Below are 56,998 nucleotides of genomic sequence, written 5' to 3' on the forward strand. Positions count from 1 at the left end.
CGCCGCCGGTGAAGGGGGTTCTAAGCCCACCAACCAAGACCCGCAACCCCTTTTTTGCAAATCTGTCATTTTTTCAGCTTCCCCGCGTAAATCCTTATATTTTCCTGGGGTTAGGGTCTGAAGAAATCTGTATCAGGATGCTGAGCCGGGGGGACTTGGGCGTCTAAATGCGCGTCCGCCCCCCTCAACGGGCGGAATCGGCCGCGCCGAAACGGCGTCGAATACGGTCCGGGGCGCGAATCCGGCCCGGCAATTTCAGGCGCAGCAGCAACAGGACGATGATTCCACCCAGATAAAGAAGCGGCTCGATCTGAAACCCCTTCGCCAGCAGGACAAAATGCAGGGCCGCCAACACCGCGGCCGGGTAGCTTAGCTTATGAAGACGCCGCCATGTGCTGCCCAGCTTCCGGATCGATGCCTTGTTCGACGTGACCGCCAGGGGGATCAGCAGCACAAAGGCGGCCATACCAACCGTGATATAGGGCCGCTTGAGAATGTCAGCGATGATCTGAGAGGGGATTTGCACATCAAGCAGCAACCAGACGAGCAGATGGCAGAGGACATAAGAGAATGTCAGCAGCCCCAAGGCCTGACGAAACTTCAACAGGTTCAGGCCAACAAATCGACGAAGCGGCGTCACCGCCAGGGTCGCGATAAAGAACTGCAGCGCCAGTTCGCCATAGCGGTGTTCCAGTTCTTTGATGGGCTCGACGCCAAGTGATCCGGAAAGCGCAAGCCAGAACAGCCAGACAGCAGGGGCCAGCCCAGCAAGCCAGAGGGTCCAGACCGGGATCCGCCGCAGAGAGGGATTAAGGGCACTGAGGGCCATCAGAAGTTCTTGGCCAGATCCATGTCGGCATAAAGCGATGCGACTTCTGTCTCGTATCCGTTAAACATTTCGGTTGGTTGGCGACGCGCAAACAGACCGCCCCCGATGCGGCGTTCCGAGGCCTGGCTCCAGCGGGGATGATCAACCTCCGGGTTCACATTGCTGTAAAACCCATACTCGCGGGCGTTGGCCATATTCCAGCTGGTCGGTGGCTCCTGATCGGTCAGGGTGATCTTGACCACCGATTTGATCGACTTGAAGCCATATTTCCACGGCACCACCAAACGCAGCGGTGCGCCATTCTGGTTCGGCAGAGGTTTGCCAAAGATTCCGGTGGCCATGATAGTGAGCGGGTGCATCGCTTCATCGAGGCGCAGCCCTTCGCGGTAGGGCCATTCCAGAACGGGATAACGCGTGCCGGGCATTTCCTCCGGGCGCAACAAAGTTTCAAAGGCAACATGGGTTGCGCCCGCCTGAACCCCCGCCAGCGCGAGCAGATCGGCCAGCTCGAACCCCTGCCAGGGGATCACCATCGACCAGGCCTCGACGCAGCGAAACCGGTAGATCCGGTCCTCCAGAGTCATTTCCGACAGGATTTGCTCAAATCCATAGGTGCCGGGCCGGTCAACAAGGCCGTCGATCTCTACTTCCCAGGGGCGGGTGGTCATCTGACCGGCATAGGTCGCAGGATCGGTCTTGCCGGTGCCGAATTCATAGAAGTTGCAGTAGGACGTGACTTCTTCCCAGGTATTGGTCTCCAGCTCCGCGTCCTGCGCGGCGGCCAAGCCGCCACCGATCGCGCCGAGCCCAACGCCACCCAGCCCGGCCAGAAGCGCACGCCGGTTCCAGAATGCGGCCTCGGGCGTGATGTCCTTGGGGGTCAGATCGTTTTGCCAGCGGTGGGCCATTGCGGTGCTCCTCGAAATACGCGTTGCATCTGAGGTAACCCGTCCGGGCCCTCGTGCAAAAACATATCCTCTCACATCTCCGCGACAGCACTGTAACTTGGCATGATTTCATTCATCGGCCGGGAGGAGCCATCCTCCAGCACGATCCGCATGTGGCGTCGCCGCATCTTGCGCGGCTCATCGACACCGACCGAATGGGCGATGGTCTCGACCTCGTGGATCACTTCGCGGGCGTAGCGGGCAACTTTCAGGTATTTGTCCTCCACGACCAGCCCCTGCTGAAGTCGCGGATCGTGGGTGGTGATCCCGGTCGGACAGGTGTTGCGATTACACTTCAAGGCCTGAATGCACCCCAGCGAGAACATAAAACCGCGCGCGGAGGTCACGAAATCGGCCCCCGCCGCCAGCGCCCACGCGACATCGCCGGGGTTCACCAGCTTGCCACTGGAGATCAGGCGGATGCGATCCTTGAACCCATATTCGTCCCGCAGATTGCAAACCAGCGGCAGCGCCTCGCGGACGGACATGCCAACAAGGTCAATCAGGGGCATCGGCGCGGCCCCTGTCCCGCCTTCGCCGCCATCCAGCGTGATGAAGTCAGGCACATCATCAGGACGTGCCGCAAAATACATGAACATTTCCCGCAGGGCCGCCTCTGACCCGGCAACCGTCTTGATCCCCACCGGTTTGCCCGAAATCCGGCGCACGCGCGCCACCATATCGAGCAGGTCGTCATAGTTGGCGATATCCGGGTGCCGGTTGGGCGAAATGCTTGCGACGCCTTCGGGAATACCGCGTATCGCAGCGATTTCGGCATTCACCTTGGCCGCAGGAAGGATGCCGCCCTTGCCGGGCTTGGCCCCCTGCGCCAGCTTCAGCTCGAACATCTTGATCTGCGGAATTTCAGCGAGTTCAATCAGCCGCGCCTCGTTCAGGTTGCCTTCTGTATCACGCACGCCGTATTTGGCGGTCCCGATCTGAAACACAATGTCACACCCGCCATCGAGGTGAAACGGACTCAGACCGCCCTCCCCGGTATTGAGCCAGACGCCCGCCTCCCGCGCGCCCCGACTGAGAGCCACGACCGCAGGACGCGACAGGGCACCATAGCTCATGCCGGAAATGTTGAAGAAGGATGGCGCGTTATAGGGAACGCGGGCGGTTGGCCCGATCAGCATCGGCTCTGTACTGGCGTATTGGTCATTCAACGGCGGGAAGGCCGCATTGACAAAGATCGGCGTGCCCGGAACCGCCATGTTCCGGGTCGAGCCAAACGCGACCGTATTGGTGACACCGGCGCAGGCCCGCGCGATCCACTCTCGCTGGGCACGGTTGAAGGGCAGTTCCTCACGATCCATGGCAAAGAAATACTGGCGAAAGAACTCACCCAGACTGCTGAAGAGATGTCGAAACCGCCCCAACACAGGGTAATTGCGCCGGATCGCATCCTGCGATTGGGTGCGGTCGACCAGAAACATGCCCCCGGCAATCAGGATCAGCAGGCCCAGCGCACAAATAAAAAGAACCGCAAGGACCGAGACCGCGTTCATCGCAAACCCCATGGATATCGTCTCTCTTTCCGGCCCGCAGACCACTGTGGCATTATCCGCCTTATCCCGATGCGCCATGACTTGTGCATGACAAACCGCGCAGGGGTCTGGCGCCCATATCGAAACAGGGCCACCCTTCCGGGCGACCCTGTCGTTCACTTAACCGGCCTCAGTGTACAACCGCATCATCCGGGCGCGGCCTGTCGGTTGTGCCCAGTCGATCCCCGATCACCAGCCCGTCTGTCCCGGCAGCGACCGGAATAGTGTCACCATCCCGGATGTCTCCGCTGAGCAACGCCTCTGCCAGCGGGTTTTGCAGGGCACGCTGTATCACCCGCTTCAACGGACGGGCACCAAACACCGGGTCATAGCCCTCCTCGGCCAGCCAGGCCTTTGCACCCTCATCCAGTTGCAATGTGATTTTACGCGAGGCCAGACGTTTTTCCAGCCGCCGCAACTGGATCTCGACAATGCCCCCCATGTCCTGCCGACCAAGCCGGTCAAAGATCACGGTTTCATCAAGGCGGTTCAGGAATTCCGGTCGGAAATGCGCACGAACCGCGTCCATCACGTCCCGTTTGGCATCGGCGGCGCTGCCTCCCTCGGGCAGTTGGCTCAAGGCCTGCGCCCCAAGGTTGGAGGTCAGGATGATCAAGGTCTGCTTGAAATCGACCGTCCGCCCCTGCCCGTCCGTCAACACGCCATCATCCAGCACCTGCAACAGGACGTTGAACACATCCGGATGGGCCTTTTCGACCTCGTCAAACAGAACCACCTGATAGGGCCGCCGACGAACAGCTTCGGTCAGGGAACCGCCCTCGTCATACCCCACATAGCCTGGAGGCGCCCCGATCAGCCGTGCAACGCTGTGCTTTTCCATGAACTCCGACATATCGATGCGCACCATCGCACCGTCGTCGTCAAAGAGATACTCCGCCAGCGCCTTGGTCAGTTCGGTCTTGCCGACGCCGGTTGGCCCGAGGAACAGAAATGAACCAAGCGGGCGATTTTCGTCGTTCAGACCGGCCCGGGCGCGTCGCACCGCGTTCGCCACTGCCGTCACTGCTGTATTCTGGCCGATGACGCGGGTGTGCAGCCCGTCCTCCATCCGCAGCAACTTCTCCCGCTCGCCCTCAAGCATCTTGGACATCGGGATACCCGTCCACCGCTCGACCACTGCGGCAATCTGCTCCGGGCGTACGGCTTCTTCGACCATCAGCCCCTGCTGTTCTTTTTGCTCGGCTTCGGTCAGCTGCTTTTCAAGGTTTGGAATGACGCCATAGGACAGCTCCCCCGCCCGGGCGAGGTTGCCTTCCCGCTTGGCGATATCCAGCTCCGCGCGGGCCCGGTCGAGCTGCTCTTTCAGGTCGCGGGCAGAGGCCAGCTTGTCCCGTTCCGCTTGCCATTGAGCAGTCATTTCGGCAGACCGTTCCTGCAGATCGGCCAGTTCCTTTTGCAACTGCTCCAGGCGGTCCTTCGAGGCTGTGTCATCTTCGAGTTTGAGTGCCTCGTCCTCGATCTGCATTTGCAGGATCTGCCGGTCCAGCGCGTCCAGCTCTTCGGGTTTGGAGTCCACTTCCATCCGAAGCCGGGCTGCGGCTTCGTCAACCAGATCAATTGCCTTGTCTGGCAGAAAGCGGTCGGTGATGTATCGGTTCGACAAGGTCGCCGCCGCCACAAGCGAGGCATCAGCGATGCGCACACCGTGGTGCAGTTCGTATTTTTCCTTGATCCCGCGCAGGATCGAAATCGTATCTTCAACCGTTGGTTCATTCACCATCACCGGCTGGAACCGGCGGGCAAGGGCTGCGTCCTTTTCGACGTATTTCCGGTACTCATCCAGCGTGGTCGCACCAATGCAGTGCAGCTCCCCCCGCGCCAGGGCGGGCTTGATCAGATTGGCCGCATCCATGGCCCCGTCCGATTTCCCGGCGCCGACCAAGGTGTGCATCTCGTCGATGAACAGGACCACTTCGCCGGCGGCGTCTGTCACCTCGTTGAGAATGTTCTTCAACCGCTCCTCGAACTCGCCGCGAAATTTGGTCCCGGCAATCAGTGCGCCCATATCGAGCGCCAGCAGCCGCTTGTCGCGCAAACTTTCCGGCACGTCACCGTTGATGATACGCAGCGCCAAACCTTCGGCGATTGCGGTTTTACCGACGCCGGGCTCACCAATCATCACCGGATTGTTCTTGGTCCGGCGGGACAGGACCTGCATCGCGCGCCGAATTTCGTCGTCCCGGCCGATGATCGGATCAATCTTGCCCTGGCGGGCGCGCTCGGTCAGGTCGAGTGTGTATTTCTTCAACGCTTCGTAGCTGTCCTCGGCCGTGGCAGAATCCGCCGTCCGGCCTTGCCGGATGTCGTTGATCGCCTCGTTCAGCTTCTGGGCTGAAACCTTCCCAGCCTCCAACGCGTCGCGCGCCTTGGATTTAACAAGCGCCAGCGCCGTCAGCATCCGCTCAACCGGGACAAAGCTGTCGCCAGCCTTTTCCGCCACCTTGGCAGCCTCGTCCAACACCTTTGCGGTCTGGCCGTCCAGATAAATCTGACCGGAATCGCCGGACACCCTGGGCAATTTCCCAATCGCCAGTTCGGTTGCTTCGCGCACCAGCGCAACATCGCCCCCGGAGCGGGCAATCAGATTTGCCGCCATCCCCTGGTCGTCGTCCAACAAGGCTTTCAGGATATGTTCTGGCGACAGGCGTTGATGGCTTTCCCGCAGAGCAATGGTCTGGGCTGCCTGCACAAAACCGCGCGCCCGTTCAGTGAACTTGTTCAAGTCCATCGTCTTCTCCTCTTCATAAGCGCCCCGTATTTAACCCCGCCTGCTTGGCAGCACAGGGTTGGTCCGGGCCTCGATCCAAGATGTGGGCATCCGTTGCCCATCTTCAAGTCTGTTCTTAGCATATCAGAGATTGATGAACCTTGACCCGGATCAACCGCACAGACCTGTGGGAGTAAAAAGCGCATCATTGGTCTTTTCCCAATCGGCCAATGCCAGTAGGAGGACCTAACCCAGCGCCAAAACCGGAGTGTGCCGATGACCGTCCAACTTGCAGATGACCGCCTGATCGTAGCCATGGATGTGCCGAACGCCATCGCCGGGCTGAAGCTGGCGGAACAGCTTGGCGATGCGGTCAGCTTTTACAAGATCGGTCTCGGGATGCTGACCGGCGGTGGCCTGGCCCTGGCCAACGAGCTGAAAGAGGAACATGGCAAGCGCATTTTTCTCGACATGAAGCTGTTTGACATCGGAGTGACGGTAGAGAAGGCGGTTCGCGGTCTGGCCCAGTTCAACCTGGATTTCCTCACGGTTCATGGCGACCCTTATGTGGTGCGCGCGGCCAAGGAAGGTGCCGCCAGAACGGACATGAAAATTCTCGCGGTGACCATTCTGACGTCACTGGACCGCGACGATCTGGACTCCGCCCTGATCAAACCCGGCGAAATCCGGGATCTGGTCCAGGAGCGGGCCGGCAACGCCTTCGCCGCGGGGGCGGATGGCGTGATCGCCAGCCCACTCGAAGCCGCCCTTATTCGTGCCCTGCCAGAAGCGGAAGGCAAGCTGATCGTCACACCCGGCGTACGCCCCGTCGGGTCAGATCTTGGCGACCAGAAACGTGTAACCACCCCGGCTCTGGCGCTCGCGGCAGGAGCGGATCACCTTGTTGTGGGCCGCCCGGTCTGGGCAGCTGCTGCCCCCCGTGACGCTGTGGACAGCATCCTCGGCGAGATGAACAGCCCCCAGGCAAGAACACCGAACCAAAACTAGCCCCCGCCTGCCCAATAAAAGGGCGCAGGCATTCCCGCGTTCGTGCGGCCGATTTCGCCCTGTCAGCACCGTTCATCGGTGCCTCAACCCGCGAAATTAAAAGGGGAATTCTTGCATAGAGGTGTTCGAATTGTGAAATTCGAATTCTTCATACGTGACTTGGAAAGCACAGGTGTTGTTGAGAAATACGACGTTTTGCTACGTTAAACTTTGCCAAAAGGTCAGAATTGTTCGATTCTGAGGGCGAGACACTCCCCTGACGTTGACCTCTTCCTGAGCGGCGTCACCTTCCCCCCGCCTCTTGTGCGGGGGTCTTTCTTTGAAGAGAGGCCTTTTAGTCTCCGTCTATGTTAGGCTCTGGCGCCAGCAGCACCGGATGTCTCCAGGTAATCCCGAAGACGCTGTTTGAAACTTGGGATGGCAAGCGGATGCGCCAGATAGGCAGTTGGTGCCATCAGGTCCCAGCCTTGACCCTCGTCGCCAAACTGGATCTCGGCTGCCGTTTCCGCCGGTCGGTGCGCGACAAAGAACCAGCTCGCGCCGTCCTCCACCAGATACCTGCGCCCATAGTTCAGCTCTGACAGCTCCAGTCGCAGCCCGACCTCTTCCTGCGTTTCCCGCAGTGCGCATTCCTGCGGAGTCTCCGTCCCTTCGCGCCCGCCACCGGGAAAATCCCAATGACCCGGATAGGGGATGTCAGGGCGCTCGTCCCGCAGCAACACCAGCAGGTCCTGACCGAGAAACAGCGCCAGTTTCGCTCCGATAAAGCCCATGGTATGAATAGTCTCCGCAGCGACAAGTTGAGATGCCGACAGCGACATTAGCCGGTATGGGTGTCACATGCACGCGTGTTCCCGCATTTCGGTCCACCCGACTACTCCAGCACACCAACGAGACTTCCATGCCTGCCCTTTGCCGTGATTGCCTGCATCGCTTTGAGCCGCCCGCTGCGCCTTCCCCGCGCCAGCGCTGTCCGGCCTGCCGCAGCATGCGACTGAAGACTCATCCAGAACTCTTCTCCCTGACCATCGCGCATATGGATTGCGACGCCTTCTATGCCAGCGTCGAAAAGCGGGACAATCCCGAACTTGCGGACAAACCTGTCATCATCGGTGGCGGCCACCGGGGCGTCGTGTCCACCGCGTGTTATATTGCGCGCATTCGTGGCGTCCGCTCTGCCATGCCGATGTTTCAGGCGCTGAAGCTCTGCCCGGATGCGGTTGTGATCAAACCGCGCATGGATGCCTATGTGGAAACCAGCCGCGCGATCCGCAAGATGATGGATGAGCTGACGCCCGAGGTTGAACCGCTGTCACTGGACGAAGCCTTCATGGACCTTTCTGGCACAGAACGGCTGCACGGGGCCCCGCCTGCGGTGATGCTCGCCCGGCTGGTCAAACGCATGAAGGACGAACAGGGCGTCACCGGATCCATTGGCCTCAGCCACAACAAGTTTCTCGCCAAGGTGGCATCGGATCTGGACAAGCCGCGCGGTTTTTCGGTGATCGGCGCTGCCGACACCGCCGATTTCCTGCGCGACAAACCCGTGCGGCTGATCTGGGGGATTGGCCCGGCCGCCCAGACGGCCCTGGATGCGGCTGGGATCCGCACATTCACCGACCTGCTGCGCTGGGACCGACGGGACCTGCACAACCGGTTCGGAAGCATGGGCGATCGTCTCTGGCATTTGGCGCGGGGCGAAGACCGGCGGAAGGTCTCGGGTCGCGCGCCGGTCAAATCAATCTCGAAGGAGACAACCTTTTTCGAGGATACCATGCATATGGACGTTCTGGATGGGCATCTCTGGCGGCTGGCGGAACAGGTTTCCGACCGGGCAAAGGCAAAACAACTGGCGGGGCGCATCGTCACACTGAAGCTGAAACGCGCCAATCACAGCGCCCTGACGCGGCGCCACTCCCTGTCCGGCCCGACCCAAATCGCGGATCAGATCTATCGCACCGCCCGAAGCCTGCTGGATCAGGCCGTGACCCAGGGTCCGTTTCGCTTGCTGGGCTGCGGCATCAGCGACCTGGTCCCCGAGGCACAGGCCGATCTGACGGGTGATCTGCTGGACCCCAATGCTGCGAAACGTGCCAGCGCCGAGCGCGCCGCAGATGACATTCGCAAACGCTTTGGCAAAGCGGCGATCCTGAAAGGCCGCGCATTGCGGTGAGTGCCGGAATTTACTCTGCCGCCATCGGCTGACATTCCGAGCCCTGATCCGCAATATCGCGCAATGCCCGTGTCAGCCGCCCGCGCACCGCCTCGAATTGTTCGTTCGGCGTGATATTGGCTTCATCCATATAGAGCGACCGGTCGATTTCGACCTGAATGGCATGCTGTCCGCGCGACGGGCGGCCATAAGTCTGCGTGATATAGGCCCCCGCGAAGGGCGAATTGCGCGCCACCCGGAAGCCTGCAGCGGCAAAGGCGGCCTCGACCCGATCCATGACCTTGCGGTCCGCCGCTGCGCCAAACCGGTCGCCCAGCACGATCTCGGGGCGCTGCGCGCGATGCATCGCGACGCCTTCGACAGCCTCATGCGGCATGGAGTGGCAATCAATCAGGATCGTTTCGCCGAATCGGCTGCGGGAGGCATCCAGCAAGCGTTGCAGCGCCGCATGATAGGGCTGCCAGTAGTTTTCGATTCGCGCCCGCGCCTCCGCCAGCGAAAGTTTTCCACGGTAAATCGTCCGTCCATTGGAAACCACGCGGGGAATCACTCCCAGGCCAGAGGCGACTCGCGGGTTCTGGCCACGTCGCTTCACCCCGTCGATCAACGCCGGATCCAATTCCTCGCAAGATCGGTTGAAATCCACAAATGCGCGGGGCACCCGGGCCGTTAACATCGGCATGCCAAGATCCGGCGCCGCTGAAAACAAGGCGTCGACAAAGGCATCTTCGCTGCTTCGCAAGCGTTTTGGGTCAAGAATCGACTGTTCCACAAAAGCTTTTGGGTAATCTGCGCCGCTATGTGGCGACGCAATCACCACCGACGATTGCCACTCCTGTGGCATCTCGATTGAATATGCCTGCGCTGACATATGTGTTCCACCCTCCCGCGTGATGCCCTCAGCATAGAGTTTATATTTCTGTGGCAAAAGCTCTTGCGCCCACAATCGACTCCTTTTATAGACCCCTTCACCGACGCGAAGCGATGTGCCAATCGGCACGACAAAGTCGTTTTGATGTTGGCATCATGGGCGGTTAGCTCAGCGGTAGAGCACTTCGTTGACATCGAAGGGGTCACAAGTTCGATCCTTGTACCGCCCACCATGATTTCGCAGGTCTGAACCAGGTTGGTTCTGACGCCCCGCTAACCCAGGCGCTGGTTCGCGCCGCAGAAAAGGAGAGAGGCCATGAAGGTCAAGAATTCGCTCCGCTCGCTGAAGAACCGGCACCGTGATTGCCGGATCGTGCGTCGCAAAGGTCGCGTTTACGTGATCAACAAGACCCAGCCGCGCTTCAAAGCTCGCCAGGGCTGAAGACTGCAGCAAACTGCCTCGCAAGAGGGTTTGAAAAACCGCATCTCAGGATGCGGTTTTTTTGTGTTTGTGCCACCGATCAGCGTGCCTCTGCCGAAATCACACAATTCCGACAGATATAGTAGGTTACCCCCTTACATTCTTCCCACAATGTAGTAATTGACTAAACGACTTGGGTTTAGCGCAAAGCGGCGTCCCAGGGCCTGCGACAACCATAGGGATGGAACGTTCATGAAAGCCACTATTCTTGCCACAGCAATCACCACCAGCCTCGCAACGACGGCCGTTGCCGATGGGGTGGTCAATCTCTATTCCTCTCGTCACTACGACACCGATGAGCGCCTCTACAGCGATTTTGAAGAGGCAACCGGGATCACCATCAACCGGATCGAAGGCAATGCGGACGAGCTGATCGCACGCATGGAAGCCGAAGGAGCGAACTCCCCTGCTGATGTGCTGATCACTGTCGACACCTCGCGGCTGGCACGCGCCAAGAACGCCGGTATTCTGCAATCCATCGACAGCGATGTGCTGGAAGACAAGATCCCGTCCAACCTGCAGGACACCGACAACCAATGGTTCGGTTTTTCCCAGCGCGCACGGATCATTTTCTATGCCAAGGACAGCGTCGACACGCCGCCCGCGACCTATCTTGACCTCGCCGACCCGGCTTATAAAGGCAAGGTCTGCATCCGGTCCTCGACCAACACCTACAACCAGACGCTGCTCGCCTCGATCGTGACAAACCACGGCGAAGACGCGGCGGCAGACTGGGCCGAAGGCGTCGTGGCGAACATGGCACGCGCGCCTCAGGGTGGTGATACCGATCAATTGCGCGGTCTGGTGTCTGGCGAATGCGAAATCGCTGTCTCCAACAGCTACTATTTTGCCCGCGCCCTGCGCACAGACGTCAAGGGCGTCTCGGCAGACATCGACAAGATCGGCTGGGTCTTCCCCGCGCAGGACGCTGAAGGCGCACATATGAACCTGTCCGGAGCCGGTGTGGCCGCACATGCCCCCAACCGCGACAACGCCATTGCGTTCCTGGAATATCTGGCCTCCGAACAGGCTCAGAAATACTTCTCCAGCGGCAATGATGAGTTCCCGGCCGTTGCAGATGTCGAACTGGCCGACAACGTCGCCAAACTGGGTCAATTCAAGGCAGATGGGGTCGATCTGGCAACCGTGGCAGAGAATATCCCCACAGCGCAAAAGATCTTTAACGCTGCCGGTTGGGAATAACCAAACCGCCCTTACCGGGGTATCAGGATTTCGACAGGCGCAGTTTCGACTGCGCCTGTTTTCGTAAGGAATTGGCCGTTGTTCCGACTCGGTTCCGGGTGGTGGGACCTGGCGCTATGTCCAGATGGGAAAATATCAATTGCCACACAATTGGAATTTTTCCGGTGAATCAAGCCTCAAGCATCCAGAGGGCATCCGCGCCGCCACGCGCACCGGATGTTTGTCTGGACCGGCCCGCCGACACCCCCTATAGAGTCGCGCCAAGCACACCATAGAGTTTGCACATCATCCAACCGGGAGCGCGGCCACCATGCCGAATGCAATGCACGCGATGCGCGGGGGCTTGTCCTGATGCGCGTCCCAGTCACAATTGTCAGCGGCTATCTGGGTGCCGGGAAAACGACCCTCATCAATCGACTATTGCGCGAGGACCATGGCCTGCACCTGACGGTGCTGGTCAATGATTTTGGCGCGATCAATATTGATGCCGCGCTGATCGCGGGCTCGAATGTCGAAAGCGTGGCCCTGGCCAATGGCTGCGTCTGCTGCTCGCTGAGTGATGACCTGGCACAGAGCATCAATCAGGCCCTGACAGGCGATATCAGGCCGGATCACATCGTGATCGAGGCAAGCGGCGTCGCCGACCCGGTCGCCATCGCCAATGTCCTGTTGGAGGATCGTCGCCTCAGCTACTCCGGGGTGGTCACCGTCGTCGACAGCTGCAATGTGGATCGGCTTCTTTGCGACCCTGTCCTGCAGTCACAGGTTACGCAGCAGATCCGGGCCGCCGATATCGTCCTGATCAGCAAGCTGGAGGCCGCACCAAGCGAGGCATTGCTTGCCCAACTGCGGCAGTGCGGCGCCCGCGCGCCGACCTCCCTGAATGATATTTCGCTCTCCCAGATGCTGTTCGACATCGTGCCCTTGCCACGCGACGCCACCCCGGTTCCCCATCCGGGCTATGTCAGCTGGCAACACCGCAGCACCCGCGTTCTTGACCGGCGCGCATTGGGCGACAAACTGGCCGCGCGCCCCGAAGGGCTCTACCGGATGAAGGGCTTTGTGCTGACCTCGGGCGGTGCCTATGAACTGCATATCGTCGGGCGCCATGTCGAAGCGCGTCGCTGCGAGGCAGAGGAAACCCTGCTCGTGGGTCTGGGTCCGGAAAAGCGGATCAGCCGGGATCAGATCGAGGCCTGGTGGAGCGGGGCCTGAGGTCGCCTCAGCGCCGTAGCCCCACCTGACGACAGATCAGGATGACCGGCAGCAGTCCCACAGCCATGATCACCAGCGACGGAACTGCCGCACCTTCCAACCGCTCGTCCGCGGCCAGTCGGTGGGCCTGCACCGCCAAAGTGTCAAAGTTGAAGGGGCGCATGATCAGCGTCGCCGGCAGTTCCTTCATCACATCGACAAAGACAATCAACAGCGCCGTCAGCAGGCTGGGTGTCAGGATTGGCAGATGCACCCGGCGCAGCATGCCCAGTGGGCTCTGCCCGAGTGACCGCGCTGCCGCATCCATATTGGCATGGACCGTAGCCTGCCCGCCCTCATAGGCCCCAAGCGCTGCGGCCATGAACCGGACAAGATAGGCCATCACCAGCAACCAGATCGAACCAGTCACCAACAGGCCAGTGCGAAGACCAAACCGGGCCTGCATCCACGCATCCAGCGCATTGTCAAAGGCCGCAAAAGGCACCATCAACCCCACCGCGATCACCCCGCCCGGCACCGCATAGCCCAGCCGCGAGAAATAGGCCGCGGCGCTGGAGGTCCGACCGGGGCGCAGCCGCTGGTAAAAGCCAAGGCAGATCGCCGCCACAAGCGTCAGCCCGGCCGCGACACTGGCAAGGGTGACGGAGTTGCTCAGGAACGCGATATAGCGACGGCTCAGCAGGTCCTGTTCCGACTGCAGCCCCATCAGGGACAGGCTGACCAGCGGGATTACGAACCCCAGCACCACCGGCAGGCAGCACAACACCATCGCCGCCACCGCCCGGCCACCGGACAACTCTGTCGGGGGCATGGTTGTTTGCTGTTTCCCGGCATGGTGATAGCGGGCCTTGCCCCGGCTCGCCCGTTCGGCCACGGCCAGCAACAGCGCAAACCCAAGCAGGCAAAGCGCCAATTGTGCCGCACCGGACCGGTCCCCGATCGAAAACCAGCTGGTGTAGATTCCGGTGGCAAAGGTCTGCACCCCGAAATAGGCAACCGTACCATAGTCCGCGATGGTCTCCATCACTGCGAGCAACACGCCGGATGCCACGGCCGGACGCGCCATCGGCAGGCTCACCCGCCAGAAGGCGCGCCAAGAGTTGTCGCCAAGCGCCCGCGCAGCCAGAAACGCGCTGGCGCTCTGTTGAAGAAACGCGGCACGGGCCAACAGATAGACATACGGGTAAAGAACCAGCACCAGCATCGCCGCCGCCCCGCCCAGAGACCGGATTTCAGGGAACCAATAGTCTCGCGGTCCCCAACCCGTCACATCACGCAGCGTCGATTGCACGATCCCTGGATGGTCCAGCAGGAACGTATAGGCATAGGCCAGCACATAGGCGGGAAAGGCCAGCGGCAGCACCAGTGCGATCTCGAAGATCCGGACTCCGGGAAAGCGGGTCATGGTGACAATCCACGCGGCCCCGACACCAATCGCAAAGGTGCCGACAGACACCAGCGCCACCAGATAGAGCGTCGTCAGCGCATATCTCGGCAGCACTGTCCGGGCGAGATGCGTGATCGTTTCGGCCCCGCCGGACAGGGCCGCAATCGCCACCGCCACCATCGGCAGCAGGCAGGCCAGCGCGACGAACCATGCCACCGACGCAAAACCACGTGCGCCTCTGGCACGCGCGGCTTTGATGCGGTGGGGGGCACGCGGCCGGGTCGGAGTTGCGTCTGTCATCTATCCTGCCTTCAACAGTGCCGGTCCTGTTTCAAGCATTTTTGTCGGAAACTCCAGCGCGAAACCGCTGCGGCCCAGAGCGGGCAGCAGCGGCACAGCAACGCCCCCAAGGACAAGACCCCGGGGTCAGTCGTATTTGCGTTGATCCTCGATCACCAGCCCGTCCTTGGGCAGACTGCCGGGCGGGACGATATTCACCGCGCCCTTGAGTTTCAGCAAATCAGCGACAGATCGGGCAAAGCTGACCTCGTCCCCGCCGTCGGCCTCGATCTGCACGGTCATCACGTCCATTTCCCCCTCGCGGGCAGCAATAACGCGCGCTTTGACGATCTCATCGTGTTTCGCCACAAGGGCCGCGACCTGTTCCGGGCGCACGAACATGCCCTTGATCTTGGTGGTTTGATCCGCCCGGCCCATCCAGCCCTTGATCCGGAGGTTCGTCCGTCCACAGGGGCTTTCTCCCGGCATCACGGCCGATAGATCGCCGGTGGCAAACCGGATCAGCGGGTAGTCACGGTTGAGACTGGTGACAACAACCTCCCCCACCTCTCCCGGGGCAACTGGAGTGCCGGTCCCCGGTGTGACGATCTCGACGATGACATGTTCATCGACAATCATCCCCTCCATTGCAGGGGTCTCGTAGGCGATGTTCCCAAGATCGGCTGTGGCGTAGCATTGCAGGCAGGAAATGCCGCGATCCGCGTAATCCTTTCGCAAGGAAGGAAATAATGCACCGCCCCCGACAACAGCCTTGCGAAACCCGAGGGTGACGCCCATCGCCTCTGCCTTGTCGAGGATCACTTTCAAATAGTCGGGTGTCCCCGCATAGGCTGTCGCGCCAACATCGCGCGCGGCTGTGACCTGAAGTTCGGTCTGACCGGTTCCGGCCGGCAAAACCGCCGCCCCGACGGTGCGCGCACCACTTTCAAAGATCATTCCGGCAGGCGTCAGATGGTAGCCGAAACAGTTTTGCACGACATCACCCGGTCCGACCCCTGCCGCGTGCAAGAACCGCCCCATGCGCCACCAGTCATGATCCACTCCGCCCGGTTCGTAAATCGGACCAGGCGACTGAAAGATATGAGCAAAACCATGCGCCGGCTTGAGAGTGAAGCCGCCGAAGGGGGGGTGAGCAGCCTGCGCCGCACTCAGGTCTGCCTTGCGCAGTACCGGCAAGGTGGCCAGATCGGCGACGGTCCGGATCGCAGCGGCGTCGGCATCTGCCAGCAACGCAGCAAAACCGGGCGCGGATTTCGCGCGCGCGATCTGTTCCGGCAGACGCTCGGCCAGATCTGCGGCACGGGCGTCGACGCTGCGCGTTTCCAATGCATCAAAATATGTCATGACTTTACCCTCTTGCCTCAGCTCAGCCATCTCTTGCGACGACGATAGGAGCGCACGTCGCGGAAGCTCTTGCGCCCTTCTTCCGACATGCCGAGGTAGAACTCCTTCACATCCGGGTTTTCCCGCAGCTCCGCGGCCGGTCCGTCCATCACAACGCGTCCGGATTCCAGGATGTACCCAAAGTGGGCATAGCGCAGCGCCACATTTGTGTTCTGCTCCGCCAGCAGGAAGGTTACCCCTTCGTTTTCGTTGATCGACTTCACAATCTGAAAGATCTGCTCGACCAGCTGCGGGGCCAGCCCCATCGAAGGCTCGTCCAGCAGGATCGTCTCAGGGCGGCTCATCAGGGCCCGCCCCATCGCGACCATCTGCTGTTCGCCGCCCGAGGTATAGCCGGCCTGACTCTTGCGGCGTTCCTTGAGACGCGGGAAATAGGTATAGACCATTTCCAGGTCTTCTTGGATTTTTGCTTTGCTGTCGCCGCGGGTGTAGGCCCCGGTCAACAGGTTTTCCTCAACCGTCAGATGTTCAAAACAATGACGGCCCTCCATCACCTGGATCACGCCCTTGCGCACCAGATCCGCCGGGTCCTGCGCGTGAACCTCTGCGCCGCGATACCGCACGGACCCTTTGGTCACTTCGCCACGCTCCGAATGCAGCAAGCTTGAAATCGCCTTGAGTGTCGTGGTCTTGCCTGCGCCATTGCCGCCCAACAATGCGGTGATGCCGCCCTTTGGAACCTTGAGGCTGACGCCTTTCAGGACGAGGATCACGTGGTTGTAGATCACCTCGATATTATTGACTTCGAGCAGGGTCTCCACCTGCGAGTCTGTGGTTTTGGCCGCGTCCAGCATCTCGATCGCCTATTCCTTCGCGCTTGTCCGGGTCGGACAGGGTGGGTGCGGCGCGGAATGCCGCACCCCTTGGGCTGAGTGGCCGCGCCGATGCCTCTGAGGCCGCGGCGCGGTGCGAACGCTTATTTGCAGCGCTCTTCGATATTGTTTTCCGCGGCATAGGCACTGGAATCTTCCGCCACCAGTGGACCAAGCACATCGGAATCCGTCGGGTTGAACCCGGAGATCATCGACCAGGTCTGCGTTTCCGCATCCCATTGGGTCATCCCGACAAGACCGGGCCCGCCATGGTTTTCACAGGAGACCGAGAAAGACGGGCCAAAGTTTGGCATGCCGAGTTCGGTCATCAGATCCTGGGTGATCTCAAGCGCTTCCATGCCATCGCGCATCATCGCCGGGGTGATATCAGCCACGCCGTGGATCTCTTGTGCTTTCTTGGCAGCCTCGACCGCCAACATCGCCGCATAGAACCCACGGTTGTAGAGCACGTTGCCGATCTGGTCGCCGGCACCCGCCGCGAGACCTTTTTCCACGACATGCGTTTGCACATCCGCGAACACCGGGAAGTCACGACCCACGTTGTGGAAAGTGATCGCCTTGTAGCCGTCGGCCTGATCACCCGCCGGCATCACGTCATGCTCGGCCCCGGACCACCAGACACCAATGAAGTTTTCCATCGGGTACCGGATGTTCGCCGCTTCCTGAATGGCAACCTGGTTCATCACGCCCCAGCCCCACATCACGACATAGTCGGGACGGTCGCGACGGATTTGCAGCCACTGCGATTTCTGCTCCTGACCGGGGTGATCGACCGGCAGCAGCTTCAGCTCGTAACCGTGCTTTGCCGACAGTTCTTCCAGGGTACGGATCGGTTCCTTGCCATAGGCAGAGTTGTGATAAACCAGAGAGATCGTCTTGTCTTTCAGATCGCCCGCGTTTTCTTCCAGCAAGTAGTTGATCACGCCGGATGCGCCATCCCAGTAGTTCGCGGGATAGTTGAAGACATGCGAGAACACTTCGCCGTTTGCAGCCGAGGTCCGGCCATAGCCCATGGTGTGAAGCGGAATGCCGTCTGCGGTCACTTTTGGGATCAGCTGGTAGGTAATGCCCGTGGACAGCGGTTGGTAAACCAGCGCGCCTTCGCCCTTAGTGGCCTCATAGCATTCCACACCCTTTTCGGTGTTGTAGCCGGTCTCGCACTCAACAACGCGCGCCTTCACGCCGCCGATGCCGCCGTCACGCTCGTTCACGAGGGTGAAATAGTCATTATAGCCGTCAGAGAACGGAATACCGCCCGCCGCATAGGGGCCGGTGCGATAGCTCAGGTCCGGAAAGACCAGATCCGCCATTGCGGGACCGGCCACCATCAGGGCGCTCAGCGCCAGGGTCGTCATTTTCAGTGTCATCGGGTTTCATCCTCCCTTGAATTCATTGTTCCGATGTTTCGATTATCGGGGCCGGTCTCCTCCTGCCGCCCCCGGCGATGTCATGTGGCCGCGCCGCGCTAGTGCGGGAAGGGCCACAGCCGCAGCTTTTCCTTGGTCACGCGCCAAAGCTGCGCCAATCCATGTGGTTCGAGGATCAGAAAGGTGACGATCAGCGCGCCGACAATCACCAATTGGAAATGCGCCACGATGTCCGTGGGCCAGCCGAGCAGATCAACGCCAACCACCTTCAGCACCACTGGCAGCAAGACCAGAAAGGCCGCTCCGGCAAAGGAGCCAAAGATCGACCCCAGCCCGCCAATGATGACCATGAACAGCACCAGGAACGATTTGTTGATCCCGAAGGCCTCGCCGACCTCAACCGCGCCGAGGTAGACCGAAAAGAACAGCGCCCCCGAGATGCCAACAAAGAAACCGGAGACGGCAAAGGCCGTCATCTTGGCCCGCAGCGGGCTGACCCCGATGATCTCTGCCGCAATATCCATGTCACGAATGGCCATCCAGGTCCGTCCCTGTGTCCCGCGGGTCAGATTGCGCGCCACGATGGCGCAGAAGGTCAGGAAGATCAGGCAGAACATATAGGTCGCCCAGGCCGGCGCATTCGGCCCGGTGATGACGATGCCAAACACGTCCCGCTCTGGCGCGTTGATCTGACCGGAGGCGGAATAATTGTAAAACCACGGCACCCGGTTGAAGAGCCAGACCAGAAAGAACTGCGCCGCCAGGGTGGCAACCGCCAGATAGAACCCCTTGATCCGCAAGCTCGGCAATCCGAACAGAACACAGACCAGCGCCGTCACCCCGCCCGCCAGCAGCACATGAATGAACATCGACACCTCGGGAAAAGATGTCATCAACTTGTAGCAGGCATAAGCTCCGACAGCCATGAAACCACCGGTCCCGAGAGAGACTTGCCCACAATACCCCACCAGTATGTTCAGCCCGATTGAGGCAATGGCGTAGATCAGGAACGGCAGCAGGATCGCGTTGACCCAATAGTCGTTAACGAAGAATGGAATGACACCATAGGCCACCGCCAGGACCGCAAAGTAGCGGTAGCGATCGAACCGGATCGGAAAGGTCTGGCTGTCCTCGGCATAGGAGAGTTTGAAGTCTCCGGCTTCACGATAGAACATGATGTCCCCCCAAATTGTCGTGGCGCTCAGTGGAGCACAACAGGATGAAAATTCGCCAAAAAAGCAGCGCTAGCACCCCGGCTGGGACTGCGAAACTCAGGCCGGATAGCGCCAGAAACCGCTCGGCGCAGACAGGCGGGACGCTCGCAAAACCGCCGACGGTCGACGTTTTGTCACGCCACCAGACGCGCTGCGCCAAAGGTCGGAAAAGCTCGCTGGACCGCTTCATCGCGCGCCTCGCGCGTTAACCATTTCGTCAGATTTCCGCGTTTTGCCACATTTTGCCCAAATCTGTTGGCCACATTTTGCGTGGGAAACGTGAGTGGGTAAGATGACTGCAATTCTGGATGAAATCCGGCGGCTGGATGCTGCCCGGAAACGAGGCGATATTTCCGCCAAGGAATATGCATCCGAAAGAGGCCGAATTCTGGCCTCTGTCGAGGATGCCGATATAGCGCCGACGATGGACGAGCCGCGGGTGCGCCCCTCAAGGCAGGCTGACACTGCGGCATCGGGTCGAACACAGTCCCCCCACCGCTCCGCCCGCACATCAGCGGGTCCGGCAGCAGAGCGCGCAGTTCCGCGCGAGGCAGAGCCCGCCCCACAGGCCGCGCGCACGGCTTCGCCGTGGCCACAGAGCGAGGCGATAGATTTTGGCGATCCGGACGCGTCCGATGACATCACGAATTTCTGGGGCCTGATATTCATTGGCTTTTGTGGCGCCGGCCTGATGACATTTTTGGTCGGGCGGTTGATCGGCGATCTCACCATCGCGCTGACGCTTGCAATCACGGTCTTCGCCGCCATGGTCATTGCCGCGTTCCAGCGAATGCAGACCTGAGGCCGCGTCACCGCAAACAGCAAGAGGGTATGCGGTTCAGACGCGCTCAATGATCTTTTCTCCAAACAGACCCTGCGGGCGAAACACCAGGAAGATCAGCGCCAGAACATAGGCAAACCAGTTTTCGGTTGCGCCGCCGACCATCGGACCAATGAGAAATTCGAACAGTTTTTCACCAACGCCGATGATCAGCCCACCCACGATGGCGCCGGGGATCGAGGTAAACCCACCGAGCATCAATACCGGAAGCGCCTTGAGCGCGATCAGGGAGAGGGAGAATTGCACACCGGACTTGGTGCCCCACATGATCCCCGCGACAAGCGCCACGAACCCGGCGACAGACCAAACCAATACCCAGATGAAATTCAGCGAAATCCCAACCGAAAGCGCGGCCTGGTGGTCGTCTGCAACAGCCCGCATCGCACGGCCCTGTTTGGTGTACTGGCTGAACAGCACCAGCCCCGTCACCAGCAAGGCCGCAATGACTGTCGCAACGATATCGAGATTGTCGATAAAGAACCCGTAGCCGAAGATATTGAACGTCACCTCGTCGATCCAGAGGTTGATCCCCTGGGGCAGGCCGACATCCAACGTTTTGATGTCAGAACCCCACATCAGATCCGCCACCCCCTCAAGGAAGTAAGCCAGCCCGATCGTCGCCATGAACAGGATGATCGGCTCTTGCCCGACCAGATGTTTCATCACCAACACCTGCACCAGCCAGGCCAGGACAACCATGACAGCCACGGTCAAGAGGATCGCGACCAGCGATGGCACCGTCCAGCCAAAGTGGGTCACATGGCTGCCGAAGACGGCGTTGATCATATGGGAGAACGGCACCTGTCCCTGCATGATGCCGACCAGGGTCATCGCCGCAAACAGCGCCATGACCCCCTGCGCATAGTTGAAAATGCCCGAAGCCTTGTAGATCAGCACGAAGCCCAGCGCGACGAGCGCATAAAGCACCCCCGCCATGAGGCCATTCAGCGTCACCTCCATTGCAAAGATCAATTGATCAGGCATGGTGTGCCCCCCTCTTCCAGTCTGCTGCCGTGATCGCCCGTTCAGTCATGAGACACCCCCAGATAGGCGTCGATCACATCCTGATTGTTGCGCACCTCATCCGGGGTGCCGTCGCCGATCTTCTTGCCGTAGTCCATCACCACAACCCGGTCGCTCAGATCCATAACCACGCCCATGTCGTGCTCGATCAGGGCAATGGTGGTGCCGAACTCATCATTCACGTCGAGAATGAAACGCGACATGTCTTCCTTTTCTTCGACGTTCATCCCTGCCATCGGTTCGTCCAGCAGCAGAAGTTTTGGCTCTGCAGCCAACGCCCGGGCCAGTTCGACGCGTTTTTTCAGACCGTAGGGCAGGCGTGAAACAGGTGTCTTGCGGATGGCCTGGATCTCAAGAAAATCAATGATCTTCTCGACCACTTCCCGGTTCTCATTTTCTTCCCGTTCCGCCCGCCCCTTCCAGAAGGCCTGCTGAAACAGGTTGGTTGTCATGTAGTTCAGCCGCCCGGTCATCACGTTGTCCAGAACGCTCATGCCATCAAACAAGGCAATGTTCTGAAAGGTGCGCGCGATGCCCTGCCGGGCCACCTCATAGGGGCGCATCTGGGGGCGTTTTTTTCCGTGGAACAGAACCTCGCCCTCCTGCGGCACGTAAAAGCCGGAGATCACGTTCAGCATCGAGGATTTGCCCGCCCCATTGGGGCCGATAATGGCGCGGATCTCGCCCTCGCGAATGTCAAAGGAAATGTCCTTGATCGCCACCACGCCGCCAAAGCGCAGGGTGATGTTTTTCATTTCCATGACCACGCCGCCAATGGTGCGTCCATCTTCGGTCACATAGCTGTCAGCTTGATCCAGCATGGGCTGCTCCTTCGATTTCTTGCTTGGCGGCATGGGACGGTGGGCGGGGCGAGGTGCAGCTTGCCTGCACGAGCGCCGGACCAAACGTCCTCATTCCGCAGCCACCGCGCGGGTGATGGCGGATTGAACCTTGGCATCGACAAGCGTCAGCGTTGCACTGATCGTCCCCTTGCGCCCGTCCTCATAGGTCACTTCGGTTCGGGTCGAGACTTCGTCAGAGCCGTCATAAAGGGCCGCAATGATGTCTGCGAATTTCTCATCCACGATCCGGCGCCGGACCTTGCCGGTTCGGGTGATCTCACCGTCATCCGCGTCCAGTTCCTTGTGCAGCACCACAAAGCGATGGATCTGGCAGCCCGACAACATCTCATCCTGCGCCACCGAGGTATTCACCGCTTCGACATGTCCGCGGATCGTTTCCAGCACGCGCGGATGCCCGGCCAGTTCCTGATAAGAGCCATAGGCGATATTGTTGCGCTCGGCCCAGTTGCCCACCGCAGTCAGGTCGATGTTGATAAAGGCGACGCATCGGTCCCGACCGTTGCCGAACACCACCGCCTCCAGGATGTCAGGATAGAACTTCAGTTTATTCTCGACGTATTTCGGCGCAAACATCGCACCATCGGCCATCTTGCCGACATCCTTGGCCCGGTCGATGATCCGCAGATGACCGGAACTTTCCTCGATGAACCCGGCGTCGCCGGTGGCGACCCAGCCCTCGGCGTCCTTGGTCGAGGCAGTCGATTCTGCGTTCTTGTAATACTCCACAAAGGTGCCGGGCGACCGGTAGTGGATCTCACCGGTGTCGTCGATCCGGATCTCCACATCCGGGGCCGGCACGCCAACGGTATCAGCCCGCACTTCGCCATCCGGCTGCACGGTGATGAAAACCGTGGCTTCGGTCTGGCCATAGAGCTGCTTGAGATTGATCCCAAGGCTGCGATAGAAATCGAAAATCTCCGGCCCGATCGCCTCACCAGCGGTATAGCCGACACGAATGCGACCGTAGCCCAGCGTATCCTTCAGCGGACCGTAAAGAAGAACGTTGCCCAGCGCATATTTCAACCGGTCCAGCGTCGCGACAGGTTTGTTGTCAAGGATCCGTCCGCCGACCTTTTTTGCATGGGCCAGGAAGTAGTGGAACATCCGCTGCTTCAGCTTGCTCGCATCTTCCATGCGGATCATCACATTGGTCAGCTGACCCTCAAACACCCGAGGCGGTGCAAAGAAATAGGTCGGGCCGATCTCGCGCAGGTCGGTCATCATCGTGTCCGGGCTTTCCGGACAGTTGACGCAAAATCCGCACCAATAGCTTTGACCGAGAGAGAAGATGAAATCACCGACCCAGGCCATCGGCAGATAGGACAGGACCTCTTCCCGCTCCGTCAGGTTGTCAAATTCGCTGGCGTTCTTGGCGCTTTCGATAACGTTGCGGTTGGACAGGACCACGCCTTTTGGGCGCCCTGTCGTTCCGGAGGTGTACAGCATCACGCAGATGCTGTCATAAGTCAGCTTCGCCCGCCGCGCCGCCAGCTCCGCACTCAGATCCGAGCGTCCCGCCCGCCCCTGCGCCTGCACGTCGGCGTATGAATTCAACAGGGTATGGTCATATTTCCGCAGGCCGCGCGGGTCGACGTAGATCACCCGTTTCAGGTTCTCCAGCTGGTCCCGGATGTCGACCACCTTGTCCACCTGTTCCTGATCGCCGGCGATCACATAGGCCGCGCCGCAGTGATCCAGCACATAGGCCATCTCTTCGGCGCCAGAATCCTGATAGATTGGCACTGGAATGGCGCCGACGCTCTGGGCGGCGACCATGGACCAATAAAGCGATGGGCGATTGCGTCCAATGATGGCGATGAAATCACCTTCGGACACACCCAGAGCCAAAAAACCAAGCGCCAGCGCGTCGATTTCCTCAGCCGTTTCCTGCCATGTCCAGCTTTGCCAAATGCCGAATTCTTTCTCCCGGTAAGCCGGGCGATCGGCAAAGACAGCGGCATTTCTCTCCAGCAGAGCCGGCACAGACAAAGGCTGCCCGGAGCCAGACGATGTCTGCGCAGCGGTATGAGACACGTATTTACTCCTCCCGTATCCGGTCCTCCCCGACCGGATTGGCCGTCCCTCGCACGGGTGTACGGGGCGATCCTTGTGTCCTCAGTAGGACAGGCCCCAAGTAACAAATCAAGTTTTACGCGATGATTTCTGAAACCTTTCAAATTGTAACAAGACCGATAAAACCGTCGGCACGCCAGACCCGCAGCCCTCGGGAGAAGCCGCTTTGCCTGCCTCGCGCAACCTGCTAGCCAAGGGGCGGGGAGCATGGATGAAACAGACAAACGCACAGCGCGCGGCGATGATCGACGCCGGCTTGAATTTGATTGCGCAGGCCCTGTCGGTCTATGACAGCGCCCTGCGCCTGGCGGCCTGCAACCACCGGTTCCAGGAAATGTTCAACCTCCCGCCCGAGCTGGTGCAGGAAGGGGCAAGCTTTTCCGATACGATCCGTTTCATCGCAGAACAGGGCGACTATGGCCCGATTGACGACATCGACATGTTTGTCCAGCAACGGGTCGATCAAGCCCGCGCCTTCGTACCGCATTACGTGGAGCGACAGCGCGCCAACGGAAAGGTGATCTCGATCGAAGGGGCGCCCCTGCCGCAGGGGGGATGGGTAACGGTCTATACCGATATTTCACGCACCAAACGGGTCGAAGAGCTGCTGCGCGCAAAGTCCGAGGAACTGTCGGACCAGGTGCTGAGCTACACGGAGGAGCTGTCCGCCACCAACCGCAACCTTGCTGCCACCATCAAGACGCTGGAAGAGACCCAGCGCCAACTGACCCAGATCGAAGCGCGCACACGGCTGACCACCGAAATGATGCCCGCACATATCGCCCACGTCGACCACGAGGGCTACTACACCTTCACCAACGGTCGGCTCAGCTACGTGTTTCCCGGACGGTCCGCGGATGTCTTGGGGCGCCATATCGCCGATGCCCTGGGGCCTGCGGCCTATGCCCGGATCAGCCCACATCTGGCCGCCGCCTATCAGGGCGACAGCCCGGTGTTCGAATTCACCGAAGATCAGGACAGCCGCCGGTTGCGGGTAGCGCTCACCCCGGACGACGCGGGCGGCGTCTTTATTCTGTCCATGGATGTGACTGAAGAAACCCAGGCCCGGGTTGCCCTGCAACAGGCCCGCAAACGCGAAATCGCGGCCCAGATGACCAGTGGCCTGGCACATGACTTCTCCAATCTGCTGACCATCATTCTCGGCATGCAGACCAAACTTGCGCCAATGGATCTGCCCACTGGCGCGTCCGAGTTGGTCGAGGGCACCCTGTCCGCCGCCCGCCGGGGAGGGCGGCTGCTGGACCGTATGGCAGAGATGACAAGCCACCGCGGCCTGCGCCCCGAGGCCACCGACCTGCATGCGCTGCTGGCAGAGCTGAAGATCCTGGCCACGCCCTCCCTGCCGCAGGGGGTCGGGCTGAGTGTGCTCGACAACACCGGCAGCGATCCCTATCTGCTCGACGCCGGTCGGTTGCAGGATGCCCTGCTCAACCTGATCCTCAACGCGCGCGACGCCTGCGGCCTCAGCGGCCAGATCACCGTCGCGGCCCATCTGGTTGGCCAGACCTGGATCGAGTTCTCCGTCGGTGATACCGGGCCGGGGTTCTCGCCGCAGGCCCTGAACAATGCGCTGAACCCATTTTACACCACCAAAGGTCAGGAAGGATCCGGGCTTGGCCTGTCGATGGTCTACGACATGGTGAAATCGGCCGGTGGCGACATTCGCATCGGCAATACCGTTTCTGGCGCAATGGTCACCCTGCGCCTGCCCTATCGCGTTGCCCCTTTGGCCGTCGGTGGTATCGCTCTGCTGGTCGAGGACAGCGACGCACTGCGCGCTACCTACCGGCCGCTGTTGATGGATCTCGGCTATTCCGTCCTCGAAGCCACCAGCGCCGATGAGGCAGTCGCCCTGCTCGCCGATGTCGAAGGCATCGCCCTGATCCTCTCCGATATACGGCTCGAAGGCAGCGCGACCGGTGTCGATCTCTGTCATCGGCTGGGCGATGGTGCGCCGCCCGTGGTCCTGATGACCTCGCTGCCGCCCTCAGATCCGCACCACCAGGCCGCACTGGCGGCCGCACCGCTTTTGCAAAAACCATTCGAGCGATCCCAGCTGGCGGCGCTCCTGCATCAGGAGGCACCGCATGAGTGACCCCGCCCTCGCCCCGCTGGTCACCATTCTGGATGACGAACCCGAAATCCGCCGGCTGCTGACCGAAACGCTGGAAGATGCCGGCTACCGCACCCAGAGTTTTTCCCGCGCCCGCGATTTCGAAGCCGCGCTGAAGCGGGTCACACCGGATGTTTGCCTCGTGGATCTCTCGCTGCCCGACACCGACGGGCTGGCGCTGGTGCACCGTCTGGCCTTGGAACAGGGCGCCAGCGTCATCATCATTTCAGGCCGGGCGCAGGTACAGGACCGGGTGACGGGTCTGGAGCTGGGCGCCGACGACTATATCACCAAACCCTTCGACCCTGCCGAGGTCGTCGCCCGCATCCGTGTCCGCCTCCGCGTGCCGCCCCGCGACGGCAAATCAGCCACCGGCGACCGGGCCAGTTTCGCCGGATGGATCGCGCATTTTGACCGCTACGTGCTGGAGGACGAACAGGGGCAGGAGACCGCGTTCTCCCACGCCGAAGGCGAAGTGTTGCGGCTCTTTCTTGACAGCCCCAAGCGGCTGATCTCTCGCCCTCAGATGATGGAACGGCTGGGCGGCGGGGTCGGCGACAGCTTTGACCGGGCGATGGATGTGCGCATATCGCGGCTGCGCACCAAACTGCGGGAAGACCCGAAAAATCCGCGCCTGATCAAAACCATCTATGGCGCAGGCTATATTTTTCTCAGCGATGTCAGCTGGAGCTGACAGCCCCCCACGCCCGGGCAGGGCACCCATTCAGAATTCAGCCGCTCTCTTGCGGTGGCGATTCGGCTGGCGTAAAGAATCACTATGGCCACCTGTCTTCTCTATCGCCACGCGCAGACCCGCCCCGCCCGTTTCTACCGGATCGAGCTTGCAATGAACCTCTTTGATGAGGTTTCACTGCTGCGCGAATGGGGTGTCAAAGGGGGCAAGGGCCGCTGTGCCATCCACCTGTTCGACAACCTGCGGGCCGCGTCGGTCGCGGCTGACCGCCACCGCAAACGGATGTTGAAACGGGGCTACGACCGCGCCTGATCAAATTGCACAATTGCACAGCAATGTACGCAGATCAGGGATCCAGAGCCGTAACTTGACCCTTTCAACCGGCGCGCTGCTCCCCTAGAACTTCTGCAACAGGATCGATGAGGCAGGCCCATGTCAGAAATCACGCTGGTCCGGCACGGTCAGGCCAATACCGCAGCGCGGGACGAAGAAAGCTATGACAGGCTGAGCCCGCTCGGTCATCAGCAGGCGCAATGGCTTGGTGCGCATCTGCGGGACTGCAAGGACCACTACAGCCGGATCTATTGCGGCACGCTGACCCGGCATGTGGAAACTGCGGCCTCGATGGGCTTTGATGCCGGGACGCTGATCCAGGATCCTCGGCTCAACGAAATGGAATATTTCACGCTTGCGCAGGCGATGGAAGCACAGCACGGTCTGGCCATTCCCAAGGAACGCGAACAGTTTGTCGCCCACCTGCCGCAGGTCTTTGCCGCCTGGTCCGAGGATCGCATCGCAGAACCGCCCGAAAGCTGGCGGGACTTTGAAAGCCGCACAAAGGCGGCGCTGGAAGAGGTTGCCGCCGACGAGGGCCCGGCACTGGTGGTCACCTCCGGGGGGCTGATCTCCATGGTGATGCGCCAATGCCTTGACCTGAAGATCGCAGCCACCGCACGCATTGCCCTGGCCGTGATGAACAGTTCGCTGCACCGGCTGCACAATATCGGCGGCCATTACGCGCCGGTGCTGTTCAACGCCGTGCCGCATCTGGAAGCGCCCGACCGCCAATATGCCCGCACCCACCTCTGACTGCGCCCAAGCAGGAGACCCCTTATGCAGCTATACTACGCGCCCAATACAATCTCTGTCGCCGTGGCCATCGCGCTGGAAGAAGCCCAGCTGGACTATCAGGCGGTCAAGGTGAACTTTGCCGAAAAGGAACAAACCTCCGCGGCCTATCGCCAGATCAATCCCAAAGCGCGCGTGCCGGTCCTGGTGGTCGATGGCGGCATCCTGACCGAAACCGGCGCGCTGCTGGACTATGTCGCCGATCTGGCACCAGAAGCGGCCTTGCGCCCCACGGATCCGATCCTCGCAGCCCGGATGCGGGAGGTGATGTATTATCTCGCCTCGACCATGCATGTGAACCACGCCCACAAGATGCGCGGGACCCGCTGGGCCTCCAACCCCGCGTCGCTCAAGGACATGGCCCGAAAGGTGCCGGAAACCATGGCGGCCTCTTGCGACTATATCGAGACCTTCGGCCTGAAGGGACCCTTCGTGCTGGGCCAGACCCTCAGTCTTGCGGATTGCTATCTTTACGTGATCTGCACCTGGCTCGAAGGCGACGGGGTGAAACACCAACGGTTCCCGAAGATCACCGCCTTTATGGCAGAGATGGAAGCCCGCAAGAGCGTGCAGGCCGCACGCGCCAAGAATATGCTTTGAAGGACACCACCATGACACACCTTTGGGTCCGGGCCGAACAGCGCCCAAACGAAGATCGCGTCGGCCTGACGCCCGCCGGGGCCAAGGCCCTCATGGATGTCGGCATCCGCGTCACCATCGAGGAAAGTAAAACGCGGGCCATCCCGTTGCAGGGCTATATCGACGCCGGCTGCGACATCGCCGCAGAAAACACATGGCCGGATGCCCCTCGCGATGCGATCATTTTCGGTCTCAAGGAACTGCCGGAGGACGGCACCCCCCTGCCCCATCGCCACATCATGTTCGGCCATGCCTTCAAGGGCCAGCACTCCGGCAAGGCGCTGCTGCGCCGGTTCCGCGAGGGCGGCGGGACGCTTTATGATCTGGAGTATCTGGTGGACGAAACCGGTCGCCGGGTCGCCGCCTTTGGCTACTGGGCCGGTTATGCCGGTGCCGCTGTCACGCTCAAGGCCTGGGCCGCGCAGCAACACCAGGAGATCTGCGGCCCGGTCGGTGCCTACAGCGACAAACACGCCTTGCTCTCCGATCTGGGTCGCGCGCTGGATGACACGGGCAAGGCGCGGCCGACGGCCATCGTGATCGGTGCGCTTGGTCGCGTCGGCGCCGGTGCGGCCGACCTGTGCGAGGCGATGGGCGTCACCGTCACCAAATGGGACATGGCCGAAACCGCCAGCGGCGGTCCGTTCCCGCAGATCCTGACCCACGACCTGTTCCTGAACTGTATCTTTGCCCGCCCCGGCACCCCCGTCTTCGTCCCGCAAGAGGCCCTTGCGGCCGACCGCAGGCTCACTGCAATTGGCGATGTGGCCTGCGACCCCGATAGCGACTACAATCCGGTTCCGGTCTATGACCGTGCCACCACCTGGGACGCGCCGGTCCTGAGGGTTGCACAGGCGCCGGTGCTTGACGTGATGGCAATTGACAACCTGCCCTCGATGCTGCCCGCCGAAAGCTCCGAGGATTATGCCGACCAGCTCCTGGCGAGCCTTCGAACCCTCACCGATCTCGATTCCGGTGTCTGGGCGCGGGCGCGGGCGGTCTTTGACGAACATGTGGCAGGCTGATCGACCTGCCCGCAAGAAGGAGAACTGACATGACTATTCATTGGTGCGGCACCGGCCTCTCCGCGATTCCCGGCCTGCGCCGCCTGCTTGAAGCGGGCCATGACGTCGCCGTCTGGAACCGCACACCCGAAAAGGCCACCGAGGCCGTGGGTGACCTGACCACCAACATCCACAAATTCTCGATCACCCGCCTGTCAGAGCTGCTCAGCCCGGCGGATGTCGTGGTGTCCATGCTGCCCGGCGACTGGCATGTCGAACTGGCAGAACTGGCAATTGCGAAGGGCGCTCATTTTGTGTCGTCCTCCTATATCTCGCCCGAAATGCGGGCGCTGGATGACAAGGCAAAGGCCGCCGGCGTCGCGCTGGTGAACGAGGTTGGCCTTGATCCGGGGATCGACCACCTGATGGCCCATGCGCTGGTGGCGGAATATGCGGACTCCCCCGCCTTTGACGCCGACAACGAGCTGAGCTTCCTGTCCTATTGCGGTGGCATCCCGAAAACGCCGAACCCGTTTCGCTACAAGTTCAGCTGGTCGCCGCTCGGAGTGCTGAAAGCGTTGCGGTCGCCGTCGCGGTCCATTCGCGATTTCAAAACCTACGATGTCGCCCGCCCCTGGGATGCGATCTCGACCTATGATGCCCCCCTGGCCACGCCAGAGAGCTTTCAGGTCTATCCCAACCGCGACTCGCTTCCCTTTATGGAGCAGTATCATTTCGGCAAGGACTGGAAGGTGAAGACCTTCGTGCGCGGCACCCTGCGGCTCAACGGCTGGAGCGATGCCTGGGCGGATGTGTTCCGCGAGGTCGAGACCCTCGAAGGGCCCGAAGGCGACGCAAGACTCAAGGAAATGTCAGATCAGTTCTGGACCGATCACGCCTATGACGAAGGGGAGCCGGACCGAGTGGTCCTCTGCGTTGATCTCAAGGCAGAGCGCGACGGCCAGACCAAATGGCACAAGACCTATGTGATGGATGCCTGGGGTGATGACCGTGGCAGCGCGATGGCACGGCTGGTGTCCTACCCGGTCTCCTTTGCCATCGAGGCGGCCATGAACGGCAAGATCGCCGCCGGCGTCAGCGCCGCGCCCAGCGATCCGGCGCTGGTCGACAGCTGGATGGGCCGCATCGGCGCACTTGCACAGCATTTACAGGTTGTCTCACATACATCCTGAACGCCTTTTTCCCGCGCGCATCGACTTTGGTGGGCGCGGGGCCACTGTTTTGCCACCCGCAGCAATTTACGCTTCTTTAGTGGAAACCTGACAGGGTCGGCGGTGCGCCCCCGCGCCAGCCTGTGGACCGAGTGGTCGTCTCTGCACTCTCAGCACCCACAGATCCGGTCGGGCGGTTGGCTGCTGGCAAGGTGGAGACGCTGCAATGACACCGGATGAAATTGCTCTTCTGGACCAGGTCGAACAGGCCGTGTTCGTTCTGGAACCCGACAGCGCCGGGGTGCCGCGCTACGTTGCCTTCAACAGCTACGCTCTCGGCCATGTACAGCGCGACGTTGCCGACGTCGTGGGCAAAACCATCAAAGACTTGTTTCCCGGTCAGTATGGCGAGGTGATCTATCAACACCACCTAACGGTCCTCGAAACCGCCGCTGCGCTGAGCTACCAGTCGCATCTGCCGTTGCACGGCGAAGAAATGCAGATCGAGGTGACGCTGCGCCCGATTTTGACGCCCGAAGGACAAGTGCGCCGGATTGTCGGAACGACCAAGGATATTTCCAGTCTGAGCAAGCTCAAAGATCTCTCGCTCGATGTGGAAATGTTCCAGTCCGAGATCGAGGATTTCGTCAATCTGGCCGCCCATGATCTGCGCACCCCGATCCGTCATGTTAGCATGATTGCAGAGATGTTGCGGGAGGATTTCACCGATCTCGGGGATGGCAAACTGGAACTGATCGACATGCTTGAACAGATCGGCACCCGCGCCATGACCATGATCGCCGATATTCTCTCTCATGCGCAGGCGACCTCGACTCAGTCAGATATCCGAAAGTTCAACTTTGAAGACCTCGTGCGTGAGGTCGTGGGGCTGTTTGATCCGCTGGGTGCCTGCAAATGCCATATCTCCGGGGGCTGGCTCGACGGGGACCGCGCCGCGACGCTGATTGTCCTGCGCAATCTGGTCGACAATGCCATGAAACATGCGCGCGGGCCGGATCTGGATGATTTTCAGCTTTGGGTCAGTCTCGCCCCGGACAGCCCCGGCTTCATCAGGATCGAGGTGCGCGACAATGGCCCCGGCCTGAAAGATCCGTCCGTGGTGTTGCTCAACACGGGCACCTTGCGGACAGAAGGCGGGTTTGGCCTTCTCGGCGTGCGCCGTCTTGTTCAGACCCGCGGGGGCCAGATTGAGGCCGAAAACGCGGCGGATGGTGGCGCCGTCATTCGCTTCACCCTACCCGGCGAGATACTCGACCCCAATACGGACGACATCGACCAGCTCAAGGTCAGCTGACCGGTTTCACGGCCGGGTCAGCCTCCGGCAACACAGGCCGCCCCCGTCCAAAGAGCGCGATCGCCCCGCGCCGCCCGCGCAAGACCGCCGGTGGCAGGGTCGTCCAACCGTCGCGCGCGGGCGCCCCCTCGGGCGCCACCTGATCCAACAAGGCCCCTGACACGATGATCTCCATGTCGTGTTCCTTGGTCAGTTGCTCCAGCCGCGAGGCCGTATTGACCGTATCGCCCAGTGCCGCATATTCCAGACGTTCCTCGTCCCCGACAACACCCGAAAACACCTCTCCCCAATGGAGGCCGATCCCCACCCGAACCGGGGGGAGCGCCTTGGCGTGGCGGTATTCTGACCAGTCCCTCATTTCGTCAGACAGACAAAACGCACAGCGCAAAGCGCGCTCCGCCGCCGCGGTCCCATCGAACAGCAACATGGCCCCGTCGCCGATGAATTTATCCACCATGCCGTTTGTTTGCCGCGCCGCGCGTTGCACCCTGATGCGAAAATCCGTCAAAAATGCTCCGACCTCGGCCGGATCGCGCCCCTCCGACCAGGAGGTGAACGCGCGCAGGTCAACAAACAAGACGCCCATGTCCTGCCGCCGGCCCTGGCGGACATCTTCCAGGGCTTCGGCCCGGACACGCTCTGCCAGGCGCGCGGGCAGATACCGTGTCAACGACAGCCGCCGCTCCGTTTCGATCAGCGACCGGTGCAGCAATTGCCGCAGGGCAGCCGCCGCCACCACCAGCACCACCCCGGCCAGCAGGATCATCGCCAGGCGGGCGATATTGGGCGCCGCGACAACCAGGTAGCTAAGCCGCAAGACCACCTCTTCGGTCACGACATGATCGGTGCGAAAGCTCAGGTAACACAGGCCAATCGTCATCAGCGTGACGCAATAGGCCTGCAAATACGGGTTGAAGCGCAGCACCGCAAACGCCAGCACAACCGGCACCAGCCAGGTCGACGGCAGCAGGAAGAGAAGCACGCCCGGCATCGCCAAATTCTCCAGCCCGACCCATGTGTTCACCAGAATGAACAGGCAGTCAAAGGTCACAGCCGGCCAGATCATCCAGCGCCGAAATCGGCCGCTGTTGGCCAGCCAGAGGCTCAGGATCCCGAGCCCGAGATAGCTCAGCATCGACAGGACCGCAAAGACCCATTGTTTGTGCAGGACCTCCGCGACCTCTACTGGCGGTTTGCCCACCGCGAGGAAAAACACCAGTATCAACCCAAGTGACACCAGGATCCGCAGGATCGAGACGATCTTTTCCGCCCGCAGCTCCGCTTCGCGCAACAAAGCGGCATTCGGCGTCGGACGCCCGCGCCCCGAACGTGTCCTCATTCTCCCGGTGTTTCCAAGGCGACGACCTGGCCCACGCCTTCGGCGCTGAGCTCTTCAAAATCGAAGTTGTCGAGCCGCTGCGCCCGACGCCCGGCCTTGTCCGCGCTGATCTTGATATCCGACAGATCCTTTTGCGCCTGGCCGAAATGACGGTCCAGATTGACCACCCGGTCACCCAGACGCTCCACATCCTTGTGGAGCAACCCGAGTTCCTTTCGGATCGCCCCCGCCTGTTCCCGCATCCGCGCATCCTTCAGGATCGCCCGCATGGTGTTGAGGGTCGCCATGCAGGTGGTCGGGGAGACGATCCAGACCTTAAGCGAGAACCCTTCGCGCACCACATCAGAGAAATTGGCGTGCAGCTCCGCATAGACCGCTTCGGACGGGAGGAACAGCAGCGCGCCATCGGCCGTTTCGCCTTCAAGGATATATTTATCCGAGATGTCCCGGATGTGCTTGCGCAAGGCGCCCTTCAGCAACCGCGCAGCCTGTGCCCGCTCCTCTGGCGTCTCGGCCCGGCGCAGGGCCTCATAGGGTTCCAGCGGGAATTTGGAATCGATGACAATCGGGCCCGGCGGGTTGGGCAGACGGATGATGCAATCGGCGCGCTTGCCGTTGGACAGCGAATACTGGAACGCATAGGCATCGGTCGGCAGCGCCTTGGACACAATATCGTTCAACTGGATCTCGCCAAATGCCCCGCGCGTTTGCTTGTTCGACAGGATATCCTGCAGCGACAGCACATCGCCCGACAGTTTGGTGATATTGTCCTGCGCCTTGTCGATCACGGCAAGACGTTCCTGCAACTGCGTCAACGAGGTCGCAGTGCGCTTGGCGTTGCCATGCAGGCTCTCGCTCATCCGTTCCTGCATTTCGGCAATGGCGCGGGCCTGTTTCATGGCGTTGTCCGCCAGCCGGTCGTTCATCCGCTGCTGCACATCGCCCAGCCGGTTTTCCATCGTTTGCAGGATCTGCAACTGGGCATTCGCCTGCGTATCAGAGACGGTCTGGAGATTGCCGCGCAACGCCTCCTGCCCGGAAGACAGCTGCTGCGCAACCTGACCGATATTGGTCATCTGCTGCGTCAGCGGCGCAATTGCCCGCACCGCCCGCGCCGAGTTTCGCATCGACAGAAACAGCAGAACGAACAGCAACAGAACAGCCGCGCCAGCGCCCAGAATCATCAGACCCAGCGCATCCATATTGGCGATGGCCTCATCCATGCCCTCCATCAGACACTCCTTGAGCTGCTAGCTGCGGCCGAACAGGCGTTCGATATCTGCAAGTTTCAATTCCACATAGGTGGGGCGGCCATGGTTGCATTGCCCGGAATGCGGCGTCGCCTCCATCTCGCGCAGGAGCGCGTTCATCTCCTCGCCGCGCATACGCCGCCCTGACCGGATCGAGCCGTGGCAGGCAACGCGGGACAGGATCGCCTCAAGCCGCGCCTGAACAAGCTGGCTTTCGCCCTGATCAGCCAGTTCGTCCAGAATATCCCGGATCATCGCCTCAGCATTGACTTCACCAAGGATCGCGGGCGTTTCCCGCACCGCCACCGCATTGCCGCCAAAGGCCTCGATCCCGAGACCAAACCGCGCCAGATCCTCGGCAACCTCCAGCAGCCGGGCGCAATCATCCTGCGATAGCTCGACGATTTCCGGGATCAGCAGCGCCTGAGCGGCAACGCCGGTGTCGGCCATCTGTGTTTTGAGCTTCTCATACACCAGCCGTTCATGCGCTGCATGCTGATCGACGATCACCATACCGTCGCGGGTCTGCGCAATAATGTAGTTCTCGTGCACCTGCCCGCGGGCCGCGCCCAGAGGCAGCTCTTCGATCCGGGCAGACTCCGCCTGGGCTGCTGTCCCGGCGTGATCTGCACCAGGCTGCGGCTCTTCGACGAGGCGGCCACTATAGGCGCTGGAAAGTTCCGCAAAGCCCGCCGATGGCGGCGCATCAAGGGTCCGCTCCTGCGGCATGCCGGGGGATTGCGCCGCATAGGCGCTGTTGCGTGCGCCGCGCGATGGCCGGTCCATCTGATAGATACGTGGCGCACCAGAGGCCGTGGGGGGTTCGGGCCGCATTGCACCCAGCGTGGCCCCCGCCACCGTGGATGAAGCCCGGTGCCCCGCCTCTGCCAGCCCATGGCGCAGGGCAGAAACGATCAAGCCGCGCGCCACGCCGGGATCGCGAAACCGCACTTCGGATTTGGCCGGGTGGACGTTGACATCCACCAGTGTCGGGTCGCAATCCAGAAACAAGGCCGCCGCAGGGTGACGGTCACGGCTGAGAAAATCCATATAAGCGGCGCGCAAGGCCCCGGTCAGCAGCCTGTCCTTCACCGGGCGCGAATTCACGAACAGGAATTGCGTCACCGCAGCCCCGCGCGAATAGGTCGGCAGCGCTGCATAGCCAAACAGGCGGATCTCGTCCCGGGCTGCGTCGATCTTTAGCGCGTTTTCTGCAAATTCCCGCCCGATCACATGGGCCAGGCGCCCATGCAGCGCATCAAACAGATCGCCATTCATCGGGTCCGCGCGGAACACGACCCGCCCCTCACCACCGCCGGAGACATCGCGCAGCGTGAACCCGACCGCAGGTTCGGCCATCGCCAAGCGTTTCACCGTATCGGCAATCGCCTGGCTTTCGGCCCGGTCGGTTCGCATGAACTTCAGCCGCGCCGGCGTCGCAAAGAACAGATCCCGCAGCTCGACAACCGTGCCCTGGCGCAGGGCCGCGGGCTTGACCGGGTCCATCTGACTGCCGCTGACACGGAGCTGGGCGGCCTCGTGCCCCTCGGCGCGACTGGTAATGGTCAGTCGCCCCACCGCACCAAGCGAAGGCAGCGCCTCGCCCCGAAAGCCAAAGGTATGGATGTTCAGAAGATCGGACCCGTCGATCTTGGACGTGGCATGACGCGACAGGGCCATTGGCAGATCCGCAGGCGACATGCCGCAGCCATTGTCGGTAACCCGGATCAGCGTCTTGCCGCCATCCGCGATCTCCACTGTGATCCGGGTTGCCCCGGCATCAATGGCGTTCTCCACCAGTTCTTTCACCGCAGAGGCCGGACGCTCCACGACCTCGCCGGCGGCGATCCGGTTGATCGCACTCTCGTCGAGCTGCCGGATGACCGGGCGCACTTGGGTGGGGGATTCGCTGATTTGGGGGTTGGGAGTAGACATAACACTATATTTAGCATGCTGCTGCGCGATTCTGCCACCCGCAATACGCCCTGTCGCAGGGGGCTTCAATACCGGTTGCGCGGGTTGACGCTCAGACGCCCGACGGTGCGCCCGCGCGACGACGGCACGGACCCCAGAGCGCCGAAATGGCAAGGATCACGCCAGAGACGGTGGCAATCATGCCTGCCGCGCTGACCGCATCCGCCATCCCCACCCACATCGGGCCATAGCCTGCGAGGACATAGCCGACAATCGCTGAAACGGATGCAAAAACCACGCTCCAGCCCACCTGCACCTCCAGCCGGTTGGTCATCATCCGGGCGGCGGCGGGCGGACAGATGAACATGGCAATCACGATGATCGACCCCACCGCATCAAAGGCAGCGACCGCTGCAAGTGCCGCCATCAGGACCAACGCCAGCCCGAGCCATTCGGTGCGCATCCCCAGCGTGCGAGCAAATCCCTCGTCGAAGGTGGCGATTTTCAATGGCCGCCAGAACAGGGCGATGAAGGCGGCCACGACGACCAGCGTCGCCGCCATCCGTGGCAGCTCCACCGGCAGATAGGCCAGGGCCTGCGGATCCAGCAACGAGTCCCAGCCGGTACCGTCAAGCCAGATCAGGCTCTCCAGGTTGCCATAAAGCGCGTGTTCCACATCAAGATGCACCGAGGACGTGTCGCTTTGCTCCAGCAGCAACACCCCGGCGGCAAACAGCGTGGTGAACACCACCCCCATGGCAGCGCCCGGTTCGATCCGCCCCAGCCGGCGGATCCCCTCGATCATGACCACCGCCACGATCGCAGCGCCCGCCGCCCCCAGCATCATCGGCCAGGTGGAAATCGCCCCCGTCAGCAAAAAGGCAACCACAATCCCCGGCAGCGCCACATGGCTGATGGCATCGCCGATCAGCGCCTGTTTGCGCAGCAACAGGAAATTTCCCGGCAGGGCACAGGCCACCGCCGCAAAGATCCCGATCAGGAGCGGCGTCAGGGACAGGGTTACAAACTCGCTCGCCATCAATGGGCCTCCCTTGCGGGGACGATCTTGCCGTCGATTTCGGCGATTTGATCCGGTGTCAACACGGTTTCGATCTCACGCAATCCATCATAGAGCGCCGCTGCGGCCTCCTGTGCCTGATCGCGGCGCAGGATTTCCCAGCGCCGCTCGTCCCGCAGGGCCTTGGCCGCCCGGGCGCGACCGGCCCGCGTCGCGACGCCATCGGCCCGCACCAGCCCCGCCCGCGCCAACAGCCGCAGTGTCAGCGGCTCATAGATGGTCTGCGCCTGAGCCAGCGCAAGCAGGCCCTGACGCAGGTGAACACGCCGCTGAAACCGCCGATGCCGCAGCACAGCGGCCAGCACACCCCGATTCGGGGCCACCAGCAGCGACAGCGCAAACAGGGCAAAGCTCATCAGCACGATGATCGGTCCGGTCGGCAAATTCGGGGCCGAGGCCGAAAGGGCCGCGCCGAGGTAGGCCGCCACCGCACCAAGGATACCAGACAGGATGACCACCTGATCCGCCCGCTCGGTCCAGAACCGCGCCGTCACCGGCGGGATGATCAAGAGCGCCACGATCAGGATCAAGCCAACGACCTTGAGGCCAACGACCGTCACGGCCATCACAAGCGCCATCATCAACATGTCGATCCTGCTGACCGACAGGCCCCGCGCCGCCGCATACTCCGGATCGAACGCCACAAGCGTCATCGGACGCCGCGCCAGCAGGATCATGACCAGCACCGCCGCGCCGCCCCCGGCAATGACCAGCGCGTCCGAATAAAGCATCCCCGCGGTAGAACCCAGCAGGAACCCCTCAAGCCCCGCCTGCCGCCCGGATCCCAGCGTCTGGATCACCGTCAGCAGAACGACACCAAACCCGAAGAAGACCGACAGGACAGCGCCAATGGCGGCATCCTCGGCCAGGCGGGTGTTGCGGGTCAGCCAGTTCATGCACCACAGACCGATCCCTGCTGACACGGCGGATCCGACCAGCAGGGCCGCCAGATTGCGCCCCTCGCCGCCAAGACCGACGAGGATCAGGAACGCCACGCAGATGCCGGGCAATGTCGCATGGCTCACCGCGTCGGAAACCAACGCCCGTTTGCGCAGGAACAGAAACGTTCCGGTGATCCCCGAGGCGGCCCCCAGTAGCGTCGCACCCACCGCGACCAGCGTGGCGTTGTAGCCCAATTGCAAAAACAGTGCGTCAAACAACATGCGCGTCAGGCCGTCGTGGCAATTTGGTCAACCTGCGCCGTCGCCAGACGTCCGCCATAGGCCGCCTGCAATGTCTCCGCCGTGAAGGCCTCGTCCACCGGGCCTTCGGCCACCTTGCGGGTGTTGATCAGGAACACATTGTCGAAATAATCCCGCACCGTCGCCAGATCATGATGCACGGCGACCACGGTCTTGCCCTCGGCCCGCAGATCCTTCAGCACGCTGATGATCGCCTTTTCCGTCGCCGCATCGACCCCGGCAAAGGGTTCATCCAGCAGGTACAGATCCGCGCCCTGGGCCAGCGCCCGCGCCAGAAACACCCGCTGCTGCTGGCCACCCGACAGCTGGCCGATCTGGCGCTCGGAAAATTCGTGCATGCCAACCCGGTCAAGACAGTCCCGCGCGATCTGACGGTGGCTGCCCCGGATACGCCCAAGCAGGCCGAGGTCCCGGTACAGCCCCATCATCACCACGTCGATGACGCGAGTGGGGAAATCCCAGTCGACCGAGGCCCGCTGCGGCACATAGGCAATGCGCGCTCGTTGATGGTCGAGCGGCCGGCCAAAGACCTGCACCCGGCCCGACAGCGGTGGCACGATCCCCAGCGCCGCCTTGAGCAAGGTCGACTTGCCGGCGCCATTTGGTCCGATGATCGCGGTCATCTGCCCAGCCACGACGGTCATGTCGACCGAAAAGACGGCCGGCTTTTCGCCATAGCTGACGGTCAGGCCCCGAATGCAAAGCGGGCTGCTGCTCAGCCCCGCCTCTGCCGCAGACTGTCCGTTCTGGCTGGCCAGTGAAAGTTGCATGGCTAATGTCCCGCCCCGAGTTTGCCATCCATGCCGCCGACAGGCACATCCGCGCCCAACGCCCCGGCGATGGTGGTAAAGTTATGGTCCAGCATACCAATATAAGTCGCCTCATAGGTCCCATCTGCGCCCATGGCGTCGGAAAACAGCTCTCCCCCGATCACGACATCGTGACCCTTGGCGCCCGCCCCCTCGATCAGGGCCCGCATCGACCGGTCAGCGACCGAGGTTTCGACAAAAACGGCCCCGATCTGGCGCGCCACCAGGATATCCACCAGGGTTCCGATGCGGTTCAGCCCCGCTTCGGACTGGGTGGAAATCCCCTGCAGGCCCAGCACCTCGAAACCATAGTCGCGCCCGAAATACCCAAAGGCATCATGCGCCGTGACCAACACCCGGTTGTCCTGCGGAACATCGGACACGATTTGTTGGCCGTAGGCCGACAGACGGTCCAGCTCGCCCAGGTGGCGGGTCAGATTGGTGTCGAAAATCCCGGCGGCCTCCGGCCGCGCCTGGGTCAGGGCGCGCGCAACCTCCGCCACCACATAGGTCCACATCCGGGGGCTCATCCAGACATGGGGGTCGTATTTGTCGGCATAGTCATCATGGCGGCGCAGCAGATCCTTTGGCGTGGCCTCCGCCACCGCGACCACCTTGCGTTTGCGCGCCAGCGCGTGAAAGAAATCTTCCATCTGCGCTTCAAGGTACAGCCCGTGCCACAGGACCAGATCCGCGCGTGTCATCGCGGCGATGTCACTGCGGGTCTGGCGATAGGCGTGCGGGTCAACGCCTGCCCCCATCAGGGCCACCACCTCCACCTCGGCACCGCCGATCTGGCGCGCCGCATCAGCGATCATGCCGGTGGTGGCCACGACCTTCAACGGGCCCTGCGCTGCCGCAGCCGGCAGCGTCGAGGCAAGCCCGGCAAATGTGCCAATCCCCAGAAGCGTCTGTCGTCGGTTCAGCATGCGTGGGCTCCCTGCTCACAGATTCTCGAAACACCTGACTGCAATATGAGAACGGCTCGCAACTTCGTCAATGAAAATGAGAATTATTCTCAAAATAGACTTCGTTTTTGTCCTTTTGGTCAAAAAATGATCAACAAACCCGGTGCCAATGCTTGCATTGAAGGGGGTCGGCATGCGATTTTGCGGGCAAATCTTTCGAGGACTCCCGCACATGGACAGCCAAATCGCAGACAACGGCGCACCGACGCCCGTCAAAGCCCCTGCCGACCAAGCCGCCGCGTCGGTGGCAAACGCCTCTCACGGTGGCCTGCCGCGCAATCCGGGCATGCCGCTGGATCTGGATTGGGCCCTGGGGATCGAGGCGAACACCTCTGCCATCGAACGGCGCTGTGCCAGCCTGCCCGGGCGCCGCACGGTCAAGAAAGACCACCAAGCCGCCTGGCTGTTGAAGGCAGTGACCTGCATCGACCTCACCACCCTGGCCGGCGACGATACCGATGCCCGGGTGCAGCGCCTCTGCGCCAAGGCACGACAGCCGGTCCGGGCCGACATTCTGTCAGACCTCGGCATGAGCAAGATCACCACCGGCGCGGTCTGCGTCTATCACGACATGATCCCCGCCGCCGTCCGGGCGCTGCATGGCACCGACATTCCGGTCGCAGCCGTCTCCACCGGTTTTCCCGCCGGGCTGTCCCCCTTTCACCTGCGGGTCGAAGAGATCCGCGAAAGCGTCAAGGCAGGCGCCCGCGAGATTGATATCGTAATTTCCCGCCGCCATGTGCTCACGGGAAATTGGCAAGCGCTCTATGACGAAATGAAAGCCTTCCGCGAGGCCTGCGGCGAGGCGCATGTGAAGGCGATCCTGGCCACCGGCGAGCTGGGCACCCTGCGCAATGTCGCCCGCGCCTCGATGATCTGCATGATGGCAGGCGCTGATTTCATCAAGACCTCCACCGGCAAGGAAGGGGTGAATGCCACCCTGCCCGTCTCGCTGGTGATGATCCGCGCCATTCGGGACTATTACGAACGAACCGGCGTCCACGTCGGCTACAAACCCGCTGGCGGCATTTCCAAGGCCAAGGACGCACTGGTTTATCTCAGCCTGATGAAAGAGGAACTGGGCAACCGCTGGGTTCAGCCCGACCTGTTCCGCTTTGGCGCCTCCAGCCTGCTCGGCGATATCGAACGCCAGCTCGAACACCACGTGACCGGCGCCTATTCTGCCGGCTACCGCCACCCGATGGCGTGAGGACCAACAGATGACAATCAAAGAGATCTTCGACAGCATGGATTATGGCCTCGCCCCCGAAAGCGCCGCAGACGCCTTTGCCTGGCTGGTCGATCAGGGCAGCCGCTTTGGCCTGTTCATCGACGGGACCTTCACCCAACCCGGCAAAGGTTTTGAAAGCCGCAACCCCGCAACGGGCGAGGTCCTGGCCGAGTTGACCCAGGCGACGCAAAAAGATGTCGAGGCCGCCGTCAAGGCCGCGCGCGCGGCACAGCCCGGCTGGGCGGAGATTGGTGGCACCGGGCGGGCCATGTTCCTCTATGCCATCGCGCGCCTGCTGCAAAAGCACAGCCGCCTGTTCGCGGTGCTGGAGACCCTCGACAACGGCAAACCGATCCGGGAGAGCCGTGACATCGACATTCCCCTGGTGCAGCGTCATTTCTACCATCACGCCGGCCATGCCCAGCTGATGGACACAGAGATGGCCGGGCGTGAGGCGCTTGGCGTCTGTGGGCAGATCATTCCGTGGAATTTTCCGCTGCTGATGCTGGCCTGGAAGGTCGCGCCAGCGCTGGCAATGGGCAATACCGTGGTCCTGAAACCAGCCGAATATACCTCGCTGACCGCGCTCCTGTTCGCCGATATCTGCCGTCAGGCCGGGCTGCCCAAGGGGGTGGTCAACATCGTCACCGGCGACGGTGCGGTGGGTGAAATGATCGTCAACGCGAAGGTGGACAAGATCGCCTTTACCGGCTCCACCGATGTCGGGCGCAAAATCCGTCAGGCCACCGCCGGCAGCGGCAAGGCGTTGACGCTGGAGCTGGGCGGTAAGAGCCCCTATATCGTCTTTGACGACGCCGATCTCGACAGCGCCATCGAGGGGCTGGTGGATGCCATCTGGTTCAATCAGGGCCAGGTCTGCTGCGCCGGATCCCGGCTTTTGGTTCAGGAAAGCGTGTCGGAGCGGTTCCACACCAAACTGCGCGCCCGCATGAAGACCCTTCGCCTGGGCGACCCGCTTGATAAATGCGTCGATGTCGGCGCCATCATTGATCCGGTTCAACACGCCCAAATCACCAAAATGGTCGCTTCGGCCCGGAACTGCACGGTGCACCAATCCCCGGTGGCCCTGCCGACGCAGGGCTGTTTCTACCCGCCGACCCTGATCGAGGGGCTGTCGCCTGCGGACCCTCTGATGCAGGAGGAAATCTTTGGCCCGGTGCTGGTCTCCACCACCTTTCGCACCCCGGCCGAAGCGGTGGAACTGGCGAACAACACCCGCTACGGGCTGGCCGCGACGCTCTGGACCGAGAATGTGAACCTCGCGCTGGACATCGCACCGAAACTGGCGGCCGGCGTGGTCTGGGTCAACGGCACCAACATGTTCGACGCGGCAGCCCCGTTTGGCGGTGTCCGCGAAAGCGGGTTTGGCCGCGAAGGTGGCGTTGAGGGCCTGATGGCCTATACTCGCGCCAGCGAAAAGCCCGAACCGCTCGCCCCCGTTCCCGCCTTTGAAAGCAACGATGCCCCCGTCGCGCCGGGCGGGCTGGACCGAACCGCAAAGATGTTTGTCGGCGGCAAGCAGGCGCGCCCGGACGGCGGGTATTCCAAACCGGTCTATGGGCCCGATGGCAACCTGCTCGGCCATGTCGGGATCGGCAACCGCAAGGACGTGCGCAACGCGGTCGAGGCGGCCCATGCCGCCAAGGGCTGGTCCAAGACCACCGGCCATCTGCGGGCTCAGATCCTCTATTATCTGGCCGAAAACCTCGCCGCCCGCGCTGACGAATTTGCCATGCGGATTGATGCGATGACCGGCAAAGGCACCGGCGCGGCAGAGGTCGAAGCCTCCCTGCAGCGACTGTTTTCCGCAGCCGCATGGGCCGACAAATACGACGGGCTCGCCCATGGGGTGCCGATCCGTGGTGTCGCCCTTGGCATGAAGGAACCCGTGGGCACCATCGGCATCCTCTGCGCGGATGAGGCCCCGCTTCTGGGGTTGATCTCGGCTGTTGCACCGGCGCTGGCGATGGGCAACCGGGTGGTGCTGGCCGCCTCGCAGGCCTTCCCACTGGCCGCGACCGATCTTTATCAGGTGCTTGAAACCTCTGACCTGCCGGCCGGCGTGGTCAATATCCTGACCGGTAGCCACAAGGAGCTTGGCGAGACCCTGGTCAAGCACCTCAATCTTGACGCGGTCTGGAGTTTTTCCTCGACCGATCTGTCCAAGATGATCGAAGAGGCCTCCGCCGGGAACCTCAAGCGGACCTGGGTCAACAATGGCCAGGCCTTCGATTGGTCCCGGGACCAGAGCAAACGCTTCCTGCAGGCCGCAACCGAGGTGAAAACCGTCTGGATCCCCTACGGCGAGTAAAACCTCTACCACAGACGGCGGTATGCATCGCCAAAACGCTACAGCGCGGCCCCGACATGGGACCGCGCCGTTTTTTCATCGGACGAGCGGGCGTTGCGCCACGGCGCGGCTCTAGTCGGTGGATCTCAGCCCCTCAGGCTCCCCCACCACCACGAACCGCAGCCCCTCCGGGTCGAGCAGCGCCTTGGCCACCCGGTTCACATCCTCCAGCGTCACCGCTTCGATCTTTTCGTTGCGGGTCACCACATAGTCGATGGGAAGCTCGTCCATCTGCATGGACACAAGGATCGACGCGATCTGCCCATTGCCGTTGAACCGCAGCGGGTAGGCGCCGGTCAGATAGGTCTGTGCGTCCTGCAGTTCGTCTTTGGTCACGCCGTCGGCCACCATCGCCGCCCATTGGTCGCGCACAACCCCGACCGCTTCGGCCATTTTCTCATTCGCCGAGGCCAGCGACCCCATATAGGTCGAGGCCAGATCCAGCGGCAGCAAATAGCTGTAAACACCATAGGTCAGACCGCGTTTGGTGCGCACTTCCTGCATCAGCCGGGTCTCGAACGAGCCGCCACCGAGAATCTGGTTCAGCACATAGGCGGCAAAGAAATCAGGGTCATGGCGACCAATCCCCGCCTGCCCGAACAGCGCGACCGATTGCGGTGTCGCAAAGGGCACAACGGTCACGCCACCTGTCAGCAACACCTCGGCCGGACCAGGCATCGGTGCGCCTTCTGCCGGCAGATCCCCGAGCAATTCGTCCAGCATCACGCCCAGTTCCTGCGGCGTGATGTCCCCCACCGCGCTGACATAGAGCCGGTCCCGGGCAAAAACGGCCTCATGGGCATCGAACATATCCTGCCGGGTCAGGGCAGAGACGCTCTCCACCGTGCCCTTGCCACTGGTGCCATAGGGATGATCGCCAAAGGCCAGTTTGGCAAAGGTCTCGCTGGCGATCTCGTTCGGGTCGGACATGTCAGAGCGAAGCCCCACCAGCACTTGCGCCCGCACCCGGTCCAGCGCATCCTGGTCAAAGCGCGGCTCCTGTATGGTCTGGCGCAGCAGCTCCATCACCTCGCCGCTGTTTTCACTCAGGAAACGGGCAGAGATCGACACCATGTCCTTGTTCGCATCGTAGGAAAAACTCGCGGCCAATGCTTCCAGCGCGCGGGTGTATTCCTGCGCGCGCAACTCACCGGAGCCTTCTTCCAGCAGCCCGCCCATCAGGAAGATCGCACCCCGCTTGCCCGGCGCATCGAGCGACGTTCCGCCCCGGAACCGCAGCTCCAGTGCGCCAAAGGGAATGCTGTGATCCTCCACCAGCCAGGCCTTGATCCCGCCTGGCGAGACCACTTCCTGTATGTCGATTTCCGCGCGGGCCGCCTGGGCGGCACCCAGCAAAACCATCGCCGTCAGCAGCGCAAACAGCGCCCTCAGTAGCGGTCGCCGATCCTGCGACGCGGTGCGCACGGCACCGCCCCTGCGCATCGGACCCGATACTGGCCCCCGCAACCGGGTGGACAAGGCGCGCGTATGGTTCCGGCTCATTGATCACCCTCCTGCGGGCTTTGGGTCAGATATCCGGTGACGGATGTTTCAGGCCGCAGCACCTCGCGGGCAACGGCGATAATTTCGTCTTCGGTGATGGATTGCAGCACCCGGGGCCAGTCCTGCACGTCCTCCACCGTCAGGCCGGAGGTCAGCGCCCGGCCATATCGGTTTGCGATCCGGTCCACATCGTCACGGGCATAGATCTCGGCCGCCCGCAGCTGGAGCTTGATCCGGTCCAACTGCTGGCTGTCCACGCCCTCCGCCATGAAGGCCGCCACCGTCTGATCCAACGCGGCTTCGGCTTCGGCCAGGGTGACGCCGTCGGCGGGCACGATCACGAAATCAAACGTGGTGTCATCCAGCGACACCCCGGAATAGAAGGCCGCCGTGTAGACCGCCACCTGTTGCTCGAACTGCAGGGCATTCGCCAGATAGGAGGTGGTCCCGCCGCCAAGCAGTTCAGACAGCAGATACAGCGCCGCCGCCTTTTCCTGGCTCGCCGTGTCACGCTCCGGCGCGAGATAGGACCGCTGCACATAGGGTTGCGCCACCCGCGGATCGGCAAAGCTGACCCGCCGTGCGGCGCTCTGCGGGGGTTCCTGACTGCGCAACCTGTCCGGCAATTCGGGGTTGGCGGGGATCACGCCATAATAGGTTTCGGCCAGGTCGCGCACCTCATCGGGCTGCACATCGCCGGACACCACCAAGATCGCGTTGTTGGGCGCATAATAGGTGCCGTAAAAGGACAGCGCATCCTCCATCGACAGGGTTTCCATCTCGTGGCGCCAGCCAATCACGGGCTGTCCATAGCGATGATTCAGATATTGCACCGCCCGCATCTGTTCGCGAAACAGCGCCGACGGATCGTTGTCCGTCCGCTGGTTGCGCTCCTCCAGGATCACTTCGCGTTCCGTCACGATGTCGGTCTCGGTCAGCCGCAGATTGCGCATCCGGTCCGCTTCCATCCGCATCATCAGTTCCAGCCGGTCCGCCGCCACACGCTGGAAATAGGCGGTATAGTCATAGCTGGTAAACGCGTTGTCGCGGCCCCCGTTCCGGGCAACCGTGGCCGACAGCTCGCCCGCGTCCAGCGTGTCGGTGCCTTTGAACAACAGATGCTCAAGGAAATGCGCAACGCCGCTCTGGCCCACCGGTTCATCCGCCGATCCAGCGCGGTACCAGACCATATGCTGCACCACTGGCGCCCGGTGGTCTTCGACCAGAACAACCATCATGCCGTTGTCCAACGTGAAGGTGGTGACCAGCTCGGTGCCGCTCTGTGCCTCGGCATCGGGCGAGACGGAATCTGCGGGCGCGGGACTGCTGTCCTGCGCGGCCAGCCCGGTTGTCATCGCAAGACCGCAAAGCGCGGCGTACCCCAGGGCCTTTAGCCCTGCCAAGGTCGCTGCCACAGATGTCATATCCTATCCTCCGGATCAGTCTGCCGAGCACGCACAGATGACGGCCCAAGGCGAATTCGTTGGGCAGAGTCGGTATATCTGCTGTAGCTCAAGTTACGATGCCCAGAGCCAGCCACAAGCCAAATTGGCAAAAACGTGATGACTTAGTTGGTCTCCGGCGGCGCAGAGGGGGTCGGCACCCCGGCACGGCGGTAGGCCGTGTTCACATCATAGGGGTCCAGCGCTTCCCGCTCGTAGGTCTCCGCGTAGCGATCAACGGGGAACAGTTTGATATTCGCCAGAATCCCGGCGCGCTTGCGACGTTTCACATCCTCGGCGCTCAGGGTTTCGCGAATGTCCCCCTGCACGCCGTAACGGCTCGCTGCTGTCACCAATGCGCCGTCACCCGCCGGGATACCGCTGCTACTGGGACGCCCGCCCAGGGCAAGGATCGCCTCCGCCTGCGGGTCGCGATCGGTGATGTTGCTGCCACCGGGGGTCGGGGTCGGCAGGGTGGCGTAGTTTTCCGGCTGCTCGAGGGGTTTGCTTGGCAGAACCAGAAATTCGTCGGGGGAATTGCGGCGCGCATCAAGATCATGCAGCGGCTTGTCGCCACAGGCTGTCAGCAACAGAACGGAACTCAGGATGATCGGAGCGGTCGCAAAGCGCATGGGGCGCGGTCCTCTTAGACGGTTTCGCTCACCTCTAGCGCAAATCGCAACCGAGGTCACGCAGGGTTTTTGCCCCGGCCCTCATACAGGATCAGGCCCGCCGCCCCGGCAAAGATAAAGATATCCGCGACGTTAAAGACAAACGGATTCTGGATGCCGCAGCAGGACATGTTGAGGAAATCCAGCACATATCCATAGGCGATCCGGTCCACCACATTGCCCAGCGCGCCGCCGATGACCAGACCGGCAGCAACCTGCATCACGGTGCGGTCCGCGTGGCTGCGCCGCACCCAAAGATAGACAGCCGCGCAAATCAGTAGTGAGACAACAATCAAAATCCAACGGCTTGCGCCCCCGTCGCCGTCAAACAGGCCAAAGTTGATGCCGCGATTCTCGCCGTAGCGAAACCGCAGCAACGGCGGCAGCACATCCAGCCGCAAGCGCGTCACCAGATCGAGGCCGAAGACGACCCCGATCTTTGTTGCCTGATCCACGAGCAGCGACAGGGCAGCCGCCAAATATAGCGCTTTGGCCCGCATTGGCGGTTTCTCCTGGGTTAGTGACGGAAGTGGCGCATGCCGGTAAAGACCATCGCCAGACCTGCATCATTTGCGGCCTTGATGACCTCGTCATCGCGCATCGACCCGCCGGGCTGGATCACGCAGGTCGCCCCATTGGCCGCCGCTTCCAGCAGGCCATCGGCAAAGGGAAAAAACGCATCAGAGGCAACCGCGGACCCTTTGGCGAGGCTCTCCGGCAGGCCGATCGCATCCGCCATCCGCTGCGCCTTGACGCCCGCGATGGTGGCCGAGTCCAGGCGGCTCATCTGGCCGGCGCCGACGCCAACGGTCTGGCCCGCCTTCACGTAAACAATCGCGTTGGATTTCACGTGTTTGGCAACCTTCCAGGCAAACAGCAAATCCGCCATCTGCGCCTCGGTCGGGGCCTTTTCGGTCACCACCTTGAGATCATCCATGGCGCGGTGGCCGATGTCCTTGTCCTGCACCAGCATGCCGCCCGAAACCTGACGGGTGGTCAGGCCGGCATCCTGCGGATTAGGCAGGCCATCGGTCAGCAACAGACGCAGGTTTTTCTTGCCCGCAAAGATCTCTTTCGCCGCCTCCGAGGCGCCCGGCGCGATCACGACCTCGGTAAAGATCTCGGTGATCGCTTCGGCCGTTTCCGCGTCCAGCGGCTGGTTCAACGCCACAATCCCCCCAAAGGCAGAGGTGCGGTCGCAGTCAAAGGCCTTTTTGTAGGCCTCGATCAGGGTCGCCCCGCGCGCCACACCACAGGGGTTGGCATGCTTGATGATCGCCACGGCCGGGCCATCCTCGGGTGCAAATTCGCTGACCAGCTCGAACGCCGCATCGGTGTCGTTGATGTTGTTGTAGGACAGCTCTTTGCCCTGCAGTTGCCGGGCCGTTGCGACGCCGACCCGGGCGCTGCCATCGGTGTAAAAGGCCGCGTCCTGATGCGGGTTTTCACCATAGCGCAGGGTCTGGGCCAGTTGCCCGGCAAAGGCGCGACGCCGCGGGGCCTCCAGACCGATGGCGCCAGCCATCCAGTTCGACACCGCCGCATCATAGGCCGCAGTGCGCGCATAGGCGTTCTGCGCCAGCCACTGGCGAAACACGAAAGAGGTCTGACCGTCGTTCTGATCCATCTCTTCCAGCAGGACCCCGTAGTCCTCGACATCCACCACGGTGTTCACAAAGGCATGGTTCTTGGCCGCCGCGCGGATCATCGCCGGGCCGCCGATGTCGATATTCTCGATCATTTCGGCGTAATCGGCCCCACGTTTCAGCGCCGCCTCGAAGGGGTAGAGGTTCACCACCAACAGGTCGATTTCACCAATGCCATGTTCGGTCATGGCCGCCACATGGGCGTCATTGTCACGCAGCGCCAACAGCCCACCATGCACCATCGGGTGCAGCGTCTTCACACGGCCGTCCATCATCTCGGGGAACCCGGTCACCTCGGACACATCCCGGACGGACAGACCCGCCTCGCGCAGCGCCTTTGCGGTGCCGCCGGTGGACAGCAGCTCGACCCCGCGTTCGGCGAGGGATTTGCCCAGCTCGATCAGGCCGGTCTTGTCAGAGACGGACAGAAGGGCGCGGCGGACGGGGTGGAGGTCGGTCATCGGTGTCAGAATCCTTGTTCAGGTTCACTCTTCATAGGCCATAGGCTCGTCACGATTGAGATCGCGCACCGCCAGTGCCGTTTCCTGCGCCTTGCTGAGTGTCCAGCGGACCTGGGTCACATATTGAATGGCCCGTCCCGAAAGGACAATCTGCAGCGCCTGGCGCGGTTTCAAGCGGGTCTTTTCCAGGTAAACACTGGTTTCCAGCTTCAGATCACACTGGCCGTCGTGACGGAATACCCAGATCTCGCCGCTCTTGAGCGCCATGGATACTGCCGCGCCGCCCAAGTCAAGGGCCGCGTCCACATCCGGGTGCAAATGGAACCTGATATCATAGCCGATGCCCTTGAGCGCGCCATCATCCAGCGCCCGGTCGAACCGGCGCTTGGCCGCATCGTCAAGGGTCAGCACCATGTCTTCTCCGGTGATTGTCCGCCCATCGACGGAGAGGTCCAGCGAGCGGGCCACGGTGATGCCAAAATGTTTGGAATAGCCATCATGGGCGCCCTGAAAGCGATAGCCGTCATCATGATCTTCGCGCTCGACCGGCACTTCGGTCGGGGGCTCGATCAGATACTCCTGCCCGGTGATCTTTTGCGGGGCCGCCAGCCGGGCGCTGGAATGCCCTTCCAGACACATCACCGAATGCGACGGGGTTGCCCGTCCGGCACGCCGCCATTCCAGACCAAAGTTTTCGCCCGCGCCGCAGCTGACAATCAGCGGCCGACGCCCCGATGTCAGCTCAAACGCCAGGGTCGAGGCATGCCCATTGTAGGACGCCTTGCCAATCGGCGGCACGCTGGCATCGACAATGACCGAGGTCCGCCGCGCCGAAAGCCGACAGAACCCCATCGCCAGCCCGTCGAAGGGACGCGCCGGCACCTGGGAGGCGGCCAGCGCATGGTCAAGCCACCCCTCCTGCCCGCGACCGCCACCATGAAAGCGCGCCAATCCGCCATCCGCATGGCGCAAGGCCCGCAAGGTCGGCGCGATCCGTTCCAGGGCGGCGTGATGGTCACGCGGCACACTGCGACCTGCCTCATGCAGGGCAGCAGCGGCCCAGGTCAACAGGGTGAACACATCCAGCAGCTCTTCGGGGTTGCGGGTCGGCAGGCCGCCGTCGGCGTTGATCTGGGTTTTGCATTCCTGCGCCAGCGCCTTCACGGCCGGGTCCGCCAGTTCTTCGCAGCCTTTCAGTGCCAGACCGGCGTAGATCAGACCGGTCAGCGCCTCAAATCGCGGCAACCCCGGCGAGGCCCCCTTCCAGCGCTGAGACAGAAACCAGGTCTGCTGCGACAGCGACCGGTAAAACGCATCCGAATGGGCCTTGTCCTGACCGCTGAGCAAAAAGAGCGCATGGTTGGTCCAGCGAATCACCCGCCGCCCGGTCAGATCCGCCGACCAGCCCGGGCCAGTGCCGCGCCCGTAGGTGTCGATCCAGCCCCAGATCCACAGCTGCGCCTTTTTGCGGGCCCGCAGATCACCCACCGCCGCAAGATCGTCGAGCCAGGTACAGCCCTGCCGCTCTGCCTCAAAGGCAAAGTCAGGCGCCTCCACATCCCAAAGCCCGGTTGTGGCGCTTTCGACCAGATAGCCGGCAAACAGCAGGTTGCCCGCCACCAACTGGCGCCCACGGGCAAAGCTGCCGATGGTACGTGGCTCGGGCTGCGACACGAAACCGGTCGCCGCAGGCTGTTTGCGCGCCTTCCAGGCGGTGTAGCGATTTAGCAGCCGCGTTCCGCGACTGGCCATACGATCGTATCTGGACATGCTCTCTTGCCTCACACGCCTTGGGCGTTTTGGCCAGAGGATAACGCGCGACCCGCGGGGTGTCATGCGCTCTGTGTCCAGAAAGGATCGCTTTGACGTCAAGCCGCGCCACAGATCCGGTCAAATGGACAGGGCGCGACCCCGGCCGGCTCAGGTCGCCGCCTTGATCAGCTCTGCCATATAGAAGCCGTCCATGCCGCCGAGCTCTGGCCAATAATCTGGGCGCAGACGCAGGCCGCCTTCTTCGGTGATCCACTCCGGCGCGATCCCCGGCAGGGTTGCCAGCGTGGTGCCAATGCTGGCATCGGGGAACATGTCCAGCAGATCCTCGACCTGGCATTCGCCCTCGTCCGGCAGCAGCGAGCAGGTGCAATAAACCAGTCGGCCGCCCGGTTTGACCAGGGACCAGGCATGCGCAATCATCTGCGCCTGAAGCTCTATCAAAGCGCCGAATCCGCCGCCGTCCTTGGCCTGCGGCAGGTCTGGGTGACGCCGGATTGTGCCGGTGGCGGAACAGGGCGCATCCAGCAGAACGGCGTCATATTGTCCCTTTTGTTCAAGCACATCCCCCACGACGACAGCGGCCACCAAACCGGTCCGCGTGAGGTTTTCCTGCAGGCGATGCAGCCGACCTTCGGAAATATCCACCGCCGTGACATCCGCCCCGGCCGCCGCCAGTTGCAGGGTCTTGCCCCCCGGCGCGGCACAGAGATCCAGAACCCGTTCGCCGGCCTGCGGATTGAGCAGCCTGGCGGGAAGTGCGGCGGCGGCGTCCTGAACCCACCAGTCGCCCGCTGCGAATCCCGGCAGGGCGGAAACCTGTCCGGCGTCGCGCAGCCGATAGCTGCCGGTCGGCGTCCAGTCTCCGGCGATGGCGGTCAGATCCGCGCCCGGCTTTGGCGTCAGGTCCAGCGGCGCGCCGCGGAAATGGGCCGCCTCGATCGCCAGCATCGCCTCGTTGCCCCAGGCCTGCGCCAGCGGAGCGCGCAGCCATTTCGGCAAGCGTGGCACCCGCAGCTTGGCCCATTCGGCCGGCCCTTCGTCAGCGACCTTGCGCAGGATGGCGTTCACCAGCCCCTTGAGCTGGCCATGACGACGGTGGCGCGCCACCAGATTGACGATATCGTTCACCACACCATGAGCGGCGCCACCGGTACACAGCTCCATCGCGCCCAGACGCAACGCATTGCGTACAAACAGCGCAGGCGGTTTGCGCAGGTGTTTTTGCAGGATCCGGTCGACGCGTTCCAGCGCCCGCAACGTCTCTAACGTCAGCCTTTGAGCCCGCGCCCGATCCGCGGGGTCCAGCGGGTCCAGCACCTGTCCCTGACACTCTGCCAGCAAGAGGCCCTCGCCCAGAACCTTGTCCAAGAGAGCCAGCGCAGCGCGACGGGCATCGGTTCCTGATGTCGGACGGTTACTCATACAAAACTCTCCTGATGGCCCTTCGGCTTGTCCGTGGTGGACGAGGGCGTATATCATGGCGCAAGCATAATGAAACCCGTGCTGCGGAGAAGACCGATGAGCAAGACCTCAGACACCCCCGAGCCAGCCCCGCTGCCCCCTGCGGCCGAACGGGCCCTGGCCGAAGCCGCGGCACGCCGGAAGGCCCAGGCCAACGACGCACCGCCGCCGACCGAACTGGGCGGACGCGACGGGCTTGACCCGGCACGCTATGGGGATTGGGAGAAGAAAGGGATCGCGGTCGATTTCTGATCGCGGTCCCGGACCGCCGTGCCGGAGAGAGGGGCGCTGCCCCCGAGGTATTTTCCAAAAGATGAAGGCCGGTCGGTGGTGGTCACAGGCCCAGCACGTCGATCATGTCATAGGCCCCCGGTGGCTTGCCCTGCCCCCAAAGCGCCGCCTTGAGCGCGCCGCGGGCAAAGATGGCCCGATCCGTCGCCATATGGCGCAGCACGATGCGTTCGCCTTTTGCCGCAAACAGCACGTCATGCTCGCCAACGATATCGCCGCCGCGGATGGCGGTAAAACCGATGTCGCCCTTCTTGCGGGCGCCGGTGATGCCGTCGCGGCCTCTGTCCGACACCTCGGACAGGGAAACGCCGCGCCCCTCGGCCGCGGCCTCGCCCAACATCAGGGCGGTGCCGGAGGGTGCATCCACCTTGTGGTGGTGATGCGCCTCGATGACCTCGATGTCGAAATCTTCGTCCAGCGCTGCGGCCACCTTTCTGGTCAGCTGGACGAGCAGGTTGACGCCGAGCGACATATTCCCGGCCCGCACGATCACGGTCTGGCTGGCAGCCGGGTCCAGATCCGCGATCTGCGTCTCGCTCATACCCGTGGTGCCGATCACATGCACGCAACCGGCCTCGGCTGCCAGTTTTGAAAAGGCCAGGGTCGCCTCGGGCGCGGTGAAATCAATCACGGCCTGGGCTGTTGAAAAGGCCGCCAGCGCATCATCGGTGACGATGACGCCCTGCGCCGGGCCGCCCATGGCGATGCCGATGTCCTGACCGACCCAATCATGCCCCGTTCGCTCCACCACCCCGGCCAGCCGGGCGGTGTCGCTGTCCAGAACTGTCTTGATCAGCATCTGCCCCATGCGCCCCGATGCGCCGGTGATCACGATCCCTGGTTTATCCGTCATGGTTCCACTCTCCGGTTGGACTATCCGCTTGAATTCTCCTACCCTGCCGGGGACCGCTTGGCAAAGGGCGGGTTTCGGCATAGGTCGTGTCACATGGCTAAGAACAAATTCCACGACGGCGCCGGTCCGTCCCAACGTCAGCTTCGCGTCGGCGAGGTTATCCGCCGCACCCTTTCGGAGGTGCTGGCGCGCGGCGATGTGCATGATCCGGATCTGAACCGTCTTTCGATCACCGTTGGCGAGGTGCGAATCTCTCCGGACCTGAAAATCGCCACTGCCTATGTGTTGCCGCTGGGTGGCAAGGGGCAGGAGGACGTGTTGCAGCTTCTGGCCCGCAACAAGCACGAGTTGCGCCGCATGATGGGCAAGAAGACCGGGCTGAAATTCACGCCCGACCTTCGGTTCCAGATTGATGGCACCTTTGACCGCATGGACGACACCCGCCGCCTGTTTGATCAGGATGCGGTGCGCCGCGACATCGAGGATTAGGCGCAATGCCGCGGGTGCCAGGCCTGATCCCGGGCCCGATCATGCGGCTTTGCACCGGCCTGTGGCTGGCGTTGGCGGCCGGGGCCACACCTGCAATTGCAGTGGACTGCCGCGACGAAACCTTTGACCACAACCGCTATACGCTCTGCGAGGTCGATGCGGCGACAGAAGACCTGCGCCTGTTCCTGCGCGACGGCAATGGCGCCGTGCTCGGCCATTTCTCCACCATTGACAGGCAGCTGCAGGAGAGGGGCGAGACGCTGACCTTTGCGACCAACGCCGGGATGTACCATTCGGACCGCTCCCCCGTCGGGCTGTACATTGAGGATGGCAAGGAGGAGATGCGGTTGGTGACAACGCCGGGGCCTGGCAATTTCGGCCTGGTTCCAAACGGTGTGTTCTGCCTCCGGGAGGGGCGCGCCGATGTGATCGAAACCGGCGTTTTTGTCGCGACCGGCCCTCAATGCGACAGCGCGACGCAATCGGGTCCGATGCTGGTCATCGACGGCGAATTGCATCCCAGGTTCCTTGAAGCCAGCACCTCGCGCTACATCCGCAATGGGGTCGGCACCAGCGCGGACGGCCGCCGCGTGATTTTTGTCATTTCGCGCAATACGGTGAATTTCCACAGCTTCGCCAGCCTGTTCCGGGACCACCTGAACCTGCCCAACGCGCTTTATTTCGATGGCAATATCTCGCGGTTTCATGCCGTCGCGCTGGGGCGCTCTGACGCCGGGTTCATGATGGGGCCGGTCGTCGGGGTGGTCGCCCCCCTTGGGGCCGCGGCGACGGATGCGCTGCGGAATTGACAGAGCGCACGCGCTAGGGTACCTCCCGCGCCTCATCCGACATCATTGAGGGGTTTCATGGGACGCAAACGCAAGGGACGCGACATCTCCGGCTGGCTGGTGGTGGACAAGCCCGCAGGCCTGACGTCGACCGCCGTCGTCAACAAGGTCCGCTGGGCATTTGACGCCAAAAAGGCCGGTCACGCAGGCACGCTCGATCCGGAAGCGACCGGCGTTCTGGCTGTTGCCCTGGGCGAGGCGACAAAGACCGTGCCCTATATCACCGACGCGATGAAGGCCTATACCTTCACTGTCTGCCTTGGCGCCGCGACCAATACCGATGATGCCGAGGGCGAGGTCATCGCCACCTCGCCACTGCGCCCCACGGATGAAGAGATCAAGGAAGCGCTCCTTGGTTTTGTCGGAGACATCCAGCAGGTGCCGCCGAAATTCTCCGCCGTGAAGATCGACGGCCAGCGCGCCTACAAGCTGGCCCGCGATGGCGAGGAGGTGGAACTGTCCGCCCGCGCGCTCTGGGTCGAGGAACTGGTGATGCTGGACCGTCCCGATGCGGACCATGTGGTGTTGGAAATGACCTGTGGCAAAGGCGGGTATGTCCGGTCGATCGCCCGTGATCTCGGTGAAAAACTCGGCTGCCTTGGCCACGTGCTGCGCCTGCGTCGAACCTGGTCTGGCCCGTTTGATGCAGAAGATGGCATGACACTGGAAACGCTCGACACACTCGCCAAAAGCCCGGAGCTGGATCCCTATCTGCGCCCTCTCGAAGACGGGCTGTGCGATCTGCCGGAGCTGAAATGCACCGAGCAGGGCGCGGCCCGGTTGCGCAACGGCAACCCCGGCATGGTGATTGCCTCTGATGTGGAATACGGCGACGAAGCCTGGGCCTCGCTCAACGGGCAGGCCGTGGCGGTGGGCATCTACAAGGCCGGGGAATTGCACCCGAGCCGCGTGTTCAACACGGAGCAACCCGATTAACACTCAGGCAAGATCCGTTAAGGCATTGTAAACAAATAGGGAAGTAGCTCTGACCGATTGTTTCGCG

The 56,998-nt window shown here is 62.1% G+C and carries 49 protein-coding genes and 1 tRNA gene; 21 read left to right on the forward strand and 29 right to left on the reverse strand.

The annotated features are described in order from the left end of the window. Positions 1 to 184: 184 nt before the first annotated feature. The 4 genes from msrQ to clpB all read right to left on the reverse strand — a co-directional run bounded on the left by msrQ (position 185) and on the right by clpB (position 6,075). Positions 185 to 829: a protein-methionine-sulfoxide reductase heme-binding subunit MsrQ gene (gene msrQ / locus TRIHO_RS11160; protein WP_068243318.1), complete on the reverse strand. Its 645-nt coding sequence runs from the start codon at positions 827 to 829 to the stop codon at positions 185 to 187. After that, the gene (gene msrP / locus TRIHO_RS11165) at positions 829 to 1,737 is read right to left on the reverse strand and encodes a protein-methionine-sulfoxide reductase catalytic subunit MsrP (protein WP_068243321.1); all 909 of its coding nucleotides are present in this window, start codon (positions 1,735 to 1,737) and stop codon (positions 829 to 831) included. Before msrP ends, msrQ begins: the two co-directional genes overlap by 1 nt. A gap of 71 nt (positions 1,738 to 1,808) precedes the next feature. Beyond that, positions 1,809 to 3,299, reverse strand: coding sequence for an FMN-binding glutamate synthase family protein (locus tag TRIHO_RS11170; protein ID WP_068243324.1), 1,491 nt, complete (start codon positions 3,297 to 3,299; stop codon positions 1,809 to 1,811). A 157-nt stretch (positions 3,300 to 3,456) separates the two neighbouring features. Further along, positions 3,457 to 6,075 carry an ATP-dependent chaperone ClpB gene (gene clpB / locus TRIHO_RS11175; RefSeq protein WP_068243327.1) on the reverse strand — a complete coding sequence of 873 codons (2,619 nt, stop codon included), beginning with the start codon at positions 6,073 to 6,075 and terminating at the stop codon, positions 3,457 to 3,459. 255 nt (positions 6,076 to 6,330) lie between these two features. Here clpB and pyrF point away from each other — a divergent pair, with 255 nt between their 5' ends. Further along, on the forward strand, positions 6,331 to 7,062 hold the full coding sequence (gene pyrF, locus TRIHO_RS11180) for an orotidine-5'-phosphate decarboxylase (RefSeq protein WP_068243330.1): 732 nt from the start codon (positions 6,331 to 6,333) through the stop codon (positions 7,060 to 7,062). A gap of 350 nt (positions 7,063 to 7,412) precedes the next feature. Here the strand turns inward: pyrF and TRIHO_RS11185 are convergent, their stop codons facing one another. After that, a complete protein-coding gene (locus tag TRIHO_RS11185) occupies positions 7,413 to 7,835 on the reverse strand; it encodes an NUDIX hydrolase (RefSeq protein ID WP_068243333.1) in 423 nt (140 codons plus the stop codon). Positions 7,836 to 7,963: 128 nt separating this feature from the next. Here TRIHO_RS11185 and TRIHO_RS11190 point away from each other — a divergent pair, with 128 nt between their 5' ends. Continuing rightward, positions 7,964 to 9,235, forward strand: a complete 1,272-nt coding sequence (locus TRIHO_RS11190) for a DNA polymerase IV (RefSeq protein WP_082705112.1) — start codon at positions 7,964 to 7,966, stop codon at positions 9,233 to 9,235. Positions 9,236 to 9,245: 10 nt separating this feature from the next. Here the strand turns inward: TRIHO_RS11190 and TRIHO_RS11195 are convergent, their stop codons facing one another. Continuing rightward, the gene (locus TRIHO_RS11195) at positions 9,246 to 10,106 is read right to left on the reverse strand and encodes an N-formylglutamate amidohydrolase (protein WP_068243340.1); all 861 of its coding nucleotides are present in this window, start codon (positions 10,104 to 10,106) and stop codon (positions 9,246 to 9,248) included. Between the two features lie 157 nt (positions 10,107 to 10,263). Here TRIHO_RS11195 and TRIHO_RS11200 point away from each other — a divergent pair. The 4 genes from TRIHO_RS11200 (at position 10,264) to TRIHO_RS11215 (ending at position 13,004) form a co-directional block, all read left to right on the forward strand. Continuing rightward, a tRNA-Val gene (locus TRIHO_RS11200) sits at positions 10,264 to 10,338 on the forward strand. Between the two features lie 83 nt (positions 10,339 to 10,421). Continuing rightward, positions 10,422 to 10,547, forward strand: a complete 126-nt coding sequence (gene ykgO / locus TRIHO_RS11205; RefSeq protein ID WP_008205324.1) for a type B 50S ribosomal protein L36 — start codon at positions 10,422 to 10,424, stop codon at positions 10,545 to 10,547. Positions 10,548 to 10,778: 231 nt separating this feature from the next. Beyond that, the gene (locus TRIHO_RS11210) at positions 10,779 to 11,789 is read left to right on the forward strand and encodes an extracellular solute-binding protein (protein WP_068243343.1); all 1,011 of its coding nucleotides are present in this window, start codon (positions 10,779 to 10,781) and stop codon (positions 11,787 to 11,789) included. Between the two features lie 351 nt (positions 11,790 to 12,140). After that, positions 12,141 to 13,004 (forward strand): CobW family GTP-binding protein, encoded by an 864-nt coding sequence (locus TRIHO_RS11215; RefSeq protein ID WP_207498681.1) that lies wholly within the window; start codon positions 12,141 to 12,143, stop codon positions 13,002 to 13,004. A 7-nt stretch (positions 13,005 to 13,011) separates the two neighbouring features. Here the strand turns inward: TRIHO_RS11215 and TRIHO_RS11220 are convergent, their stop codons facing one another. From TRIHO_RS11220 to TRIHO_RS11240, 5 genes are all read right to left on the reverse strand, one after another. Next, complete coding sequence (locus tag TRIHO_RS11220; protein WP_232367774.1) at positions 13,012 to 14,571, reverse strand: ABC transporter permease; 1,560 nt, start codon at positions 14,569 to 14,571, stop codon at positions 13,012 to 13,014. 246 nt (positions 14,572 to 14,817) lie between these two features. Continuing rightward, on the reverse strand, positions 14,818 to 16,035 hold the full coding sequence (locus TRIHO_RS11225; RefSeq protein WP_068243345.1) for a phenylacetate--CoA ligase family protein: 1,218 nt from the start codon (positions 16,033 to 16,035) through the stop codon (positions 14,818 to 14,820). Between the two features lie 17 nt (positions 16,036 to 16,052). Next, positions 16,053 to 16,889 carry an ABC transporter ATP-binding protein gene (locus TRIHO_RS11230; protein ID WP_068243348.1) on the reverse strand — a complete coding sequence of 279 codons (837 nt, stop codon included), beginning with the start codon at positions 16,887 to 16,889 and terminating at the stop codon, positions 16,053 to 16,055. Between the two features lie 122 nt (positions 16,890 to 17,011). Then, positions 17,012 to 18,295 (reverse strand): ABC transporter substrate-binding protein, encoded by a 1,284-nt coding sequence (locus TRIHO_RS11235; protein ID WP_068243351.1) that lies wholly within the window; start codon positions 18,293 to 18,295, stop codon positions 17,012 to 17,014. Positions 18,296 to 18,393: 98 nt separating this feature from the next. Further along, positions 18,394 to 19,470, reverse strand: a complete 1,077-nt coding sequence (locus TRIHO_RS11240; protein WP_068243354.1) for a branched-chain amino acid ABC transporter permease — start codon at positions 19,468 to 19,470, stop codon at positions 18,394 to 18,396. A 331-nt stretch (positions 19,471 to 19,801) separates the two neighbouring features. Here TRIHO_RS11240 and TRIHO_RS11245 point away from each other — a divergent pair, with 331 nt between their 5' ends. Further along, entirely contained in the window at positions 19,802 to 20,311 is a 510-nt protein-coding gene (locus TRIHO_RS11245) for a hypothetical protein (RefSeq protein ID WP_068243357.1), read from the forward strand. 36 nt (positions 20,312 to 20,347) lie between these two features. Here TRIHO_RS11245 and TRIHO_RS11250 read toward each other — a convergent pair whose 3' ends face one another. From TRIHO_RS11250 to TRIHO_RS11260, 3 genes are all read right to left on the reverse strand, one after another. Continuing rightward, a complete protein-coding gene (locus TRIHO_RS11250; RefSeq protein WP_068243360.1) occupies positions 20,348 to 21,334 on the reverse strand; it encodes a branched-chain amino acid ABC transporter permease in 987 nt (328 codons plus the stop codon). Positions 21,335 to 21,375: 41 nt separating this feature from the next. Beyond that, entirely contained in the window at positions 21,376 to 22,194 is an 819-nt protein-coding gene (locus tag TRIHO_RS11255) for an ABC transporter ATP-binding protein (protein ID WP_068243599.1), read from the reverse strand. 90 nt (positions 22,195 to 22,284) lie between these two features. Further along, positions 22,285 to 24,270 (reverse strand): AMP-binding protein, encoded by a 1,986-nt coding sequence (locus TRIHO_RS11260; RefSeq protein ID WP_068243363.1) that lies wholly within the window; start codon positions 24,268 to 24,270, stop codon positions 22,285 to 22,287. A 250-nt stretch (positions 24,271 to 24,520) separates the two neighbouring features. On the opposite strand from TRIHO_RS11260, the gene TRIHO_RS11265 reads away from it, so the two are divergent. The 8 genes from TRIHO_RS11265 to TRIHO_RS11300 all read left to right on the forward strand — a co-directional run bounded on the left by TRIHO_RS11265 (position 24,521) and on the right by TRIHO_RS11300 (position 32,395). Then, entirely contained in the window at positions 24,521 to 26,425 is a 1,905-nt protein-coding gene (locus TRIHO_RS11265) for a hybrid sensor histidine kinase/response regulator (RefSeq protein WP_068243365.1), read from the forward strand. Further along, positions 26,418 to 27,137 carry a response regulator transcription factor gene (locus TRIHO_RS11270; RefSeq protein WP_068243369.1) on the forward strand — a complete coding sequence of 240 codons (720 nt, stop codon included), beginning with the start codon at positions 26,418 to 26,420 and terminating at the stop codon, positions 27,135 to 27,137. The genes TRIHO_RS11265 and TRIHO_RS11270 overlap by 8 nt, the downstream gene beginning before the upstream one ends. Positions 27,138 to 27,221: 84 nt before the next feature. Next, positions 27,222 to 27,449, forward strand: coding sequence for a WGR domain-containing protein (locus TRIHO_RS11275; RefSeq protein ID WP_068243372.1), 228 nt, complete (start codon positions 27,222 to 27,224; stop codon positions 27,447 to 27,449). A gap of 120 nt (positions 27,450 to 27,569) precedes the next feature. Beyond that, positions 27,570 to 28,226, forward strand: a complete 657-nt coding sequence (locus tag TRIHO_RS11280) for a histidine phosphatase family protein (protein ID WP_068243375.1) — start codon at positions 27,570 to 27,572, stop codon at positions 28,224 to 28,226. 24 nt (positions 28,227 to 28,250) lie between these two features. Next, the gene (locus TRIHO_RS11285; RefSeq protein WP_068243378.1) at positions 28,251 to 28,865 is read left to right on the forward strand and encodes a glutathione S-transferase family protein; all 615 of its coding nucleotides are present in this window, start codon (positions 28,251 to 28,253) and stop codon (positions 28,863 to 28,865) included. 11 nt (positions 28,866 to 28,876) lie between these two features. Continuing rightward, entirely contained in the window at positions 28,877 to 29,929 is a 1,053-nt protein-coding gene (locus TRIHO_RS11290; protein WP_068243381.1) for a saccharopine dehydrogenase, read from the forward strand. Positions 29,930 to 29,958: 29 nt separating this feature from the next. Next, complete coding sequence (locus tag TRIHO_RS11295) at positions 29,959 to 31,101, forward strand: saccharopine dehydrogenase family protein (RefSeq protein ID WP_068243386.1); 1,143 nt, start codon at positions 29,959 to 29,961, stop codon at positions 31,099 to 31,101. Between the two features lie 205 nt (positions 31,102 to 31,306). Further along, the gene (locus tag TRIHO_RS11300; RefSeq protein WP_068243388.1) at positions 31,307 to 32,395 is read left to right on the forward strand and encodes a sensor histidine kinase; all 1,089 of its coding nucleotides are present in this window, start codon (positions 31,307 to 31,309) and stop codon (positions 32,393 to 32,395) included. Here TRIHO_RS11300 and TRIHO_RS11305 read toward each other — a convergent pair. From TRIHO_RS11305 to TRIHO_RS11335, 7 genes are all read right to left on the reverse strand, one after another. Beyond that, the gene (locus TRIHO_RS11305) at positions 32,388 to 33,734 is read right to left on the reverse strand and encodes an adenylate/guanylate cyclase domain-containing protein (RefSeq protein WP_068243391.1); all 1,347 of its coding nucleotides are present in this window, start codon (positions 33,732 to 33,734) and stop codon (positions 32,388 to 32,390) included. The two genes, TRIHO_RS11300 and TRIHO_RS11305, sit on opposite strands and share 8 nt — an antisense overlap. Beyond that, positions 33,731 to 34,966, reverse strand: coding sequence for a DNA recombination protein RmuC (locus TRIHO_RS11310; RefSeq protein ID WP_068243395.1), 1,236 nt, complete (start codon positions 34,964 to 34,966; stop codon positions 33,731 to 33,733). The genes TRIHO_RS11305 and TRIHO_RS11310 overlap by 4 nt, the downstream gene beginning before the upstream one ends. A gap of 18 nt (positions 34,967 to 34,984) precedes the next feature. Further along, the gene (gene mutL / locus TRIHO_RS11315; RefSeq protein WP_068243398.1) at positions 34,985 to 36,919 is read right to left on the reverse strand and encodes a DNA mismatch repair endonuclease MutL; all 1,935 of its coding nucleotides are present in this window, start codon (positions 36,917 to 36,919) and stop codon (positions 34,985 to 34,987) included. 91 nt (positions 36,920 to 37,010) lie between these two features. Continuing rightward, a complete protein-coding gene (locus TRIHO_RS11320; protein ID WP_068243401.1) occupies positions 37,011 to 37,937 on the reverse strand; it encodes a metal ABC transporter permease in 927 nt (308 codons plus the stop codon). Beyond that, positions 37,937 to 39,139, reverse strand: a complete 1,203-nt coding sequence (locus TRIHO_RS11325; protein WP_068243403.1) for a metal ABC transporter permease — start codon at positions 39,137 to 39,139, stop codon at positions 37,937 to 37,939. Before TRIHO_RS11325 ends, TRIHO_RS11320 begins: the two co-directional genes overlap by 1 nt. Before the next feature lie 5 nt (positions 39,140 to 39,144). Beyond that, on the reverse strand, positions 39,145 to 39,948 hold the full coding sequence (locus tag TRIHO_RS11330) for a metal ABC transporter ATP-binding protein (RefSeq protein WP_068243406.1): 804 nt from the start codon (positions 39,946 to 39,948) through the stop codon (positions 39,145 to 39,147). A 2-nt stretch (positions 39,949 to 39,950) separates the two neighbouring features. Continuing rightward, positions 39,951 to 40,916, reverse strand: coding sequence for a metal ABC transporter solute-binding protein, Zn/Mn family (locus TRIHO_RS11335; protein WP_068243408.1), 966 nt, complete (start codon positions 40,914 to 40,916; stop codon positions 39,951 to 39,953). Between the two features lie 211 nt (positions 40,917 to 41,127). Between TRIHO_RS11335 and deoC the strand changes: the two genes are divergently transcribed. Together deoC and TRIHO_RS11345 are read left to right on the forward strand one after the other, a co-directional pair. Further along, on the forward strand, positions 41,128 to 42,165 hold the full coding sequence (gene deoC / locus TRIHO_RS11340; protein ID WP_082705114.1) for a deoxyribose-phosphate aldolase: 1,038 nt from the start codon (positions 41,128 to 41,130) through the stop codon (positions 42,163 to 42,165). A 10-nt stretch (positions 42,166 to 42,175) separates the two neighbouring features. Next, positions 42,176 to 44,518 carry an aldehyde dehydrogenase family protein gene (locus tag TRIHO_RS11345; protein WP_068243413.1) on the forward strand — a complete coding sequence of 781 codons (2,343 nt, stop codon included), beginning with the start codon at positions 42,176 to 42,178 and terminating at the stop codon, positions 44,516 to 44,518. A gap of 111 nt (positions 44,519 to 44,629) precedes the next feature. Here TRIHO_RS11345 and TRIHO_RS11350 read toward each other — a convergent pair whose 3' ends face one another. The 7 genes from TRIHO_RS11350 to TRIHO_RS11380 form a co-directional block, all read right to left on the reverse strand. Continuing rightward, the gene (locus tag TRIHO_RS11350; RefSeq protein WP_232367775.1) at positions 44,630 to 45,919 is read right to left on the reverse strand and encodes a M16 family metallopeptidase; all 1,290 of its coding nucleotides are present in this window, start codon (positions 45,917 to 45,919) and stop codon (positions 44,630 to 44,632) included. Positions 45,920 to 46,056: 137 nt separating this feature from the next. Next, complete coding sequence (locus TRIHO_RS11355; protein WP_082705115.1) at positions 46,057 to 47,484, reverse strand: M16 family metallopeptidase; 1,428 nt, start codon at positions 47,482 to 47,484, stop codon at positions 46,057 to 46,059. A 143-nt stretch (positions 47,485 to 47,627) separates the two neighbouring features. Then, positions 47,628 to 48,134 carry a DUF3035 domain-containing protein gene (locus TRIHO_RS11360; protein ID WP_068243416.1) on the reverse strand — a complete coding sequence of 169 codons (507 nt, stop codon included), beginning with the start codon at positions 48,132 to 48,134 and terminating at the stop codon, positions 47,628 to 47,630. A gap of 56 nt (positions 48,135 to 48,190) precedes the next feature. Further along, the gene (gene lspA, locus TRIHO_RS11365; protein WP_068243418.1) at positions 48,191 to 48,673 is read right to left on the reverse strand and encodes a signal peptidase II; all 483 of its coding nucleotides are present in this window, start codon (positions 48,671 to 48,673) and stop codon (positions 48,191 to 48,193) included. Positions 48,674 to 48,690: 17 nt separating this feature from the next. Then, positions 48,691 to 50,280, reverse strand: a complete 1,590-nt coding sequence (purH, locus tag TRIHO_RS11370; RefSeq protein ID WP_068243421.1) for a bifunctional phosphoribosylaminoimidazolecarboxamide formyltransferase/IMP cyclohydrolase — start codon at positions 50,278 to 50,280, stop codon at positions 48,691 to 48,693. A gap of 24 nt (positions 50,281 to 50,304) precedes the next feature. Beyond that, a complete protein-coding gene (locus tag TRIHO_RS11375; protein WP_068243423.1) occupies positions 50,305 to 52,050 on the reverse strand; it encodes a heparinase II/III family protein in 1,746 nt (581 codons plus the stop codon). Positions 52,051 to 52,200: 150 nt separating this feature from the next. Beyond that, a complete protein-coding gene (locus TRIHO_RS11380) occupies positions 52,201 to 53,475 on the reverse strand; it encodes an RsmB/NOP family class I SAM-dependent RNA methyltransferase (protein WP_068243429.1) in 1,275 nt (424 codons plus the stop codon). Between the two features lie 96 nt (positions 53,476 to 53,571). Here TRIHO_RS11380 and TRIHO_RS11385 point away from each other — a divergent pair, with 96 nt between their 5' ends. Then, a complete protein-coding gene (locus tag TRIHO_RS11385; protein ID WP_068243432.1) occupies positions 53,572 to 53,766 on the forward strand; it encodes a DUF1674 domain-containing protein in 195 nt (64 codons plus the stop codon). An 82-nt stretch (positions 53,767 to 53,848) separates the two neighbouring features. Here TRIHO_RS11385 and dapB read toward each other — a convergent pair whose 3' ends face one another. Continuing rightward, positions 53,849 to 54,658, reverse strand: a complete 810-nt coding sequence (dapB, locus tag TRIHO_RS11390; RefSeq protein ID WP_068243433.1) for a 4-hydroxy-tetrahydrodipicolinate reductase — start codon at positions 54,656 to 54,658, stop codon at positions 53,849 to 53,851. 93 nt (positions 54,659 to 54,751) lie between these two features. Between dapB and rbfA the strand changes: the two genes are divergently transcribed. Genes rbfA through truB form a run of 3 tightly spaced genes read left to right on the forward strand, consistent with a single transcriptional unit; the run spans position 54,752 to position 56,931 of the window. After that, entirely contained in the window at positions 54,752 to 55,147 is a 396-nt protein-coding gene (gene rbfA / locus TRIHO_RS11395) for a 30S ribosome-binding factor RbfA (RefSeq protein WP_068243434.1), read from the forward strand. A 5-nt stretch (positions 55,148 to 55,152) separates the two neighbouring features. Next, positions 55,153 to 55,956, forward strand: a complete 804-nt coding sequence (locus TRIHO_RS11400) for a phosphodiester glycosidase family protein (protein ID WP_408646187.1) — start codon at positions 55,153 to 55,155, stop codon at positions 55,954 to 55,956. Between the two features lie 57 nt (positions 55,957 to 56,013). Then, on the forward strand, positions 56,014 to 56,931 hold the full coding sequence (gene truB, locus TRIHO_RS11405; protein WP_068243437.1) for a tRNA pseudouridine(55) synthase TruB: 918 nt from the start codon (positions 56,014 to 56,016) through the stop codon (positions 56,929 to 56,931). Positions 56,932 to 56,998 lie beyond the last annotated feature (67 nt).

The sequence above is a fragment of the Tritonibacter horizontis genome (assembly GCF_001518015.1).
Taxonomy (GTDB): Bacteria; Pseudomonadota; Alphaproteobacteria; order Rhodobacterales; family Rhodobacteraceae; genus Epibacterium; species Epibacterium horizontis.

What these genes read in the sequence shown, in the direction of transcription:
- msrQ (WP_068243318.1), bottom strand. Translation starts at nt 829, where the DNA reads ATGGCCCTCAGTGCCCTTAATCCCTCTCTGCGGCGGATCCCGGTCTGG.
- msrP (WP_068243321.1), bottom strand. Translation starts at nt 1,737, where the DNA reads ATGGCCCACCGCTGGCAAAACGATCTGACCCCCAAGGACATCACGCCC.
- TRIHO_RS11170 (WP_068243324.1), bottom strand. Translation starts at nt 3,299, where the DNA reads ATGGGGTTTGCGATGAACGCGGTCTCGGTCCTTGCGGTTCTTTTTATT.
- clpB (WP_068243327.1), bottom strand. Translation starts at nt 6,075, where the DNA reads ATGGACTTGAACAAGTTCACTGAACGGGCGCGCGGTTTTGTGCAGGCA.
- pyrF (WP_068243330.1), top strand. Translation starts at nt 6,331, where the DNA reads ATGACCGTCCAACTTGCAGATGACCGCCTGATCGTAGCCATGGATGTG.
- TRIHO_RS11185 (WP_068243333.1), bottom strand. Translation starts at nt 7,835, where the DNA reads ATGGGCTTTATCGGAGCGAAACTGGCGCTGTTTCTCGGTCAGGACCTG.
- TRIHO_RS11190 (WP_082705112.1), top strand. Translation starts at nt 7,964, where the DNA reads ATGCCTGCCCTTTGCCGTGATTGCCTGCATCGCTTTGAGCCGCCCGCT.
- TRIHO_RS11195 (WP_068243340.1), bottom strand. Translation starts at nt 10,106, where the DNA reads ATGTCAGCGCAGGCATATTCAATCGAGATGCCACAGGAGTGGCAATCG.
- ykgO (WP_008205324.1), top strand. Translation starts at nt 10,422, where the DNA reads ATGAAGGTCAAGAATTCGCTCCGCTCGCTGAAGAACCGGCACCGTGAT.
- TRIHO_RS11210 (WP_068243343.1), top strand. Translation starts at nt 10,779, where the DNA reads ATGAAAGCCACTATTCTTGCCACAGCAATCACCACCAGCCTCGCAACG.
- TRIHO_RS11215 (WP_207498681.1), top strand. Translation starts at nt 12,141, where the DNA reads ATGCGCGTCCCAGTCACAATTGTCAGCGGCTATCTGGGTGCCGGGAAA.
- TRIHO_RS11220 (WP_232367774.1), bottom strand. Translation starts at nt 14,571, where the DNA reads ATGGTGGCGGTGGCGATTGCGGCCCTGTCCGGCGGGGCCGAAACGATC.
- TRIHO_RS11225 (WP_068243345.1), bottom strand. Translation starts at nt 16,035, where the DNA reads ATGACATATTTTGATGCATTGGAAACGCGCAGCGTCGACGCCCGTGCC.
- TRIHO_RS11230 (WP_068243348.1), bottom strand. Translation starts at nt 16,889, where the DNA reads ATGCTGGACGCGGCCAAAACCACAGACTCGCAGGTGGAGACCCTGCTC.
- TRIHO_RS11235 (WP_068243351.1), bottom strand. Translation starts at nt 18,295, where the DNA reads ATGACACTGAAAATGACGACCCTGGCGCTGAGCGCCCTGATGGTGGCC.
- TRIHO_RS11240 (WP_068243354.1), bottom strand. Translation starts at nt 19,470, where the DNA reads ATGTTCTATCGTGAAGCCGGAGACTTCAAACTCTCCTATGCCGAGGAC.
- TRIHO_RS11245 (WP_068243357.1), top strand. Translation starts at nt 19,802, where the DNA reads ATGACTGCAATTCTGGATGAAATCCGGCGGCTGGATGCTGCCCGGAAA.
- TRIHO_RS11250 (WP_068243360.1), bottom strand. Translation starts at nt 21,334, where the DNA reads ATGCCTGATCAATTGATCTTTGCAATGGAGGTGACGCTGAATGGCCTC.
- TRIHO_RS11255 (WP_068243599.1), bottom strand. Translation starts at nt 22,194, where the DNA reads ATGCTGGATCAAGCTGACAGCTATGTGACCGAAGATGGACGCACCATT.
- TRIHO_RS11265 (WP_068243365.1), top strand. Translation starts at nt 24,521, where the DNA reads ATGAAACAGACAAACGCACAGCGCGCGGCGATGATCGACGCCGGCTTG.
- TRIHO_RS11270 (WP_068243369.1), top strand. Translation starts at nt 26,418, where the DNA reads ATGAGTGACCCCGCCCTCGCCCCGCTGGTCACCATTCTGGATGACGAA.
- TRIHO_RS11275 (WP_068243372.1), top strand. Translation starts at nt 27,222, where the DNA reads ATGGCCACCTGTCTTCTCTATCGCCACGCGCAGACCCGCCCCGCCCGT.
- TRIHO_RS11280 (WP_068243375.1), top strand. Translation starts at nt 27,570, where the DNA reads ATGTCAGAAATCACGCTGGTCCGGCACGGTCAGGCCAATACCGCAGCG.
- TRIHO_RS11285 (WP_068243378.1), top strand. Translation starts at nt 28,251, where the DNA reads ATGCAGCTATACTACGCGCCCAATACAATCTCTGTCGCCGTGGCCATC.
- TRIHO_RS11290 (WP_068243381.1), top strand. Translation starts at nt 28,877, where the DNA reads ATGACACACCTTTGGGTCCGGGCCGAACAGCGCCCAAACGAAGATCGC.
- TRIHO_RS11295 (WP_068243386.1), top strand. Translation starts at nt 29,959, where the DNA reads ATGACTATTCATTGGTGCGGCACCGGCCTCTCCGCGATTCCCGGCCTG.
- TRIHO_RS11300 (WP_068243388.1), top strand. Translation starts at nt 31,307, where the DNA reads ATGACACCGGATGAAATTGCTCTTCTGGACCAGGTCGAACAGGCCGTG.
- TRIHO_RS11305 (WP_068243391.1), bottom strand. Translation starts at nt 33,734, where the DNA reads ATGAGGACACGTTCGGGGCGCGGGCGTCCGACGCCGAATGCCGCTTTG.
- TRIHO_RS11310 (WP_068243395.1), bottom strand. Translation starts at nt 34,966, where the DNA reads ATGGAGGGCATGGATGAGGCCATCGCCAATATGGATGCGCTGGGTCTG.
- mutL (WP_068243398.1), bottom strand. Translation starts at nt 36,919, where the DNA reads ATGTCTACTCCCAACCCCCAAATCAGCGAATCCCCCACCCAAGTGCGC.
- TRIHO_RS11320 (WP_068243401.1), bottom strand. Translation starts at nt 37,937, where the DNA reads ATGGCGAGCGAGTTTGTAACCCTGTCCCTGACGCCGCTCCTGATCGGG.
- TRIHO_RS11325 (WP_068243403.1), bottom strand. Translation starts at nt 39,139, where the DNA reads ATGTTGTTTGACGCACTGTTTTTGCAATTGGGCTACAACGCCACGCTG.
- TRIHO_RS11330 (WP_068243406.1), bottom strand. Translation starts at nt 39,948, where the DNA reads ATGCAACTTTCACTGGCCAGCCAGAACGGACAGTCTGCGGCAGAGGCG.
- TRIHO_RS11335 (WP_068243408.1), bottom strand. Translation starts at nt 40,916, where the DNA reads ATGCTGAACCGACGACAGACGCTTCTGGGGATTGGCACATTTGCCGGG.
- deoC (WP_082705114.1), top strand. Translation starts at nt 41,128, where the DNA reads ATGGACAGCCAAATCGCAGACAACGGCGCACCGACGCCCGTCAAAGCC.
- TRIHO_RS11345 (WP_068243413.1), top strand. Translation starts at nt 42,176, where the DNA reads ATGACAATCAAAGAGATCTTCGACAGCATGGATTATGGCCTCGCCCCC.
- TRIHO_RS11350 (WP_232367775.1), bottom strand. Translation starts at nt 45,919, where the DNA reads ATGGTTTTGCTGGGTGCCGCCCAGGCGGCCCGCGCGGAAATCGACATA.
- TRIHO_RS11355 (WP_082705115.1), bottom strand. Translation starts at nt 47,484, where the DNA reads ATGACATCTGTGGCAGCGACCTTGGCAGGGCTAAAGGCCCTGGGGTAC.
- TRIHO_RS11360 (WP_068243416.1), bottom strand. Translation starts at nt 48,134, where the DNA reads ATGCGCTTTGCGACCGCTCCGATCATCCTGAGTTCCGTTCTGTTGCTG.
- lspA (WP_068243418.1), bottom strand. Translation starts at nt 48,673, where the DNA reads ATGCGGGCCAAAGCGCTATATTTGGCGGCTGCCCTGTCGCTGCTCGTG.
- purH (WP_068243421.1), bottom strand. Translation starts at nt 50,280, where the DNA reads ATGACCGACCTCCACCCCGTCCGCCGCGCCCTTCTGTCCGTCTCTGAC.
- TRIHO_RS11375 (WP_068243423.1), bottom strand. Translation starts at nt 52,050, where the DNA reads ATGTCCAGATACGATCGTATGGCCAGTCGCGGAACGCGGCTGCTAAAT.
- TRIHO_RS11380 (WP_068243429.1), bottom strand. Translation starts at nt 53,475, where the DNA reads ATGAGTAACCGTCCGACATCAGGAACCGATGCCCGTCGCGCTGCGCTG.
- TRIHO_RS11385 (WP_068243432.1), top strand. Translation starts at nt 53,572, where the DNA reads ATGAGCAAGACCTCAGACACCCCCGAGCCAGCCCCGCTGCCCCCTGCG.
- dapB (WP_068243433.1), bottom strand. Translation starts at nt 54,658, where the DNA reads ATGACGGATAAACCAGGGATCGTGATCACCGGCGCATCGGGGCGCATG.
- rbfA (WP_068243434.1), top strand. Translation starts at nt 54,752, where the DNA reads ATGGCTAAGAACAAATTCCACGACGGCGCCGGTCCGTCCCAACGTCAG.
- TRIHO_RS11400 (WP_408646187.1), top strand. Translation starts at nt 55,153, where the DNA reads ATGCCGCGGGTGCCAGGCCTGATCCCGGGCCCGATCATGCGGCTTTGC.
- truB (WP_068243437.1), top strand. Translation starts at nt 56,014, where the DNA reads ATGGGACGCAAACGCAAGGGACGCGACATCTCCGGCTGGCTGGTGGTG.